The following is a 56397-nucleotide window of genomic DNA, read 5'->3' on the forward strand; positions in this document are numbered from 1 at the left end:
GCCAGATCCTGGTCACGCTGCAGGATACCGAGGAGCGCCGCCGCTATCTCAATGCCCGCTCCACCATCGGCAAGCTGCTGGAATGGCGTGCCATCCCCGTGATCAACGAGAACGACACGGTCGCCACCAACGAAATCCGCTACGGCGACAATGACCGCCTCGCCGCGCGCGTCGCCACCATGGCGAGCGCCGATCTGCTCGTTCTGCTGTCCGACATCGACGGGCTCTACGACGCCCCGCCGAAGAACAATCCGAACGCCAAGCTCATTCCCGTCGTCGACAGCATCTCCTCGGAGATCGAGGCTGTGGCGGGCGATGCCGAGTCCGAGCTGTCGCGCGGCGGCATGCGCACCAAGGTCGAGGCGGCCAAGATCGCGACGACCGGAGGCACGCACATGCTGATCGCCTCCGGCAAGATCGAGCATCCCTTGCAGGCGATCGCCGACGGCGGCCGCTGCACCTGGTTCCTGACGCCGGCCAATCCCATCACCTCGCGCAAGCGCTGGATCGCGGGCACGCTGGAGCCGAAGGGCACGCTGACGATCGATGCCGGCGCGGTGACCGCGCTGCGCGCCGGCGCCAGCCTGCTGCCGGCCGGCGTGATCAAGGTCGAGGGCCAGTTCGCCCGCGGCGATGCCGTGATCGTGCGCGGCCCCGACGGAAGCGAGATCGGCCGCGGCCTGATCGCCTATGACGCTGATGACGCCGAGCGGATCAAGGGCCGCTCCTCCCCTGATGTGATGACCATCCTCGGCATCAGCGGCCGCGCGGAGATGATCCACCGCGACGATCTGGTGGTGGGCGGGTAGCCGCGGGCCGACGCTCGGCTATTGCATGTCGTCGGCGTTGATATCCTGACGACCGTGCATGACGCGGATGATCTCGATGCCATCAGGCAACGGGACGTAGAAGATCACGTAATTGCCGACAGCGAAGCTGCGCAAGCCGACGCGCAGCTCCCGGCGTTCACGCCCGGCAAGCGGATTCTCCAGGAGCATTTCGAAGATCTCGCCGATACGTTCGATCTGCTTCTCGGCGGCCCGAGTGCTGTCCGAAGCGATGAACTCCCAGATCGAATCGAGATCAAGGTCTGCTTGTGGAGCTTTGCGAAATCTATTCGCCACGTTTACGCGCGGCTAAGCGTTGCCGTCCCCGCGTCTTGATGTCGTTTATCCATTCCTGGACATCGACCTCTTCCATCGGCCCGCTGTCAAAGCCTTTCTGGATCTCCTCCCGCAGCGCCTCCAGCTTGACCTTGCGACGCTCCTCGCGCTCCTCGACGAGGCGAAGGCCTTCGCGCATCACCTCGCTCGCGGTGGCATAGCGCCCGCTCTCGATCAGATTGTCGATCAGGTCCTCGAAATGCTTGCCAATGCTGTAGCTGCTCGCCATGGGAGGCTCCGTTATCAAGTAATGATATTTATTGATAATTGGGCGCTACGCAAGAATTCGCGTGCCTTCCGTTCAGCCCGGCCATTGGCCGACCTGCGGCGCGCGCCGGGAGACCTGCCATACCTTCCCCGCCCTTCGCAAAAGCGGGATTTCCGTGCTAGGACACCGCCTTAGCAGAAGGTTGAACTCCCATGGCCGCCCCCCTCAAAGCCGTCGACGGCAATGCCGATCTCCAGACGCTGATGTCTGACCTCGGAACCCGTGCCCGCGCCGCCGCGCGCGTGCTGGCGCTGGCGCCGCCGGAGCAGAAGAACCGGGCGCTGGAAGCCATGGAACGGGCGATCCGCGCGAACTCGGCCGCGATCCTTGCCGCCAATGCCGAGGACGTCGCGGAGGCCCGCGCCTCCGGCAATTCGACCTCCGCCTTCATCGACCGCCTGACGCTGACGCCGGCGCGGGTCGAAGCGATGGCCGAAGGCATCGGCATCGTGCGCGACATCGCTGATCCCGTTGGCGTCGTCACCGAGAGCTGGCAGAGGCCGAACGGCATGACCATCGAGCGCGTGCGGGTGCCGCTCGGCGTCGTCGGCGTGATCTTCGAGAGCCGTCCGAACGTCGCGGCGGATGCCGGCGTGCTGTGCCTGAAATCCGGCAATGCCGTAATCCTGCGCGGCGGCTCGGACAGTTTTCGTTCGTGCCGCGCCATCCATGAGTGCCTGGTGCAGGGCCTGTGCGAAGCCGGCCTGCCTGAAGCTGCGATCACGCTGGTGCCGACGCGCGACCGCGCCGCGGTCGGCATGATGCTATCAGGGTTGAACGGCGCCATCGACGTCATCGTGCCGCGCGGCGGCAAGAGCCTCGTCGCGCGCGTCGAGCAGGAAGCGCGCGTGCCTGTCTTCGCGCATCTCGAAGGCGTCAATCACGTCTATGTCGATGGCAGCGCCGACCTCGCCATGGCGAAGTCGATCGTGCTCAACGCGAAGATGCGACGCACCGGCGTCTGCGGCGCAGCCGAGACGCTGCTGGTCGATCGTGCCGCCGTTGCATCGAGCCTGAAGCCGCTGGTCGAGATGCTGCTCGATGCCGGCTGCGAGGTGCGCGGCGACGACGCCGTGCAGAAGACCGATGCACGGGTCAAGCCTGCCAGCGAGGACGATTGGGACACCGAGTATCTCGACGCGATCATCGCGGCGAAGGTGGTGGACGGCGTCGACGGCGCGATCGCACACATCCAGAACCACGGCTCGCATCATACCGACGCAATCGTGAGCGCCGATGAGCGTGCGGCGAAGCAATTCCTGAGCGAGGTCGATTCCGCGATCGTGCTGCACAACGCCTCGACCCAGTTCGCCGATGGCGGCGAGTTCGGTTTCGGCGCCGAGATCGGCATTGCCACCGGCCGGTTTCACGCCCGTGGCCCGGTCGGCGCCGAGCAGTTGACGAGCTTCAAATATCGCGTCCACGGCACCGGACAGACCCGGCCGTAGACGTCGCGAGGCGCGGGCATTGAGCAACAATTTCGTCGTGCCGCGTTTCGTGGCCCAAGCGGTCCCGCCCCACACCGAGGGCATGCGCATCGGCCTGCTCGGCGGCTCGTTCAATCCGCCGCATCAGGCGCATCGCGCGATCAGCCGGTTTGCGCTCAAGCGATTGCAGCTCGATCGCATCTGGTGGCTGGTCACGCCAGGCAATCCGCTCAAGGAGAACGGCAATCTGCACGAGCTCGGCGCGCGCATGCAGGCCGCGCGCGACGTCGCCAACGATCCGCGCATCGAGGTGAGCTGTCTCGAATCCGTCATTCGCACCCGCTATACTATCGACACGATCAACACCTTGCGCCGCCGCTTCCCGGGCTTGCGCTTTGTCTGGATCATGGGCGCCGACAATCTCGCTCAATTCCATCGTTGGCAGGACTGGCGGCGCATCGCCGCCCAGGTGCCGATGGCAGTGATCGATCGCCCGCCGCAGAGCTTTCGCGCCCTCAGCTCGCCCGCCGCCCAGGCGCTATCGCGCTACCGTCTGCCCGAGGATAAGGCGGCCCTGCTTGCAGATCGGCCGGCGCCGGCCTGGGTGTTCCTGACCGGATTGAAGCTGAATCTCTCCTCAACGGGCCTGCGGAACCCGGACGGGAGCTGGAAAGGTACGAAGTGAGACGAATGTGCGGACATGGTGTGGACTACGGGCTCTCTGGCATATTGAAACCCTTAACCCCACATGATGTAGTGTAGCCAGCGAGCGCCGGATTCGGCGTTCGCGATACAGTGAAAGGAATGGTCCCTGACCGCATCTGTATTGTCCAAGCCTGTTTTACCCAAGGTTGCCAAACCTACGCGTAAAACATCGACCAAAGCTGCGGCCTTGAAGGCGCAACCCGACGCCGACAAGACCCTGAGCCTGATCCTCTCCCGCCTCGAGGACATGAAGGCGGAAGAGACGGTCACCATCGACCTTCGCGGCAAATCGGCATACTCCGACTACATGATCGTCACCACCGGCCGGGTGAACCGGCACGTCGGTGCGATCGCGGAGAATGTCACGAAGGGCCTCAAGGAAAACGGCATCAAGAACATCCATGTCGAGGGCTTGCCCAATTGCGACTGGGTGCTGATCGATTCCGGCGACGTGATCGTGCACGTGTTCAGACCCGAGGTCCGCGAGTTCTACAATCTCGAGAGATTGTATACGCAGGGCCCAGGGGCGGCGAAGGCGATCTAGGCTCATCTGGCCGATTTCGAATCGGCTGACGCGCATGCTAGCGTCGTGCGCGCGCGTGATGCGCGCGGTCTTGAAAACGCGACCCTGAAGCCACGACCCTGAAGACGTGGTCCTAGAGACGCCATGCGTGTTGCTGTCATTGCGGTGGGCCGGCTGAAGCAGGGCCCCGAACGGGAGCTTGCCGACCGTTATTTCGAGCGGTTCGACGAGGCCGGCCGCAAGCTTGGCTTCCGCGAGCTCAGCATCCACGAGATTCCCGAGAGCCGCGCGCGCGACGCCGCGACGCGGATGACTGAAGAGGCCGCGGCGATCTCGGCGCATATCCCGGACAAATCGATCCTGGTGGCATTGGACGAGCGCGGCCAAAATCTCGACTCCACCGTATTCGCACGTCATCTGGCGCGCTGGCGCGACGAGGGGGCGGGACATACTGTCTTCGTGATCGGAGGGGCGGACGGACTTTCGCCCGAATTGCGCCGTAAGGCCAAGCTCGCGATCGCGTTCGGCTCTGCGACCTGGCCGCACCAAATGGTCCGCGTCATGCTTCTGGAACAGCTGTATCGGGCCGCCACCATCCTGGCTGGCCACCCCTATCACCGCGCGTGATGCGCGCCACAACGAGCACCTTTGCCTAAAGCGATGCGAGCGCCCGTCCTCAATCTGCTGATTGCAAGCCTCGCAGGCGCAAACCTCGCAGGCACAAGCCTCGCGCAAGCTCAGACGGCAGCGCCGGCGCCCCAGACCGCGGCGGTCTCGCCCGACGCCATCAAGCAGCGCGAGCAGGAGCTGGAGGCCGCGCGCGCCAGGCAAAAGAGCGCGGAAGAAGCGCAGGCCAAGCTCAAGGCCGAGATCACCGCGCTCGGCCAGGACCGCACCCAGCTCAATCAGCAGCTGATCGAGACCGCCGCCGGTGTGCGCGCCGTGGAGACCAAGATCGACGAGGCCGAAGCGCGACTGCGCGCGCTGAACGGCCGCGAGCAACAGATGCGCGCTTCGCTCGATTTGCGCCGCGCCCACATCGTCGAGGTGCTGGCGGCCTTGCAGCGCGCCGGCCGGCGCACGCCGCCGGCGCTGCTGGTGCGGCCCGAAGATGCGCTGCAGTCATTGCGCACCGCGATGCTGCTCGGCGCCGTCGTACCGGAATTGCGCGGCCGCGCCGAGAAGATCGCGGGCGAGCTCGGCGAGCTCGTGGCCTTGCGCAAGACCATCGCCATCGAGCGCGACCAGCTCGCCTCCGACCGCGACAAGGTCCACAACGACCAGACCCGGCTCACCGCTTTGGTCGACGAGCGGCAGCGCCAGCAGGCGGCACGCGAAAAGGATTTGGACGCCGAGAATTCGCGCGCCATCGCGCTATCAAGGCAGGTCGGCGATCTCCAGGGGCTGATCGCCAAGATGGAGCAGGACCTGCAAAGCGCCGCCAAGGCGGCCGAGAAGGCGGCTGAGGCTGCAAAGCAGGCCGAGGCCAAGGCGGCCGCCAGCGCCAACTCCGGCGCCAAGTCGGGCCCGGGCGCTTTCAAGGACAAGTCCCGCACCACCCCGGCGATCGCCTTCGCCTCGGCCAAGGGCCTCCTGCCGCTTCCGGTTAACGGTAACAAGATCAGGGATTTTGGCGGTTCCGACGGGGTCGGCGGGGTCCAGAAGGGTATTTCGCTGGCCACCAAGCCAGGCTCCCAGGTCACGACGCCGTGTGACGGCTGGGTGGTCTATGCCGGCCCATTCCGCAGCTATGGACAACTCTTGATCCTCAATGCCGGGGGCGGGTATCATGTCCTGATCGCCGGGATGGAGCGCATTTCGGTCAACATCGGACAGTTTGTGCTCACGGGGGAGCCGGTCGCGACCATGGGGTCGACATCTCAAGTCGCCTCCATTCTCGCCACGAACGCGAGTCAACCTGTGCTGTATGTCGAGTTCCGTAAAGACGGCACTCCAATCGATCCAGGCCCATGGTGGGCCGCAAATGAAGGCGAGAAGGTTCGCGGATGATGCGCAAGACTTCAGTAATCCTGCTCAGCGCAGCCACCGGTGCGGCGCTGACGCTGTTCGTGACCCAGCCGCGCGCGGTGTTCATGGGCTCCAGCGCGCGAGCCGCCACCGCGGACACCTATCGCCAGCTCAACCTGTTCGGCGACGTGTTCGAGCGCGTGCGCTCCGACTATGTCGAGAAGCCCGACGACACCAAGCTGATCGAATCCGCAATCAGCGGCATGCTCACCGGCCTCGATCCGCATTCGAGCTACATGGACGCCAAGAGCTTCCGCGACATGCAGGTGCAGACCCGCGGTGAGTTCGGCGGCCTCGGCATCGAGGTCACGATGGAAGACGGCCTGATCAAGGTGGTCTCGCCGATCGACGACACGCCGGCCTCGCGCGCCGGCGTCATGGCCAACGACATCATCACCAATCTCGACGACGAGGCCGTGCAGGGCCTGACCCTGAACCAGGCGGTCGAGAAGATGCGCGGCCCGGTCAACACCAAGATCAAGCTCAAGATCATCCGCAAGGGCCAGGACAATCCGATCGAGGTCACCCTGGTCCGCGACAACATCCGCGTCCGCTCGGTGCGCGCGCGCGTCGAGCAGGATGACATCGGCTATATTCGCATCACCACCTTCAACGAGCAGACCACCGAAGGCCTGAAGCGCGAGATCTCCAGCCTCTCGAACCAGATCGGCGACAAGCTGAAGGGCTTCATCATCGACCTGCGCAACAATCCGGGCGGCCTGCTCGAGGAAGCCGTCACCGTCTCCGACTCGTTCCTGGAGAAGGGCGAGATCGTCTCGACCCGCGGCCGCAATGCCGAGGAGACCCAGCGCCGCACCGCGCATTCCGGCGACCTGACCAAGGGCAAGCCGGTCATCGTGCTGGTCAATGGCGGCTCGGCCTCGGCCTCCGAAATCGTCGCCGGCGCGCTGCAGGACCACAAGCGCGCGACGATCGTCGGCACGCGCTCGTTCGGCAAGGGCTCGGTGCAGACCATCATTCCGCTCGGAAGCGGCAACGGCGCGCTGCGGCTGACCACTGCCCGCTACTACACGCCGTCGGGCAAGTCGATCCAGGCCAAGGGCATCGTGCCCGACATCGAGGTGCTCCAGGACGTGCCGGACGAGCTGAAGTCGCGCACCGACACCAAGGGCGAGGCTTCGCTGCGCGGCCATCTGAAGAACGATGGCGACGAGAAGACCGGCTCGCAGTCCTACGTCCCGCCGGATGCCAAGGACGACAAGGCGCTCAAGCTTGCCGGCGACCTGCTCCACGGCATCAAGAACAGCGCCTCCGCCGCCCCCACGCCGGGTGGCGACAGCAAGGCCACGACCGACAAGCCCAAGGCTGCGAACTAAGTCGGCGAACTAAGGCGGCGCCACGCGCGATCTCGCGAAAAGGGCGGCTCCTCGAGCCGCCCTTTTTGCTTGGAACTCCTGCCGTCCCCGGCCTATCGCGGCCTGCCGCCGCTTGACCACGGCGTGGTATCGTCCGCTGGAGTGATTCGGGATCGCGCATGACTGAAACGGCCGATGATCTGAGCGCCCCGCTCGGACAGGACAAGCCGCGCCGGAAACGCCGGCTGCGGCTGCCGTTCACCGCCATGCAGCTGCTGGCCGTCCTGCTCGGCCTGTTCCTCGTCACCTTTGCCGGCTTCGCCATCTTCAACAAGGACCCGCTCGGCGGCGAGCCGATCATCCGGATCGCGATCCGCGCTCCCAATGCCACGGACGAGAAGCCGGCAGCCTCCGGCCACGGCTCGGAGAGCAAGCCGGAAGGCAGGCACGAGACCAAGGAGGCGCCGAAGCAGGCCGTCCCCGGAGAGCAGAAGACCATCACCATGATCGACGGCTCGACCGGCGCCCGCCACGACGTGGTGATCGGCAGCGGCGATGCTGCGGACAAGGGCGAGGCAGCGTCCGCCCCGCCGCCCGTCATGGCCGGGATCAATCCGAAGCTGCTGGAGAAATCACGCTACGGCATGATCCCGGCGGTCGCCGACGGGCTGAAGCCGTTCAACGTCTATGCGGCGGACGCCGACCGCGCCAAGGCCGCCAAGATGCCCGTGGTCGCGATCGTGATCGGCGGCCTCGGCGTCGGCGCCGCCAAGACCCTAGATGCCATCATGAAGCTGCCGCCGGCGGTGACGCTGGCCTTCACGCCCTACGGCGCCGACCCCGGCAAGCTCGCCGAGCGGGCCCGCGCGCAGCGCCACGAGATCTTCCTCCAGATCCCGATGGAGCCCTACGACTTCCCCGACAACGATCCTGGGCCGCAGACGCTGCTGACCTCGCTCAGCCCCGACCAGAACATGGACCGCCTGCACTGGCACCTCAGCCGGATGCAGGGCTATGCCGGCCTCACCAATTTCATGGGCGCCCGCTTCATCGCGACCGAGCCGGCGATGCAGCCGATCATCCGCGAGGCGGCCAAGCGCGGCCTCGGCTTCTTCGACGACGGCTCCTCGCCCCGCAGCATCGCGCCCCAGGCCGCGGCGAATCAGGCGATGCCGTTCGGCAAGGGCGACATCGCGATCGACGTGGTGCCGACCCCGACCGAGATCGACCGCGCCCTGAACAAGCTCGAATCGACGGCGCGCGAGCGTGGCATCGCTGTCGGCACGGCCTCCGCCCTGCCCGTCTCGATCGAGCGCATCAGCGCCTGGACCAGGACATTGGGCGACCGAGGTATCCTTCTGGTGCCATTGACAACCGCGATGCTGAAATCAAAATCCAGCTAAATCAACGAATTGGTACGGCACGGCTCCCGCGGGGCCGCATCAAGCCGGACCTGAGGCATGCGAGAGGTCTGGCGGAATGGCGCGTTACGAGGATCTGCCCTACCGGACCTGCGTCGGTGTGATGCTGATCAATCCAAAGGGACTGGTGTTCATCGGCCGCCGCGCCGGTGGCATCGAGCATGTCGATGACGCCCATGTCTGGCAGATGCCGCAGGGCGGCGTCGATCCCGGCGAGGACACCTGGGAAGCGGCCAAGCGCGAGCTCTACGAGGAGACCAGCGTACGCTCGGTCGAGCGGCTCGGCGAAGTCCCGGACTGGCTCACTTACGACATTCCACGCACGGTTGCGGGACGCGCCTGGAAGGGCCGCTACCGCGGCCAGCGCCAGAAATGGTTCGCGGTCCGCTTCACCGGCAAGGACAGCGAGATCAACGTCGAAAAGCCCGGCGGTGGCGGCCACAAGGCGGAATTCGTGAGCTGGCGCTGGGAATCGATGAAGAACCTCCCCGGGCTGATCATCCCGTTCAAGCGCCCGGTCTATGAGCGCGTGGTGAAGGAATTTTCCGCGCTGGCGGATGAATGATCCTTATTGTCGTCCCGGGGCGATGCGACAGCATCGAACCCGGGACCTCGAGATTCCGGGTTCGCGCTCCGCGCGCCCCGGAATGACGACGAGAGATATTTGCAAGTGACCAATGAAAAGCCCTACCGCCCCAATGTCGGCATCGCGCTGTTCAACACCGATGGCCGTGTGCTGATCGGCCACCGCTTCAAGGGCGACGGGCCCGAGATCATCCTGCCCGGCCTCGACTGGCAGATGCCGCAGGGCGGCGTCGACGAGGGTGAGGACTTACGCGACGCGGCGATGCGCGAGCTCTGGGAGGAGACCAGCGTCGTCAGCGCCAACTATCTCGGCGAGACCGACTGGCTCACCTACGAATTCCCACCCTATGACGGACCGCAGACGCACCGCCTCGCGAAATTCCGCGGCCAGCGGCAAAAATGGTTCGCGCTGCGCTTCACCGGCAAGGATGACGAGATCGATCCGCTGACCCCGCGCAACGGCCAGCCTGCGGAGTTCGACGCCTGGCGCTGGGAGCGCCTCGACCGCGTCGCCGACCTCGTGGTGCCGTTCCGCCGCGAGGTTTATCGCGCGGTGGCGCGAGAGTTTACGGGGTTCGCAAGCTGAACTGCGAAAACAACCCCATGCACAGTAGAGATGGGGCTGAAATCATTGAAGAATTTTTGGCGGAAAATTTCGGCGTGAGTGGACACCGTCTTCGGAGCGCTAGTCGCGTCTAGTCGGGGCAAATCCTAATTGATCGGTCCCACCGTGAAGGGGCCGATGGCGATGACGTGGCAATCGCGGTCGCGTTTGGCGCAGTCGGCGAGCGCGGAGGTGACGGCGGTCTGCTCGTCGGCGGCTTTGAGGCCGAGGCCGGGCCGGCCCGACGTGCCGACGGCGACGGCGTTCCAGCCCATGGCGTCGGTGAGCTTGCGTACGACCTCGCCACGCGCGTCGGCCATGATCGAGGCGTTGGAGGCGGCATTGAAGAAGCCGGTGACCCGGAACAAGGTCGGGATCGGCACGACGAAATTGTCGTCGATCGCGACGACCAGGCAGGCAACGCCGGCGATCGCGCCGCACGATTCCAGCGAGCGCCGCGCGGCATCGTCGGCGGATGAGGCGCCCAGCACCATGAAATATTGCCCGCCCGGGCTGAGCGCGACCGAGCGGGATTTCGCCGCCGGCGCGAACATGTTCTCGAGCCGGATCTTTTGCGGATCGCGCACGATGGGAAAATCCTTCGAGGCGAATGCCCGCTCGGTCATGGCGTCATACCGGACGTACGGCGCTGGCGGCATCGGCGGCTTGCCGTGGGTGTAGACGACGTTGTTGCCGACTGCATAGAGCTCGCAGCGCCGCGGCGATTGCGCGGCATCGGCGCGCTTCTGGCACTGCTCGAGCGCCATGCTGCGCGCGGCGTCCTCGTTCGGCTGGTTCAACGCCGAGCCGGTGAAGCCGCCGACATTGAGCGCGAAAGCCTTGTAGTCGCCGGCCGCTGAATATTCGCCAGCCAGGAAGTTGCGGACGCGCTCGTTGATGAAGGGCACGCTGTCGGCCGCGAGCTTGCCTGCCATCGGCGCGGCGGATGGTAACGGCGCGGGCATCGGCGCCATCGCGGCGCCGGCGTTCGGCGGCGTCATCGGCGTCTTTGCCATTTGAGTCGGCATCGGACTCGGCGTTGCGCTCGGCACGGCACCCGGTGGCGCGGCCAGCTTCGATGCGGCGGTCGCGGTCTGCTTGAGCTTGGTGTTGTAGAGAAAGCCGGTGACGACGATGCCGACGATCGAGACCACTGCGACCACCAGCGGCCACATCCACACCGGCGCCGCGGCCAGCTTGGCGCCCGGCTTCTTCAGCTGCGGCTTGGAATAGCTGCCGTCCTCGCGCCGCATCGCCACCATATAGGCGTGCACCGGCGTCGGGATGTTCTTGACCTCCTGCGCGCCGATGTCGGCGAACTGCACCGAGAGCTTGTTGGCGACCTGCTCATGCACCGCGCGGGAGACGCAGATGCCGCCGACCTCGGCAAGGCCTTCAAGGCGCGCGGCGATGTTGACGCCGTCCCCCAACAGATCGCCGTTGCGCTCGACGACGTCGCCGATGGTGATGCCGATGCGGAACGACATCTGCCGGCTCGGCGGGTAGGCCATGTTGCGCGTTCGCAAGCTTTCCTGGATGTCGATCGCGCAGCGCACCGCATCCACCGCGCTCGGGAATTCCGCGAGCACGGCATCGCCCGCCGTGTTGAAGATGCGCCCGCCCGCCTTGGCGATGAAATCGTCGACGACCTCGCGATAGGAGGCGAGACGCCGCAGCGTCTCCTCTTCGTCTTCCGCGACCAGCCTCGAATACCCGGCAATATCGGCTGCGAAAATCGCCGCGATCTTGCGTTTCATCTGCCACCGGCCCCCGGAACAAATCCGCGGGCGCAGAATGCCGCTATCGGGAGCGCGGTGCAACAAAGTTTCAGCGCCCGCCACGGTCGTGACGAGCGCTGAACTTATTCAGGAATTTTGAACCTTGAGCCCCGGAGCAGCTGCGCCGGGGCTTAGTGCATAGCCGTGGAGCTGAGCTGCTGCTGAATGCTCTTGAAGTGGTCGAGCCGCTCGATGGCCTGATCGAGCTCGTCGCCTTCGTGCTCCTTCAGCCCCTCTTCCATCTCGGCGATGGTCTCGGCGAACTGTGCCCGATCGAGCTCGTCCAGCGAGGTCGCGACGTCGGCGAGAACGGTCAGGCCGCTCTCCGAGACTTCGGCGAGGCCGCCGAGCACGATGATCTTCTCGTGGCGGCCAGCGGTGGTGATGGTGAGGATGCCGGGCCGGATCGCAGCCACGACCGGCGCATGTCCCGCCAGCACGCCGAAGTCCCCCTCGACGCCGGGGATGTCGACCTGGTCGACCTCACCCGTGAAGGCGAGCTTTTCCGGAGAGACGAGATCGAAGTGGAAGGTGGCCATGGGCTATCCGTTGTTTTCCGCTTGTCACCCGCGGGCTTGACCCGCGGGTCCATCCATCAGAATTCTTAACTGATGGATTGCCGGGTCAAGCCCGGCAATGACACCTAGAATTAGGCGGCTTCCGCCGCCAGCTTCTTGCCCTTCTCGACCGCCTCTTCGATGGTGCCGACCATGTAGAAGGCGGCTTCCGGCAGGTGGTCGTACTTGCCTTCGACCAGGCCCTTGAAGCCCTTGATGGTGTCGGCGAGGTCGACGAACTTGCCCGGCGAGCCCGTGAAGATTTCGGCGACGTGGAACGGCTGCGACAGGAAGCGCTCGATCTTGCGGGCGCGGGCCACCGTCAGCTTGTCCTCTTCCGAAAGCTCGTCCATGCCGAGAATGGCGATGATGTCCTGGAGCGACTTGTAGCGCTGCAGCACCTGCTGGACCTGACGGGCGACGGCGTAGTGCTCCTCGCCGACGACCAGGGGCGAGAGCATGCGCGAAGTCGAGTCGAGCGGGTCCACCGCCGGATAGATGCCCTTTTCCGAGATCGCGCGCGACAGCACCGTGGTGGCGTCAAGATGCGCGAACGAGGTGGCGGGCGCCGGGTCGGTCAGGTCGTCGGCCGGCACGTAGATGGCCTGCACCGAGGTGATCGAACCCTTCTGCGTGGTGGTGATGCGCTCCTGCAGCGCGCCCATGTCGGTCGCGAGCGTCGGCTGATAACCCACCGCCGAAGGAATACGGCCGAGCAGCGCCGACACTTCCGAACCCGCTTGCGTGAAGCGGAAGATGTTGTCGACGAAGAACAGCACGTCCTGGCCCTGGTCGCGGAAGTGCTCGGCGACAGTCAGACCGGTCAGGCCGACGCGGGCGCGGGCGCCCGGCGGCTCGTTCATCTGACCGAACACCAGCGCGCACTTCGACTTCACGCTCGGATCCGGATTGTGCGGATCGGCGTTGACCTTGGACTCGATGAACTCGTGATAGAGGTCGTTGCCCTCGCGGGTACGCTCGCCGACGCCGGCGAACACGGAGTAACCGCCGTGCGCCTTGGCGACGTTATTGATCAGCTCCTGAATCAGCACGGTCTTGCCGACGCCGGCGCCGCCGAACAGGCCGATCTTGCCGCCCTTCGCATACGGCGCGAGCAGATCGACGACCTTGATGCCGGTGACGAGAATTTCGGCTTCGGTCGACTGGTCGGTGTAGGTCGGCGCTTCCTGGTGGATGGCGCGGGTGCCCTCCGACTTGATCGGGCCGGCCTCGTCGATCGGCTCGCCGATGACGTTCATGATGCGGCCCAGCGTACCGGCACCCACGGGAACCGAGATCGGCTGGCCGGTGTCGGTCACTTCCTGGCCACGCACCAGACCTTCGGTGGCGTCCATCGCGATCGTGCGGACGGTCGACTCGCCGAGATGCTGCGCGACTTCCAGCACCAGGCGGTTGTTGCCGTTCTTGGTCTCCAGCGAGTTGAGAATCGCCGGCAGGTGGCCTTGGAACTGCACGTCGACGACGGCGCCCATGACCTGGGTAACGCGACCGATCTGTGTGGCTGCTGTAGCCATTTACTGTCTCCTTCGATCCGAATTTCGTGTCCGGTCAGACTGCTTCTGCGCCGGAGATGATTTCGATGAGTTCCTTGGTGATCTGAGCCTGACGCGTGCGGTTGTAGACCAGCGTCTGCTTGCGGATCATCTCGCCGGCATTGCGGGTGGCGTTGTCCATCGCCGACATCTGCGCACCGTAGAACGAGGCGTTGTTCTCGAGCAGGGCGCGGAAGATCTGCACCGCGAGGTTGCGCGGCAACAGGCGCGTGAGGATCTCGTCCTCCTCCGGCTCATATTCGTAAGACGTCGTGCTCGCAGCCGCGCCCTCCTCGACCACCAGCGGGATGATCTGCTGGGCGGTCGGGACCTGTGCGATCACCGACTTGAATTGCGAGTAGAACAGCGTGCAGACGTCGAACTCGCCGGCGTCGAAACGGGCCAGAACCTTCTTGGCGATGTCCTCGGCGTTGACGAAGCCGAGCTGGCGCACGCTGCGCAGGTCGAGATGCTCGACGATCTGCTTGTCGAACTGACGGCGGAGCTGCTCGTAGCCCTTGCGGCCGACGCAGAAGAACTTCACGTCCTTGCCCTGCGCGCTCAGCGCCAGGGCGCGCTCGCGCGCCAGGCGCACGATCGAGGAGTTGAAGGCGCCGGAGAGCCCGCGCTCGCCGGTGCAGACCAGCAGCAGGTGCACCTGGTCCCTGCCGGTGCCGGCCAGCAGCGGCGGCGCGCCGGGCGAGCCCGCCGCGGCGCTGGCGATGTTGGAGATCACCACGCTCATCTTGTCGGCATAGGGACGCGCCGCTTCGGCGGCGGTCTGCGCACGGCGCAGCTTCGAGGCCGCGACCATCTGCATGGCCTTGGTGATCTTTTGCGTCGCCTTGGTGGAGGCGATGCGGACGCGCATGTCTTTAAGTGACGCCATTCTTCGTCCCCGACGGTTCGATCCCTCGGATCAAGCCGCTAGCCTATCCCAGTCGTCATGCCCGGGCTTGTCCCGGCCATCCACGTTCTCCGTCTTCCACGCACAAGACGTGGATGGCCGGGACAAGCCCGGCCATGACGGCGTTCTTATGCGAAAGACTTCGCGAAGCCTTCGACCACCGACTTCAGCTTGGCAGCGCTGTCGTCGGAGAGGTCGCGGCTGTCGCGGATCGCGTTGAGGATGTCGGCGTGCTTGCCACGCAGCAGCGAGAGCAGGCCGTCCTCGAACGCGCGCACCTTGTTGAGCGGGAGCGGATCGAGATAGCCGTTGGTGCCGGCCCAGATCACGCAGACCTGCTCTTCCATCTTCAGCGGCGAGAACTGCGGCTGCTTCAAGAGCTCGGTGAGGCGCGAACCGCGGTTGAGCAGGCGCTGGGTCGAGGCGTCGAGGTCGGAGCCGAACTGCGCGAACGCCGCCATTTCGCGGTACTGCGCGAGCTCGCCCTTGATCTTGCCGGCGACCTTCTTGGTGGCCTTGGTCTGCGCCGAGGAGCCGACGCGCGACACCGACAGACCGACGTTCACCGCGGGACGGATGCCCTGGAAGAACAGGTCGGTTTCCAGGAAGATCTGGCCGTCGGTGATCGAGATGACGTTGGTCGGGATGTAGGCCGACACGTCGTTGGCCTGGGTCTCGATGACCGGCAGCGCGGTCAGCGAACCCGAACCCTGGTCCTTGTTCAGCTTCGCCGCGCGCTCGAGCAGGCGGGAGTGCAGATAGAACACGTCGCCGGGATAGGCTTCGCGGCCCGGCGGGCGGCGCAGCAGCAGCGACATCTGGCGGTAGGCGACGGCCTGCTTGGACAGATCGTCATAGATGATGACCGCATGCATGCCGTTGTCGCGGAAGTACTCGCCCATGGTGCAGCCGGTGAAGGGCGCGATGTACTGCATCGGCGCCGGATCGGAGGCGGTGGCGGCGACGACGATCGAATATTCGAGCGCGCCCTGCTCTTCCAGCACCTTCACGAACTGGGCGACGGTGGAACGCTTCTGGCCGACCGCGACGTAGACGCAATACAGCTTGATGTTCTCGTCGGGCTGCGCGTTGAGCGGCTTCTGGTTCAGGATGGTGTCGAGCGCGATCGCGGTCTTGCCGGTCTGGCGGTCGCCGATGATCAACTCGCGCTGGCCGCGGCCGATCGGGATCAGGGCGTCGATGGCCTTGAGGCCGGTCGCCATCGGCTCGCTCACCGACTTGCGCGGAATGATGCCGGGCGCCTTGACGTCGACGCGCATGCGCTTGTCGGCCTGGATCGGGCCCTTGCCGTCGATGGGATTGCCGAGCGCGTCGACGACGCGGCCGAGCAGACCCTTGCCGACCGGCGCGTCCACGATGGCGCGGGTGCGCTTGACGGTCTGGCCTTCCTTGATCTCGCGGTCGGCACCGAAAATAACGATACCGACGTTGTCGGTTTCGAGGTTCAGCGCCATGCCGCGGGTGCCGTTCTCGAACTCGACCATTTCACCGGCCTGGACGTTGTCCAGACCGTAGACGCGGGCGATACCGTCGCCGACGGACAGCACCTGTCCGACTTCGGAGACTTCAGCTTCCTGGCCGAAATTCTTGATCTGGTCCTTGAGGATCGCGGAAATTTCCGCGGCGCGGATGTCCATCAGCCTGCCTCTTTCATCGCGTGCTTGATCGAATTGAGTTTGGTGCGAAGCGAACCATCGACCATGCGGCTGCCCAGCTTGACGACGAGGCCACCGATGATCGCGGGATCGACTTTCACGTTCAGCGCGACGTCCTTGCCGGTCACCGACTTCAGGGCAACCTTGAGGGCGTCGAGATTCTTGTCCGAGAGCGCTTCCGCCACGGTCACGTCGGCCGTCGTCTCGCCCTTGAACTTGGCGACGAGGGCGCGGTAGGCGCGGATGACGTCAGACACCGCGAACAGGCGGCGGTTGGCGGTCAGCACTTTGAGGAAGTTGGCGGAGATGCCGGCAATGCCGGCCTTTTCCAGTACGGCCGAGAGGGCCCGGGACTGGGCATCGGCCGCAAACACCGGGCTGCGGACGAGGCGCTTCAGATCGGCGCTTTCGTTCAGCAGGGCGTCGAACCTGTCGAGATCGGATTTGACCTCGTCGACCACTTTCTGGTCGCGGGCCAGTTCAAACAAGGCCGTTGCATAACGGCCGGACACACCTGAAACGGACGTATCTTCTGCAGCCACAGACGCGCTCTTTTTGCTGTCAAACTCGCAAGGGAAAAACCGTCGCCACAAAGCGGCGCCTAGCGATCCAAGCCCTTGGAATTCAAGCGGGACTTCGATTTTCGACCAGCACGGGAGGTGCCGGGCTCGTTAAAATCGCGGCTTTGCTAACATAGCAGGCGCGCACGTGCAACATGACGCCAAATTAAAGGCATGGGGTTCTGTCGCCAGTTCGTCGCAGCCGGCAACACCTCGAGCGCGACGGCGACGTCGTTGGCACCGATGTCCTCCCGTGTCGCGAAAATTCGGCGCGAGCCTTAGCGCGATCCTTGGCGGCACCCTTGCCGGCATCCTTGCCGCGATCCCCTCCATTGGTTCCTGCCGTCAGCGCATAGCGGCCATGAACACGGATCACCGAGGCGTGAGTCCGACCTCGCAAGTTCCACGCGCCGAATACTTACCCAATTCTAAACAATCGAGGCGATGACTTCGCTTTACAGTAATTTCAAGTAATTCATAGCTTAATAAATCGTTAAAGCCGAAGATTACGGAACATCGGCCGAATATCGCACGCCGGTAACAAGATATTTCACGACGAAACATAGCGGATTTACTGCCTAATTCACGCCTCATTAGGAATCGAAACGCCAACCCGCTCACAAACTGATGAGGGCTCCACTAGCCACATGTGTGGCAATACTAGCTTAGGGACCACTAAATGCTGTCTTTGAAGACGCTGGGCTCTGTGACCCGGCCGCGCACGGCGATTGCTTTCGTTGCCGCGACTCTCCTCGTCGGTGGAACTGCCACCGAAGCTTCCGCCAAATCCCGGCATCACCGGCACCATCATCACCGGCACCACGCCCAGACCGATACCAACGCGACCTCCGATTGGCGCAATGCCAATGCGTCGATGACGCCGACCTCCGGCACGGGCCACAGCTTCGCCGGCATGGCCTCCTATTACGGCAACGAATCCGGCAGCCGGACCGCGTCGGGCCAGCGCTTCAACCAGAACGCCATGACCGCGGCGCACCGCTCGCTGCCGTTCGGCACCAAGCTGCGCGTCACCCACCGCGGCCAGAGCGTGGTCGTCACCATCAACGACCGCGGTCCGTTCATTCGCGGCCGTGTCCTCGACCTCTCCACCGGAGCTGCCCGCGCCATCGGCCTCACCGGCGCCGGCGTCGGCCGCGTCACCGCGGAAGTCGTCTCCTAAGGCGCGCTCCAGGCGCCTCACGCGCAGTTTTCATCAGTTTGATGCGCGCATGAAACAAGCCCGCGGTCTTGGGGGACCGCGGGCTTTTTTACGTCCTGTCATTCCGGGGCGCGACGAAGTCGCGAGCCCGGAATCCATTCTTCCACCAACTCTGCCGCCCGATGGATTCCGGGTTCGCGCTGCGCGCGCCCCGGAATGACGGCGGAGGATGTGGCCGCGCTCGAGGCCTACAAAAAGCTCTGCGGATCGACGTCGACTTCGAGCTTTTGGTTGCCTGTCGGCTTCGGGCAAACCGCGAGCCAGTTGCGCAGATAGTCCGACAGATCGAAACCGCGCGCCGATTTCACCAGGATGCGGAAGCGGTAGCGGCCCTTGATGACGGCGAGCGGCGCTTCGGCCGGGCCGAGCACCACGACGCGCTCGTCGCGCGGCGCCAGCGCAACGAGCTTGCGGCCGAAACCTTCGGCGCTCGGGCGGTCGCCTGCGGAGATGATCAGGCTGGCGAGCCGGCCGAACGGCGGATAGAGCGTCTTCTCGCGCAGATCGATCTCGCTGTCGTAGAAGGCCTCGCGGTCGCAGGCGATCAGCGCCCGCATCACGGGATGATCGGGCTGATGGGTCTGGAGATAGCCGACGCCGCGGCCCTGCTCGCGACCGGCGCGGCCGATCACCTGGTTGAGCAACTGCCAGGTGCGCTCCGCCGCGCGCGGATCGCCGTTGGAAAGGCCGAGATCGGCATCGACCACGCCGACCAGATTGAGCCGCGGAAAGTTGTGACCTTTGGCCACGAGCTGCGTGCCGATGATGATATCGACGCGGCCCTCCGCGATTTCCGCAAGCTCGCTTCGCATCGTCTCGATCGAGGTGATGAGATCGCTCGACAGCACCATGGTGCGCGCGTCCGGGAACAGCGCCGCCGCCTCTTCCTGCAAACGTTCGACGCCGGGGCCGACCGCGACCAGGGATTCCTCGGCCGAACAGTTCGGGCAGATATGCGGGCGCGGCATCGAGAAACCGCAATGGTGACAGACCAGGCGCTGGCGGAAACGATGATCGACCAGCCAGGCATCGCAGATGGTGCAGGCGAAGCGATGGCCGCAGGCGCGGCACAGCGTCAGCGGCGCATAGCCGCGGCGGTTGAGGAACAGCAGCGCCTGCTCGCGCCGCTCGATCGCGATTCTCATCTCGCCGGCGAGCCGCGGCGAGATGAAGCGGCCGCGCGCGGGCGGCTCGCGGCGCAGGTCGATCGCCTCGATATGCGGCATGTGCTGGCCGCCGAAGCGCGAGGGCAGCGCGATGCGCTGATAGCGGTTCTTGCGCGCATTGACCTCGGATTCCACCGACGGCGTCGCCGAGGCCAGCACGACCGGGATCTTGGCGATATGCCCGCGCACCACGGCCATGTCGCGGGCATGATAATGCACGCCCTCGTCCTGCTTGTAGGCCTGGTCGTGCTCTTCATCGACCACGATGAGGCCGAGATTGGCGTAAGGCAAAAACAGCGCCGAGCGCGCGCCGACCACGACCGGTGCGGTGCCTGCGGAGATCGCGGCCCAATTGCGCGCGCGGGTACGCGGGGTGAGTTCGGAGTGCCATTCGATCGGCCGCACGCCAAACCGCTGCGCGAAGCGATCGAGGAACTGGCCGGTGAGCGCGATCTCCGGCATCAGGATCAGCGATTGCTTGCCGCGGCGGATCGCCTCGGCCACGGCTTCGAAATAGACCTCGGTCTTGCCCGAGCCGGTGACGCCGTCGAGCAGCGCGACGTGAAACGTGCCGTTGGCCGCGAGTGCGCGCATGGTGTCGACCGCCGCGCGCTGCAGCGGCGTGAAATCCGGCCGGCCGAAATCCGGATCGGGCGCCGGCGGCGGCGGAGGCGGCGGCATCGGCTCCACCGTGAGCGTGCCTTCATCGACGAGGCCGTCGATCACGCCTGAGGAGACGCCGGCTTCCTTGGCCGCATCGGACTTGCCGTGCAGCAGCCGGTCCGACAGCAGCGCGATCACCCGCTGCCGCGCCGGAGTCAGCCGCTTCGGGGGATCGCCGGTCAGGCGCACGCCGGCGCGCGCCCGCTCAGGACCGAGATTCTCACCCATCCGCAGGCACATGCGCAGCACCATGCCGCGGGGGCTCAGCGTGTAATTGGCGACCCAGTCGACGACCGAGCGCAGCTCGGGTTTCAGGGGCGGAATGTCGAGCTTCTCGCTGACCTCCTTGAGGCGGTTGTGCAGGCGCGGATCGGGATTGGCGTTTTCGCCCCAGACCACTGCCAGCACCTCGCGGGGCCCGAGCGGCACACCGACGAGATCGCCCGCCTTCAGCTCCATGCCGCGCGGCACCTTGTAGGAATAGGTCTGGTCGAGCGCGACCGGCACCAGCACGTCGACCATGCGGGTCGCAGTGGCGGGGGCGGTGCTGCTGCGCGACGTGTGATCCATGAGCTGAGAATCGGAACCTTGGGGCCTTCAGGCTAGCGCCGCGCGGCGGCCTTAGCGAACAGTAAACCGGTGTGATGCGATATACTGTACGAAATCACCACGTCCAGAGCGCATGAGCAAAGCGGCCGTCCCACAAATCGAGCTCACCAGCGCCGATCCCTCGATCGCGCACGAGATGGCGCGCTGGCTGTCGCATCTCGGCGCCGAGCGGCGGCTGTCGCCGAAGACGCTGGAGGCCTATGGCCGTGACTTGCGGCAGTGCCTGGATTTCCTCTGTGCGCATTGGGGCGAGCGCGTCACGCTCAAGCGATTCGCCGCGCTGGAGGCCACCGACGTGCGTGCCTTCATGGCGATGCGTCGCGCCGACGACATCGCCGGCCGCAGCCTGATGCGCGCGCTGGCGGGCCTGCGTTCGTTCGGACGTTTTTTGGAGCGCGAGGGCAAGGGCAAGGTCGGCGCATTGTCGGCGATCCGCGCGCCAAAAGTTGCAAAGAGCCTGCCGAAGCCGTTGCCGATGGCATCGGCAAAACGTCTTGCCGATGCCGACGAGCGCGCTGGCGAGGAACGCGAGACCTGGGTCCTGGCGCGCGATGCCGCGGTGATGGCCCTGCTGTATGGCTCGGGCCTGCGCATCTCCGAAGCGCTCGGCCTGAAACGCCGCGAGGTGCCGCGTCCCGGCGAAGGCGACGTGCTGGTCGTGACAGGGAAAGGCAACAAGACCCGCATGGTGCCGGTGCTGCAAAACGTGCTCGCACTGATTCAAGAGTACGTTGCGATGTGCCCGTATCCGCTGCCGGCGGAAGGGCCGATCTTCGTCGGCGCACGCGGCGGCCCTCTGAGCCCGCGCATCATCCAGCTCGCAATGGAACGGCTGCGCGGCGCGCTGGGACTTCCCGACAGCGCCACGCCGCATGCGCTGCGCCACTCCTTTGCCACGCATCTGCTGTCGCGTGGTGGCGATTTGCGCGCCATCCAGGAATTGCTCGGCCATTCCTCGCTCTCGACGACGCAGGTCTATACCGGGATTGATTCCGAGCGCCTGCTCGAAGTCTATGCCAGCGCGCATCCGCGGCGCTGACACACTGACGTCATAACTTCCTTGCCTCTTGCGCAGCACGCGCGGTTCGGTCAATCGTTACGGAACCGAGGCAGGAGAGATTTATGAGCGCACATGAAAGCATGGAGCATGCCGAGCACGCCGAACACGCGTCCGGCTCGAACAAGAAGATCGCGCTCCTGATCGCTGTGCTGGCGCTGTTCCTGGCCGTCTCGGAGACGCTCGGCAAGGGCGCCCAGACCGAATCGATCAGCAAGAACGTCGAGGCCGCCAATCTCTGGGCGTTCTTCCAAGCCAAGAGCATCCGCCGCACCGTGGTGCTGACCGCGGCCGAGCAGGGCAAGCTCACGCTGGGCGCCACGGCCGACGATGCCATCAAGGCAACGGTGCAGAAGCAGGTCGACGACTGGACCAAGACCGCGCAGCGCTACCGCTCCGAGCCCGAGACCGGCGAAGGCACCGAGCAGCTCGCCGCGAAGGCCAAGCACGCCGAGCACGATCGCGACGAGGCGACTGCGAAATACCACCATTTCGAGCTGGCGTCGGCCGCCTTCCAGATCGGCATCGTGCTGGCCTCCGCCACCATCATCACCGGCATGATCGCGCTCGCCTATGTCGGCGGCGTGCTGACGCTCGCCGGCCTGATCATGACCGCGCTCGGCCTATGGTGGCCGCATCTGTTGCATTTGCATTGAGGGCGTTGATGCGCGTGGCTTGACGCCACAAAGACAGTGTCATGCCCCGGCTTGACCGGGGCATCCAGTACGCCGCGGCTTCTCGGTTCAATCACTGACGTCTCTGGAATACTGGATCGCCCGGTCAAGCCGGGCGATGACAGAGAGCGTGTGGTGAACAGTTCACCGCGCCTGGTGCACGCTCTTGCGAAAACGCTGGATCTGGCGCAGCGTGCGGGCGGACCAGCCTTCGCCGTTGCCGGCGATCAGCTCGCGGATGCGGCGCTTGATCGGATCGACCAGCGCATGCGCCTTGGCGCGCAGCTTCATCACGAGATCGTAGATCCGCTCGAACCAGTGCATCTCCAAAAGCTTGGCGCGCGTGACGTCGAACACGAAGGCGGTGACGCCGACGCCCACGAGTTTCGCGAACACGATCGTGAAGATCGCGCTGGTCCAGTATTCGTGCGCAAGCAGCCACAGGCCGACCAGCTTGAGCGGAAACAGCGGGATGACGGGGACCGCGAACACGACCAGCGTCATGGCCGGCGACAGCGCATCGACGCGCTCCGTCAGCCATTGCTTGAAGCGCGCAAGCGGGACTGCCGCGACGACCTTTGCAACGATCGGCTCGAGATGGTCCCACAGCCAGGCTTCGATCAGGAAGATGATCGCAAGCAGGACCCAGACCGGTTGAAGGAGGCGGCGCAGCATGTGTTTCCCGCCCGGTTCGGCGCTGGGCGCGTCGTTACATATGGATGGCCCGCTTGCCGACTGCAAGCGCGGCTTCCTTGACGGCCTCCGAGCGGGTCGGATGGGCGTGGCAGGTCCGCGCGAGATCTTCCGCACTGCCGCCAAATTCCATGAGAACACAGGCTTCATGGATCATTTCGCCGGCTTCGCGGCCGATAATGTGCACGCCGAGCAAGCGATCGGTCTTCGCATCTGCGAGAATCTTCACAAAGCCGTCGGTGGTCTGGTTGACCTTAGAGCGGCCGTTGGCGGTAAAGGGAAACTTCCCGACGGTATAGGCCGTGCCCGCCTGCTTCAGCTCCTCCTCGGTCTTGCCGACGGAGGACACTTCCGGCGTGGTATACACGACGCCCGGGATCACATCGTAGTTCACGTGGCCGGCCTGTCCTGCGATGATCTCCGCGACCGCAACGCCTTCATCCTCGGCCTTGTGCGCGAGCATCGGGCCGGCGACGACGTCGCCGATGGCGTAGACGCCCTTCAGGCTGGTGGCGAAATGCGGGTCGATCTGGACGCGGCCGCGCGGGTCGAGTGCAATGCCGGCTTCCTTCAGGCCGAGCCCATCCGTGTAGGGCGTACGGCCGATGCAGACCAGCACGACGTCGGCTTCGATGGTCTCGGCGGCACCGCCGGAAGCCGGTTCGATTTTCGCGAGCAATGCCTTGCTGTTCGCTTCGACGCCGGTGACCTTCGAGGCCAGCTTGAATGCAAATCCCTGCTTTTCAAGGATACGCTGGAATTGCTTGGCGATCTCGCCGTCCATGCCGGGCAGGATGCGATCGAGGAATTCGACCACCATGACTTCGGATCCGAGCCGGCGCCACACGGAGCCGAGTTCGAGCCCGATCACGCCGGCGCCAATGACCAGCAATCTGCCTGGCACCTTCTCCAGCGACAGCGCACCGGTCGAGGACACGATGCGCTTCTCGTCGATGTCGATGCCCTTGAGGCGCGCGATGTCCGAGCCGGTGGCGATCACGATGTTCTTGGTCTCGACCACCTGCGACTTGCCGTCGGCGGAGACCTCGACCTTGCCGGTCCCCAAGATCTTGCCGGTGCCCTTGAGCACGTCGATCTTGTTCTTCTTCATCAGGAACTCGACGCCCTTGACGTTGCCGTCGATGCCCTGCTGCTTGAAGTTCATCATCGCGGGCAGATCGAGCTTCGGCGACGACACCGACACGCCCATCTTGGCGAAGGAATGCCCGGCTTCCTCGAACATCTCGGAGGCGTGCAGCAGCGCCTTGGACGGCATGCAGCCGACATTGAGGCAGGTGCCGCCGAGGGTTGCGTTCTTTTCGACCACGGCGACCTTCATGCCGAGCTGGGCTGCGCGCACCGCGCAGACATAACCGCCCGGTCCGGTGCCGATGACGACGAGATCGTAGGTAGCCATGAGAGAAAGTCCCGTAAGGTTAGGCGTGATGAGGATGTGTCAGCGTCCGCGCGGCGCGTCAGCGTCCGCCGGACACATCGAGAATGGCTGAGGTGACGTAGGAGGCCTCGTCCGATATCAGCCAGACGATGGCATTGGCGATTTCATCCGCGGTGCCGACGCGCTTCATCGGCACCAGATGGGCCAGACGATGGGCGCGGTCGGGCTCGCCACCGGCGGCGTGGATTTCGGTGTCGATCAGGCCGGGACGGATCGCCGCGACGCGGATGCCCTCGCCCGCGACCTCATGGCCGAGGCCGACGGTGAAGGAATCGATCGCGCCCTTGGACGCGGCGTAGTCGACATAGGTGTTGGGTGCGCCGAGCCTGGCCGCGACCGACGACAGATTGACGATGACGCCGCCCTTGCCGCCATGCTTGGTCGACATCCGCTTCACCGCCTCGCGCGCGCACAAGATGGAGCCGGTGACGTTGACCGCCAGCACGCGCTGGATACGCTCGGCCGACATCTCGTCGACGCGCACGCCGCTTGTCCCGACGATGCCGCCATTGTTGACGAGCGCCCCGAGCGTGCCGAACTTGTCGGCTTCCTTGAACAGGTTGAGGATGTCGCTTTCCTCGGCGACATCGCATTTCACCGCGATGGCCTTGCCGTTGCTGGCCTCGATCTGCGCGACGACCTCGTCGGCCGCATTCTTGTTGCTGGCATAGCCGACCACGACGCGAAAGCCGCGCGCAGCCGCCGCGATCGCGGTCGCCCGCCCGATGCCGCGGCTGCCGCCGGTGATGACAACGACTTTATCCATCACATCCATCCCCACGCATTGGACCGACGAAGGCCGGTCCCGATTCTTGTCCGCGCTACGAAGTCTTGTCCTCAAGCGCGGCCAATCGATCCAATACTGACTTGTCCGTCAGACTCACCAGGTAGAACAGAATGAAGGGAGTAACGAACGGAATCAGACACCAAAAGGCAAAGCCTGTCCCCTTACCCTTCCTGCGACTGATCGGAATCGCAAAGAGGAAGAAGATAAAGGTGGTCAGCAGGAATGGCAGGAGGGAGAGAAGAAGCGACGGCTCCTCCATTGCCCCCTCCCCTTAGAGATCGAGCACCAGCCGCGCCGGATCTTCAAGGCTCTCCTTGACGCGAACGAGGAACGTGACCGCTTCCTTGCCGTCGATGACGCGGTGATCATAGGACAGCGCCAGATACATCATCGGGCGAACCTCGATCTTGCCGCCGACGACCATCGGCCGCTCCTGGATCTTGTGCATGCCGAGAATGCCCGACTGCGGCGCGTTCAGGATCGGGGTCGACATCAGCGAGCCGTAGATGCCGCCATTGGTGATGGTGAAGGTGCCGCCCTGCATCTCGTCGATCTTGAGCTGGCCGTCACGGGCGCGGCGGCCGAAATCGGCGATGCCCTTCTCGATGTCGGAGATCGACTTGTGGTCGCAGTCGCGCACGACGGGCACGACCAGGCCCTTGTCGGTGCCGACGGCGACGCCGATGTGGTAATAGTTCTTGTAGATCAGGTCGCTGCCGTCGATCTCGGCGTTGACGGCCGGGATGTCCTTCAGCGCCTGCACGACGGCCTTGGTGAAGAAGCCCATGAAGCCGAGCTTGGCGCCATGCTTCTTCTCGAACGCATCCTTGTAGTGGGCGCGCAGCGCCATGACGTTGGTCATGTCGACCTCGTTGAAGGTCGTGAGCATGGCCGCGGTGTTCTGCACGTCCTTGAGGCGGCGCGCGATGGTCTGGCGCAGGCGGGTCATCTTGACGCGCTCCTCGCGGGCGGCGTCATCGGCCGGCGACGGCGCGCGAACCTGAACGGCGGCGGCGGGCTGGTTGACCGGGGTCGGTGCGGAGGCCGCGCGCTCGATCGCAGCTAACATGTCACCCTTGGTGACGCGGCCATCCTTGCCGGAGCCGGGAACCGTCGAGGCGTCGATGCCGGTCTCGGCCGAGAGCTTGCGCACGGACGGGGCGAGCGGCGCATCGGCCGGCGGCGCCTTCGCGGCAGCGGGAGCAGCGGCGGCGGCCGCAGGAGCAGCAGCCTTGGCGGGAGCGGCGGCGGGCTTGGCAGCGCCGGCACCGTCGGTGATCTGGCCGAGCAGCGCGCCGACCGCAACAGTCACACCATCGGCCGCGATGATCTCGCTCAGCGTGCCGGCGGACGGCGCGGGGACTTCGATGGTGACCTTGTCGGTCTCGAGCTCCACCAGGGGCTCGTCGACGGCGACGGGATCGCCGGCCTTCTTGAACCAGCGGCCGATGGTGGCCTCGGTGACGGATTCGCCGAGCGTCGGCACACGAATTTCAGTCATGGTCTCTTCCTTAAGGGATCGCAGGTAGCGGTCATGAATTCAGGTGTCATCGGCCGACGAAAAGCAGGCCATCCAGCAAGCCGGGACGTTTGCATTCACGTCGCGGCTACTGGATGCCCCGCTCCGGTGCGCTGGTTGCGCACAAGGCGGGGCATGACGCAGTTCAAAAAGTTCAGCTCAGTGCTTCGTCCAGGAACGCCTTCAGCTGCGCCTGATGCTTGGACATCAGACCCGTGGCGGTCGCGGCGGAAGCGGCGCGGCCGACATAACGCGGACGCCGGCTCACGCCGTTGACCTGGTTCAGCACCCATTCCAGATAGGGCTCGATGAAGTGCCAGGCACCCATGTTGCGGGGCTCTTCCTGGCACCACACCATCTCGGCCTTCTTGAAGCGCGACAGCTCGGCCACCAGCGCCTTCAGCGGCACCGGATAGAGCTGCTCGACGCGCATCAGATAGATGTCGTCGATGCCGCGCTTCTCGCGCTCCTCGTAGAGGTCGTAATAGACCTTGCCGGAGCACAGCACGATGCGGCGGATCTTCTCGTCCGGAACGAGCTTGACGGCCTCGTTCGGCAGCATCTGGGCGTCATCATACAGAATGCGGTGGAAGGTCGTGCCCTTCGCGAGCTCTTCGAGACGCGACACCGCCCGCTTGTGGCGCAGCAGCGACTTCGGCGTCATCATGATCAGCGGCTTGCGGATCTCGCGATGCAGCTGCCGGCGCAGCACGTGGAAGTAGTTCGCCGGCGTGGTCGGATAGACCACCTGCATGTTGTCTTCCGCGCACATCTGCAGATAACGCTCGAGGCGCGCCGAGGAGTGCTCCGGTCCCTGGCCCTCATAGCCGTGCGGCAGCAGGCAGACGAGGCCGGACATTCGCAGCCATTTGCGTTCGCCCGAGGAGATGAACTGGTCGAACACGACCTGCGCGCCATTGGCGAAGTCGCCGAACTGGGCTTCCCACAGGGTCAGCGTGTTCGGCTCGGCGAGCGAATAGCCGTATTCGAAGCCGAGCACGGCCTCTTCCGACAGCAGCGAGTTGATGACCTCGTAGTGGCCCTGCTCGTGGCCGAGATGGTTGAACGGCGTGTAGCGGCTCTCGTCTTCCTGATCGATCAGGACCGAATGGCGTTGCGAGAAGGTGCCGCGCTCCGAATCCTGTCCGGACAGGCGGACGTGATGGTTTTCGTTGAGCAGCGAGCAGAACGCCAGCGCCTCGCCGGTCGCCCAGTCGATGCCGGTACCGGTGTCGATCGCCTTCGAGCGGTTATCGAGGAAACGCTGGATGGTGCGGTGAACGCGGAAGCCGTCCGGCACCTTGGTGATCTTGCGGCCAATGTCCTTCAGCGTGGCGATGTCGACGCCGGTGACGCCGCGCCGCGCATCCTCTTCCTGGTCGGCGATCTTGAAGCCGGCCCACTTGCCGTCGAGCCAGTCGGCCTTGTTCGGCTTGTAGGAGGTGCCGGCCTCGAACTCGGCATCGAGCCGCGAGCGCCAGTCGGCCTTCAGCTTGTCGACCTCGCCCTCGGTGACCACGCCCTCGGCGATCAGGCGCTTGGTATAGATCGACAGCGTCGACGGATGGGCCGCGATCCGCTTGTACATGACCGGCTGGGTGAACGCCGGCTCATCGCCCTCGTTGTGGCCGTAGCGCCGATAGCACCACATGTCGATCACGACCGGTTTGTGGAACTTCTGCCGGAATTCGGTCGCGACCTTCGCGGCGAACACGACGGCTTCCGGATCGTCGCCGTTCACGTGGAAGATCGGCGCGTCGATCATCTTCGCCACATCCGACGGATAGGGCGAAGAACGGGAATAACGCGGATAGGTGGTGAAGCCGATCTGGTTGTTGACGATGAAGTGCACGGAGCCGCCGGTGCGGTAGCCCTTCAGGTCCGACAGGCCGAAGCATTCGGCGACCACGCCCTGGCCGGCGAACGCAGCATCGCCGTGCATCAGGAGCGGCATCACCGAGATGCGCATATCCGGCGGATCGCCGTGCTGGTCCTGCTTCGCACGCACCTTGCCGAGCACGACGGGATCGACGATCTCGAGATGCGAGGGGTTGGCGGTCAATGACAGGTGGATGCGGTTGCCGTCGAACTCGCGGTCCGAGGAGGCGCCGAGGTGGTACTTGACGTCGCCCGAGCCTTCGACCGCGTCGGGGTTGGCCGAGCCGCCCTTGAACTCGTGGAACAGTGCGCGATGGGCCTTGCCCAACACCTGGGTCAGCACGTTGAGGCGGCCGCGATGCGGCATGCCGAGCACGATTTCCTTCACGCCGAGATTGCCGCCGCGCTTGATGATCTGCTCGAGCGCGGGGATCAGCGCTTCACCGCCGTCGAGGCCGAAGCGCTTGGTGCCGGTGAACTTGGTGTCGCAGAACTTTTCGAAACCCTCGGCTTCGACCAGCTTCGTCAGGATCGCTCTGCGGCCTTCGCGGGTGAACGAGATCTCCTTATCGGGTCCCTCGATGCGCTCCTGGATCCAGGCCTTCTGCGCGGCATTGCTGATATGCATGAATTCGACGCCGAGCGTCTGGCAGTAGGTGCGCTCGCAGATCGCAGTGATTTCGCGCAAGGTGCCGTATTCGAGGCCGAGCACGTGATCGAGGAAGATCTTGCGGTCGAAATCGGCTTCGCTGAAGCCGTAGGTCCGCGGATCGAGCTCTTCGCGGTTGCGCTGGGCTTCGATGCCGAGCGGATCGAGCTTGGCGTGGAAGTGGCCGCGCATGCGGTAGGAGCGGATCAGCATCAAGGCGCGGACGGAATCGCGCGTGGCCTGAAGCACGTCGGCGGAGGAGATGTCGGCGCCCTTGTCGCCTCCCTTGGCCTGCGCCTTGGCGGCGATCTTGGCACCGACCGCCTTCTCGACCTCGGCCCAGTTGCCGTCGAGGGCGGAGGTCAGATCATCCTTCGGCGTCAGCGGCCAGTTGTCCCGCTCCCAGGACGGCCCTTCCGCGTTCTTGCTGATGTCGGCGGGCGCGTCGTTCAGGCTCTTGAAGAACTCCTGCCACTCGGCGTCGACCGAGGACGGGTCCTTCTCGTAGCGGGCGTAGATTTCGTCGATGTAGGTGGCGTTGGTGCCCTGCAAAAACGATGACAGGGCAAAGGCTGCGTTCGCGTCCTGGCGAGACATACTTGAGTTCCTGGCGATTTCGGTTCGCGCATAACAAACGGCGCTGGCGCCGAGCTCCCCCGACAGGGCTCGACGCGACAGGCACCCTTTACCCTATTTGCTGCGAAACTTCGCCCGGAAAAGCACGAAGAAGTGAATTAGCCCTTCAACTTTTCGGCAAGCGTGTGGCCGAGGCGGGCGGGCGACGGGGACACTGTAATCCCTGCGGATTTCATCGCTTCGGTCTTGGAACCAGCATCGCCCTTGCCGCCCGAAATGATCGCGCCGGCATGGCCCATGCGACGGCCGGGAGGGGCGGTGACGCCGGCGATGAAGCCGACCATCGGCTTCCTGCGGCCGCGCTTGGCCTCGTCCTTGAGGAACTGGGCGGCGTCCTCCTCGGCGGAACCGCCGATCTCGCCGATCATGATGATCGATTCGGTCTTGGGGTCCGCGAGCAGCATCTCCAGCACGTCGATGAACTCGGTGCCCTTGACCGGGTCGCCGCCGATGCCGACCGCGGTGGTCTGGCCGAGGCCTTCCTGGGAGGTCTGGAACACGGCTTCATAGGTCAGCGTGCCCGAGCGGGAGACGATGCCGACCGAACCGGTCTTGAAGATGTTGGCGGGCATGATGCCGATCTTGCACTCGCCCGCGGTCATGACGCCCGGGCAGTTCGGCCCGATCAGGCGCGACTTGGAGCCGATCAGCGAGCGCTTCACCCGCACCATGTCGATGACGGGAATGCCCTCGGTGATGCAGACGATCAGCGGGATCTCGGCATCGATGGCCTCGCAGATCGCATCCGCCGCACCCGGCGGCGGCACGTAGATCACCGACGCGTCGGCACCGGTCTTCTCACGCGCCTCGCGCACGGTGTCGAACACCGGCAGGCCCAGATGCGTCGAGCCGCCTTTGCCCGGCGAGGTGCCGCCGACCATCTTGGTGCCGTAGGCGATCGCGGCCTCGGAGTGGAAGGTGCCGTTCTTGCCGGTGAAGCCCTGGCAGATGACCTTGGTGTTCTTGTCGATCAGGATGGACATGAGGTCTGCTTTCGCGAAACTAACAGAGTGAGAGGGTCAGTGGATGCGGCGGTAGACGCCGGTGAGGACGTCGGCCCAGCCTTCCGCGTCCGGCGAGAACTGGATCTTCAACGAGTAGGAATCCTCGTTGATGATCTCGTAGACGTGGCGCGCATTGCCGCGGAGCGAGCCGCGCACCAGCGTCAGGGTCTTGCCGACCCAGCCGCCGGAGGCGGGCGAGGGCGGCGTGTAGCCGAGCGAGTCGTACCAGAACAATTTGTAGGTCCGGTCGTCGCGGTCGTAGGTGAAGATGCCGTGGGTGGCGAAGACCTGCTTGCCGTCGCGCATCTGCACCGCGTCCTGGATCAGATAGAATCCATTCAGGTCCATGCGCGCGACGACGTGCGAGGTGGCCGGCCCGCCCGCCGTCCAGCGCGACGGGAAGACCACCTCCTCACCATCCCATTCGCCGGCGAACGCGGCGAGGCGCGTGTGCTCGGGGAGCGGAGATGATGCGGCGAGATGGTCCTGGGCCATGGCCTTAGCCTCCCTTGACGGCCTTCACGATCTTCTGCGCGGCGTCGTCGAGATTGTCGGCCGGCACCACGTTCAGTCCGGATTCAAGGATGATCTTCTTGCCGAGTTCGACATTGGTGCCTTCGAGGCGGACCACCAGCGGCACGCTGAGGCCGACCTCGCGAACCGCAGCCGTGACGCCCTCGGCGATCACGTCGCACTTCATGATGCCGCCGAAGATGTTGACCAGGATGCCCTTCACGTTGGGATCGGCGGTGATGATCTTGAACGCGGCCGCGACCTTCTCCTTGCTGGCGCTGCCGCCGACGTCGAGGAAGTTCGCCGGCGCCATGCCGTAGAGCTTGATGATGTCCATCGTCGCCATGGCGAGGCCGGCGCCGTTGACCATGCAGCCGATGTTGCCGTCGAGCGTGACGTAGTTGAGATCGTACTTGGACGCCTCGATCTCCTTGGCGTCCTCCTCGGTCTCGTCGCGCAGCGCGAGCACCTCGGGGTGACGGAACAGCGCGTTGTCGTCGAACGACACCTTGGCGTCGAGCACGCGGAGCTGGCCCTGCTTGGTCACGACCAGCGGGTTGATCTCCAGCATCGACATGTCCTTGGCGACGAAGGCGGCGTAGAGCTGCGCGGTGAGCTTCTCGGCCTGCTTGGCGAGATCGCCGGAGAGCTTCAGCGCGTTCGCAACCGTGCGGCCATGATGGCCCATGATGCCCGTGGCGGGATCGACAGAGAAAGTGACGATCTTCTCGGGGGTGTTGTGGGCGACGTCCTCGATGTTGACGCCGCCCTCGGTCGAGACGACGAAGGAGACGCGCGAGGTCTCGCGGTCGACCAGGATCGACAGATAGAACTCCTTGTCGATGTCGGAGCCGTCCTCGACGTAGAGGCGGTTGACCTGCTTGCCGGCGGGGCCGGTCTGCACGGTCACCAGCGTCGCGCCCAGCATCTGCTTGGCGAACTCGGAGACTTCCGCGGCCGACTTGGCGATGCGGACGCCGCCCTTGTCGCCGGCCGAGGCTTCCTTGAACTTGCCCTTGCCGCGGCCGCCGGCATGGATCTGGCTCTTCACCACATAGACCGGACCCGGCAGCGCCTTGGCAGCGGCTTCCGCATCAGTGGCCTTGAGGACCGGCACGCCCTTGGAGATCGGCACGCCGAACTCACCCAGCAGCGCTTTGGCCTGATATTCATGGATATTCATATGGTCGCTCCCTGAACCCGCGGGCGGTGACCCCATGGGCCCCACCTCAGTCTTGTGGCTGGCATACCATATACCACAGGAACTGCAACCCGGATTCTTTGACTTCGAGATCTGGACGGCTGGACCGGAACCAGCCCAGCCTTCAACAAGGTTGCAAGCCGGTCCCGGAAGTGAAACCGCCGAAGACCGGGTTTCGATCTTCGGCGGGGTATCGTTTACGCCTTAGCGGCCGAGAAGATCGGGTGCGATCTTCTTGCAGGCATCCACCAGGCCCTGCACCGCGCCGACCGACTTGTCGAAGGCCTCGCGGTCCTTGCCGGCGAGCTCGATCTCGACGACGCGCTCGACGCCCTTGGAGCCGATCACGACGGGCACGCCGACATACATGTCCTTCACGCCGTATTCGCCGTTCAGGTACGCGGCCGAGGGCAGCACGCGCTTCTTGTCACGCAGATAGCTCTCGGCCATCGCGATGGCGGACGCCGCCGGCGCATAGAAGGCCGAGCCGGTCTTGAGCAAATTGACGATCTCGGCGCCGCCGTTGCGGGTGCGGTCGACGATCTCGTCGAGGCGCGCCTGCGAGGTCCAGCCCATCTTGACGAGGTCGGGCAGCGGAATGCCGGCGACGGTGGAGTACTTCACCAGCGGCACCATGGTGTCGCCATGGCCGCCGAGCACGAAGGCGGTGACGTCCTCGACCGAGACGTTGAACTCGTCGGCCAGGAAGTAGCGGAAGCGCGCCGAATCCAGCACGCCGGCCATGCCGACGACCTTCTTGTGCGGCAGGCCCGAGGCCTTCTGCAGCGCCCAGACCATCGCGTCGAGCGGGTTGGTGATGCAGATGACGAAGGCGTCGGGGGCGTACTTCTTGATGCCGGCGCCGACCTGCTCCATGACCTTGAGGTTGATGGAGAGGAGGTCGTCGCGGCTCATGCCGGGCTTGCGCGGCACGCCGGCGGTGACGATGCAGACCTTGGCGTTGTCGAGCGCCTCATAGGAGTTCGCGCCGGTGTAATGGGCGTCGAAGCCGTCGACCGGCGAGGACTGCGCGATGTCGAGCGCCTTGCCCTGCGGCACGCCCTCGGCGATGTCGAACATCACGACGTCGCCCAGTTCTTTCAGGCCGATGAGGTGAGCCAGCGTTCCGCCGATCTGACCGGAGCCAATCAAAGCAATCTTGTCGCGCGCCATGTGAACCTGTCCTTTAGACACGTAAGGAGGGGAAAACTGAGACGGGTGGTTATCCCTTTCGCTTCCCCCGTTCAAGTCGCCCAATGCCCAATTGTCGGGCTTGGCGCGGCCTCGGGCACACAGCCCCTGTCATTCCGGGGCGCGACCAAAGTCGCGAGCCCGGAATCCATAACCACCATCGGGAGTATGGATTCCGGGCTCGCGCTCCGCGCGCCCCGGAATGACGGGCAGAGATAGGACTTAAGTCTCTACCAGGCCCTTGGTGGAGCCGCTCGCGGTGGAATCCTTGCGGCCGTGAGGCAGCGCCAAATAGGTTTCCGAGCTCATTTCGATCAGGCGCGAGGCGGTCCGCTTGAACTCCATGGCCTCGGTGCCCTCGGTGGCGAGGTAGAGCGAGATCGGGTTGGCGTCGGCCGAGGCCATCAGCTTCACGGCGTTGTCATAGAGCGCGTCGATCAGCGTGATGAAGCGCTTGGCCGCGTTGCGCTGGGAGAAATCCATCACTGGAATATGGTCGACCAGGATGGTGTGATAGTCGTGCGCCAGCCTGAGGTAGTCGGATGCACCGAGGGGCTTCTCGCAGAGGTCGGCGAACGAGAACCGCGCCACGCCATGGGCCGAGCACGGCACATGCAGGATGCGGCCCTTGATCGAAATATCGCGCGACCTGCATTTGGCGCCGCCCGACATCCGCTTCCAGGCGCGGTCGAGCGCGGCGTCCGCATCGCCATCCGCCGGTGTCAGCCACATCGGCACGCCCTGCAGCTTCTCCAACCGGAAGTCGGTGCGCGCATCGAGCCGCGCGACGTCCATATGGCCCGTGATCTGCTTGATGAAGGGCAGGAACAGCGAGCGGTTCAAGCCGCCCTTGTAGAGATCGTCGGGCGCGACGTTGGAGGTCGCGACCACGACGGTGCCGAGCTCGAACAATTTCGCGAACAGGCGTCCCAGGATCATCGCGTCAGCGATGTCGGTGACGTGGAATTCGTCGAAGCAGAGCAGCCAGCTCTCCTCGAAGATCGCGTTCGCGGTCAGCGCGATGACGTCGCCGTCGGCGATCTCGCCGCGCGCGATGCTCTGGCGATAGTCGTAGATGCGCTCATGTGCCTCCGCCATGAACTCGTGGAAATGCGCGCGCCGCTTGTGCTCGACCGAGGCGTGCTGGAAGAACAGGTCCATCAGCATGGTCTTGCCGCGGCCGACCTCGCCGTGGATGTAGAGCCCGCGCGGCGCATCATCCTTGTCGTTGCTGCTGAACAGGCGGCTGAGCAGGCCCTGCTTGCGCAACGGGTTGTAAGTGGCCAGCCGCTGGTCGAGCGCCACATAGGCCTCGGCGACCTCGGCCTGCGCAGCATCCGGCTCGATCGCGCCGGACGCGATCTCGGCCTGGTATGCCTCGCGGAATGGGGAACTGGGGGTGGAGAGCATGGCCCTTTACCGCCAGAGACGGACGGAAATTGCAAGCCGTGAATCGAGGTCGGAGCTATGCGCTTTCGTGTCCCGGACGCGCTGCAGCGTGTAACGCTGCTGCGCAGAGCCGGGACCCATATTTCGTTCATCGCGGAACGCTGGGCCCCGGCTCTACGGCCGGGGCATGAGACTCGCGCTACTCACACAGTTCGTACGCGTCCTCGACGACATACGGCCCGCCGCCGGTGGAGGCTCGAGAGGAGAACAGCACAAAACGCTCGGCCATGAACGCCTTGCTCGGGAAGTAGCCGCGCAGCGAGAGATAGTCGGCGACGTCGCGGTCGGAGGCGTCGTGCAGCCGGGCCAGCGTCACATGCGGGATGAACTTGCGGCCTTCAGGGTTGAGGCCGATCCGCTGCATCATGCGCTCGAGCTCGGCCTGCAATTCCATCAGCGGCTTGCTCGGCACGATGGTGGCGACCACTGCGCGCGGCTTGCGGCCGCCGAAGCTGGTGAGCCCTTGCACCTTCACCTCGAACGGCTTGCGGTCGACGCGAAACAGCATCGAGGCGATCTCGTTGGCGGAAGCGCCGTCGATGTCGCCGATGAAGCGCAAGGTGACGTGATAATTTTCGGGATCGATCCAGCGGGCGCCGGGGAGGCCGCCCCTCAAGTTGGAAAGCGACTGGCCGATCTCGGCCGGAATTTCCAGACCCGTGAACAAACGCGGCATCGTTTCGCACTCCCGATGCTTGGGTACAGCCCTCTAGGAGCAAGGACCATATCCAAATTAGAGCCGGCGACGAATCACCGGTACCCTGATTCCTATCGCAGTTGTGTGACTCTGCGAAGCATGCCGCGCCTCACTCCCGCAAAACCCTGGGAATTACGGTGAACGCTGCCTGCGTTTCAACGCCGTTGCCCAGCGATCGTGCCGAGGAATGCCTCCACCGTGGGCATGATGCTGCCGACGATGATGTCGACGCCGGCCGCAGTCGGATGAATGCCGTCGGCCTGGTTGAGCTTGGCGTCGGCCGCGACGCCCTCGAGGAAGAACGGATAGAGCGGCACGTCGAATCGTTTCGCCAGATCCGGATAAATCGAATTGAAGCGCGCGGCATAGTCGTCGCCGTAATTCGGCGGCGCCAGCATGCCGCACAGCATCACCGCGATCTTGCGCGCCTTGAGCCGCTGGATGATGTCGGTCAGCGCGGCGCGCGTCAAATCGGGATCGATGCCGCGCAGCGCGTCGTTGGCGCCGAGCTCGACGATCACGCCATCGGTTCCATCGGGCACCGACCAGTCGAGCCGGTCGCGGCCGCCGGAGGTGGTGTCGCCGGACACCCCGGCATTGGTCATGTCGACCATTATGCCTTTGGTTTGCAAGGCTTTTTGAAGCTTTTGGGGGAACGCCTCCTGGGCCGGGAGGCCGAGACCGGCGCTCAAGGAATCGCCGAGAACGACAAGCCTGACCGGTTTTGTTGCGCCCGCCCAAGCCGGGGGCGCCATCGTCATCAAGGCGAGCATCAACACGGCTATGTGCATGAACAATCCGTAACGCCTCTCGACCCCGCGTGCGGAGTTGCCATATGACCGGACCATGGACACTCGCATCGACCCCTCTTCGCTCGCCGCCAACGCCGCGGACACCATCGCCATCTCCAACGTCAATCTCTCATTGGGCACGGGCGCGGCACGCGTTCACATCCTCAAGGATATCAGCCTGCGGGTCGCCTCGGGCGAGGCGATCGGCCTGATCGGCCCGTCAGGCTCGGGCAAATCCACGCTGCTGATGGTGATGGCGGGGCTGGAGCGTCCTGATAGCGGAGAGGTGGTGGTATCGGGCACGGCTTTCAATGCCCTCGACGAGGACGCGCTCGCGCGCTTCCGCGGCCGCCAGGTCGGCATCGTCTTCCAGTCCTTCCACCTGATCCCGACCATGACGGCGCTGGAGAACGTCGCGGTGCCGCTCGAGCTTGCCGGCAACCCCGATGCCGCGAAGCGCGCGGCGCAGGAGCTGCAATCGGTCGGGCTCGGCGACCGCCTGCATCACTACCCGACGCAGCTCTCCGGCGGCGAGCAGCAGCGCGTCGCGCTCGCGCGCGCGCTGGCGCCCGATCCCGCGATCCTCGTCGCCGACGAGCCCACCGGCAATCTCGACGAGACGACCGGAAAGCAGATCGTCGATCTCCTGTTCAGCAAGCACGCCGAGCGCGGCATGACCTTGGTGCTGGTGACGCACGATTCCTCGCTCGCACATCGCTGCGACCGCGTCATCCGCCTGCGCTCCGGGCGCATCGACACGCAGTCTGCGCCGGCATGAGCGCTTTGGTCGAATCGTTCGCGAAGCCGAACGCCGTCGCGCTGTCGCTGCGCTATGCGCTGCGCGAATTGCGCGGGGGCCTGCGCGGCTTCTATGTCTTCATCGCCTGCATCGCGCTCGGCGTGATGGCGATTGCCGGCGTCGGCTCGGTCTCCGCAAGCCTGAGCGATGGTCTCGCCCGCGAAGGCCGCACGCTGCTCGGCGGCGACGTCTCCTTCGTGCTGTTCCAGCGCGAGGCCAAGCCGGAAGAGGTTGCGTTCCTGCGCTCGCGCGGCACGCTCTCGACCGCGGCGACCTTGCGCGGCATGGCGCGCACGACGGACGGCAAGCTGGCGCTGGTCGAGATGAAGGCGGTCGACGGCACCTATCCGATGCTGGGACAGCTGACGCTGGCGCCGCAGCTGCCGATGGCCGATCTGCTCGCCGAGCATAACGGCGCGTTCGGCGCCGCCGCCGATCCGACGCTGCTGGCGCGGCTTTCTCTCAAGACCGGCGACCGCGTCACGATCGGGGCCGCAACGTTCCAGATCCGCTCGACGGTCGAAGCCGAGCCCGACAAGCTCGCCGGCGGCATCGGATTCGGGCCGCGCTTTCTGATCAGCGAGGCGGCCTTGCGCGCCACCGGCCTGATCCAGCCCGGCAGCCTGGTGCGCTGGGTCTACCGGGTCAAGCTGCCCGAGACCGCGAACAACGAGCGCGCCACCGAAGCCTTCATCGCGGACGCCCGCAACGCCGCGCCGCAGGCCGGCTGGGAGATCCGCAGCCGCTCCAATGCCTCGCCGCAGCTCGAGCGCAACATCCACCGCTTCACCCAGTTCCTGACCCTGGTCGGCCTTGCCGCGCTGCTGGTCGGCGGTGTCGGCGTTGCCAATGCCGTGAAGAGCCATATCGACCGCCGGCTCGAGGTGATCGCGGCCCTCAAGGCCGTCGGCGCGACCGGGCGCGACGTCTTCGGCATCTATCTCGCGCAGGTCATCCTGCTCGCGGGCATCGGCTCGGTGATCGGCCTTGTGCTCGGCGCCGCCATGCCCTTCGCCATCGTCGGGCTGTTCGGCAAGCTGTTGCCGCTGCCGGTGGTGCCGGCCGTGCACGCCGACGAGCTCGCACTGTCCTTCGTCTATGGCCTGCTCACTGCGCTCGCCTTCGGCCTGTGGCCGCTCGGCCGCGTGCACGACGTGCCGGTGGCGGCGCTGTTTCGCGACACCATCAGCTCCGAATGGCACCGGCCGCGCGCGAGCTATCTCGTGTTCATGGGCGTCGTGATCGCGCTGCTCGTCGCCGTGGTGATCGGCCTGTCGTTCGACAAGCGCATCGCTGCGGTGTTCGTGGCCTCCTCCGTCGTCGTGTTCGCCTTGCTGCGCGGCATCGCCGCTCTGCTTATGGCAAGCGCGCGACGGCTGCCGCGGACGCGGCTGCCGATGCTGCGCCTGGCGATCGCCAACATCCACCGGCCGGGCGCGCTGACGCCCTCGGTCGTGCTGTCGCTCGGCCTCGGGCTCGCCGTGCTCGTCACCATCACCCAGATCGACGGCAATCTGCGGCGGCAGTTCCTCGCCGCTCTCCCCGATCAGGCGCCATCCTTTTTCTTCATCGACATCCCGAGCACGCAGGCCGAGCAGTTCGATGGCTATCTGCGCCAGATCGCGCCGGGCGCCAGGATCGAGGACGTGCCGATGCTGCGCGGGCGCATCGTCGCCGCGCGCGGCGTTCGCGCCGAGGAGCTCAAGCCCAGCACGGATTCCGAATGGGTGCTGCAGAGCGACCGCGGCCTGACCTATACAGCCGAGCTGCCGAAGGGTTCCAAGGTGGTCGAGGGCGAGTGGTGGAGCGCAGACTATTCCGGCCCGCCGCTGGTCTCGATGGAGAAGAAGATCGCCGACGGGTTGGGCCTCAAGCTCGGGGACGAGGTGGTGGTCAACGTGCTCGGCCGTGACATCCCGGCGAAGATCAGCAATTTGCGCAACATCGACTGGCAGGGGCTCGGCATCAATTTCGTCCTCGTGTTCTCGCCCAACGCCTTCAAGGGCGCGCCGCATACCCATATCGCGACGCTGACGGAGACGGGCGGAAATGCGGCAGGCGACGGCAAGATCATCAAGGAGGTCGCCGACGCCTACCCCATGGTGACGAGCGTGCGCGTGCGCGAGGTGATGGAGACGGTCGGCTCGGTCGTGACCAATCTGGCGCTGGCGATCCGCGGCGCCAGCGCCGTGACCCTGATCTCGGCGATCCTGGTGCTGGGCGGCGCGCTCGCCGCCGGCCACCGTCACCGGGTCTATGATGCGGTGATCCTGAAGACGCTGGGCGCGACGCGGCTGCGGCTGCTCGGCGCCTATGCCCTCGAATACCTCCTGATCGGTCTCGCCACCGCGGTGTTCGGCGTGATCGCCGGCAGCATCGCGGCCTGGATGATCGTGACGCGGCTGATGACGCTGAGCTTCGTCTGGCAGGCCGGCAGCGCGGCCGGCGTGGTCGCGGCCGCCCTGGTCGTCACCGTCGGGCTCGGGCTCGCCGGCACGCTCCTGGCGTTGAACAAAAAGCCCGCCACGGTGTTGCGGAATTTGTGACAAAATGTAGCGGCCAGCCGCGCGGGAGCGAAATCGCACGATTCCTGCGATTAACCACGTCCGCTCGTCAGGATTGCAGCCAAGGGCGACATTCGGCCGCGCGTGGACGGTTGCAGCGAATGTGTTAGTTTCCCACATATCGAATGGGTTCGGAGACCTGATTGTTAGCCAAAATTTAGTCGGCTGGCAGCTGTATCCGAGATAGAATTTGACGAACCGGCGGCATGGCGACCCTCATGCCGGGCCGGACCAACCAACGGGAATTCGACCATGTCGGACCTAGACCGTAACTACGCTTCTCCTTTCGGCAGGGCCGCCGGGCGTGTTGACGCCGCGACGGTCGATGCCGGCCTGCGCGCATACATGCTGCGCATCTACAACTACATGAGCATTGGCCTCGCCATCACCGGCCTTGCCGCGCTCGGCGTCTACATGGCCGCCGTGACCGACGTTCCGACGGCGGACGCCGTCCGCGTCGGCAAGCTGTTCCTGACGCCGTTCGGCTACGCGATGTTCGTCAGCCCGCTGAAGTGGCTGTTCATGCTCGCGCCGCTCGCGATGGTGTTCGTGATCTCGGCGGGTATCAACCGTCTCGCCCCCTCGACCGCCCAGATCCTGTTCTGGGTGTTCTCGGCGCTGATGGGCATCTCGCTGTCCTCGATCTTCCTGGTGTTCACGCACACCTCGATCGTGCGGGTGTTCTTCATCACCGCGGCGACCTTCGGTGCGCTGAGCCTCTACGGCTACACCACCAAGCGTGACCTGACCGGGATGGGCTCGTTCCTGTTCATGGGCCTGATCGGCATCATCATCGCGAGCCTGGTGAACCTGTTCCTGGCAAGCTCGATGCTGCAGTTCATCGTGTCGGTGGTCGGCGTGCTGGTGTTCGCGGGCCTCACCGCCTGGGACACCCAGCGGCTGAAGAACGACTACATCTACGGCTACGCTTCGGCCGGCGGTGACATCGCAGAACGTGCGGCCATCACCGGCGCGCTGTCGCTGTACCTGAACTTCATCAACCTGTTCACGCTGCTGCTGCAGCTCCTCGGCCAGCGCGACTAAGCGATAGACCCGAGAGAACGACACGAAACCCCGGCCGAGAGGCCGGGGTTTTTGTTTGGGGCACACTCCGTCATGCCCGGGCTTGTCCCGGGCATCCACGTTCTTCGTGCCGCGAGAAGGGCGTGGATGGCCGGGACAAGCCCGGCCATGACGCATGCGGGAACAGCGTTGCTCATCTCCGCGCGCCTGCTATCTTTGCCCTCCATGTCCGCACCCGATATCAGGCCCACGCGAGAGGCCGACCTTCCCGCCATCACCGCCATCTACCAGCAGGCCGTCCGCGAGGGCACGGCGACGTTCGAGCTGGAGCCGCCCGACCTTGCCGAGATGACGCGCCGCTACCGCGCGCTGGTCGACGGCGGCTATCCCTATTTCGTCGCGATCCTCGACGGGCGCGTGGCCGGCTACGCCTATGCGGGCGCCTACCGGCCGCGGCCGGCCTATCGCTTCACGGTGGAGAACTCGATCTATCTCGACCCGAGCTTCCATCGCCGCGGTGTCGGCTCATTGCTGCTGGAACGGCTGGTCAGGGAATGCGAGGCGCGCGGCTTCCGCCAGATGATCGCGGTAATCGGCGATTCCGCCAATGCCGGCTCGATCGGCGTGCATACCAAAGGCGGCTTCAAGATGATCGGCACGCACCCCAATGTCGGGCTGAAATTCGGCCGCTGGCTGGACACGGTGATGATGCAGCGCGACCTCGGCGAGGGGGCGCGCACGGTGCCGGAGAAGTAGTTCCATCCGTCATTCCGGGGCGATGCGTCAGCATCGAACCCGGAATCCATTGAGCGGCACGGGCGGTGGAGGAATGGATTCCGGGTTCGCGCTGCGCGCGCCCCGGAATGACGACCGATGGTTCGCCTACACCACCGCCAGCTTGCGATCGATCGCCAGCAGCACCCGCTCGAGCTCATGGCCGCGGCGCAGGATCAGGCCGGTCGCCGAGATCACGCTGTACATGCCCTGCTTGCGCGCGAGCCGCGGGTCCTTCTCGATGCGATAGATCGGCACTTCCGAGGCGCGGCGATAGACCGAGAACACGGCGCGGTCCTTCAGGAAGTCGATGGCATAGTCGCGCCACTCGCCGTCGGCGACCATGCGGCCATAGAGATTGAGAATACGATGCAACTCGAGCCGGTTGAACGTCACCCGGTTCGGCTGCCCATTCGCAGCGGCGTGGCGCGCCGCCGCGCGCTGCTCGCTCGGATCGGCATCCTCCGACATCAGGCTCATGGGAAGCGCCTCCTCATCGCACGCCAATGACCCGCGTCCGCGAAAACCGTCCCCGGAACCGCGTTCATGACAATTGCATGATCGCGCCAACCGTTCCGCACCGCAAGGGGTTCAACCGATTGAATCGGCTGCGAGTCAGGGCACACGCAATGGTGGAACTCTGTCGCGGCAAACCGTCACGGGATCGTGCTCAAGAATCTTAGTCTCGCCGCTTTTCCGCCAACCGCCTGCCGCCCTGCATTGCGAAAAGACTCACGTGCGTTGACCCGGTCCTTTCGGTTCCGGATTCCTCAGCCCCCAGCCCCCCGGGGTCGAACAGGATCGGGTCTGTACGCACGGCAAGGAGGGCCAACGCAAGTTGGTCCTTTTTTGTTTGTGTCGGGATGTTTCCGGCGGGACGAACCTTCTTCCTGATCAGCGCAAAGACTGGTTCCCTCATCCTGAGGGCCGCGCTCTTCGCGCGGCGTCTCGAAGGATGAAGGCCGGGCTGCATCAGCGGGGCCTTTCGTGGTTCTCGCGGCGATGCGCAGCATCGTCCGTCGCGCGCAAGGGCGCGCTCCTCACCATGAGGGTCGAGAGCAGAGTGCGACGCTAGAAAATTATCAGTGCAGCGACGTGTACGCCGCGCCCAGCATCGGGCCCGGCTTCTCACGGCTGCCGTCCTGGATATAGACCACCGCGCCGTCGACGCCGTCGCGCGTGAGGTTCTCGATCGGCACCGTCCAGCTTTCCGGACGGCCGGTCCAGTCGCCGACCTTGAGCAGATTGCGCACCACGTTGTGATAGGTGACCTGCTGTCCGCGATTCTCGCCGCGGGTGATCGCGATCGGCACCGATCTGGCGATCGAGCAGATCCAGACTTCGCCGCGCGAGACCGCGGGCTCCTTGCTTGCGGCCACCGAGACGTTGATCTGCTTGCCCGAGAGCGACATCGTCACCGGCACGCTCATCACGCCGGTGCCCTTGTCGGTCTTGCCGATTGCACTCTCGATGCCGGCGCGGTCGCTGCCGATGACATGCGAGGAGCCGTTGACGACCACCTGCGGCGTATAAACTTCGCGGTCGCCGCGCATGCGCGAATAGGCCCGCTGCCGTGCAGAGAAGCGCGAATCGGCCAGCGTGTCCTTCCAGCCGAGATAGTCCCAATAGTCGATCGGCATGCTCAGCGCGATGACCGAGGGATCTTTGGAGAGATCGCCGATGATCTGGTCGGCGGGCGGGCAGGACGAGCAGCCCTGCGAGGTGAACAATTCGACAACGGCGCGGGGTTCAGCCTCGGCGGGGCGGATGACGGCGATGATCGCACAGATGCCGAGAGCTCCCGACCAGAGGGCACCAGACCAGCGCGAAATCGGATAAGTAGCCGTCATTGTTGTCATGTCGAACGCCGCACACCATTGCTCGTGAGAGGGGAAATCTTATCGCCTGATGGTCACCGTAGTCTTACGGGGCGCGGCACATTCCTCCGTCCAGGCAACCGTCCAAGGGAGGCTTTCCGCCGGGCGGGCCCATCCGAAGCGTACCGCAAACGCGTGAAGGCGGCCTTTGATAGGCCGCCTTCATTTAGGCTTCTACTCACTTCGCAGTGAGCCATCGTTCACAAATCCGCGCTTACGCGGCGAGCTTGCGCAGCACGTAGTGCAGGATGCCGCCGTTGCGGTAGTAGTCGAGCTCGTCCAGCGTATCGATGCGGCAAAGCAGCGAGACGCGCTGCAGCGAACCGTCGCCGGAGACGATCTCCGCGGTCAGCTTCTGGCGCGGCTTGAGGTCGCCGACCAGGCCGCGCAGCGTGACCTTCTCGTCGCCCTTCAGGCCCAGCGACTGCCAGGAGGTGCCTTCCTCGAAGGTCAGCGGCAGCACGCCCATGCCGACCAGGTTGGAGCGGTGGATGCGCTCGAAGCTCTGGCAGATCACGGCGCGCACGCCGAGCAGGCGCGTGCCCTTGGCGGCCCAGTCGCGCGAGGAGCCGTTGCCGTATTCGGCACCGGCGAACACCACCAGCGGCACCTTCTCTTCCTGGTACTTCATCGCGGCGTCGTAGATCGACATCTGCTCGCCGTCGGGCCAGTGCTTGGTCAGACCGCCCTCGGGGATGTTTCCATCCGCGCCCTTCACCATGAAATTCTTGATGCGGATGTTGGCGAAGGTGCCGCGCATCATGACTTCATGGTTGCCGCGGCGCGTGCCGTACTGATTGAAGTCGGCCGGACGCACCTGGTGCTCGCTGAGATATTTGCCCGCGGGCGAGGTGAGCTTGATCGAACCGGCCGGCGAGATGTGGTCGGTGGTGATCTTGTCGCCGAACATGGCGAGGATGCGCGCCTCGACGATGTCGGTGACCGGCTCCGGCTCCTTCTTCATGCCTTCGAAGTAAGGCGGGTTCTGCACATAGGTCGAAGACATGTTCCAGCGATAGGTCTCGCTCTCGACCGTCTTGATCTTGCGCCAGTTGGTGTCGCCCTTGAACACGTCGGCATACTTCTTCTTGAAGATCGACGCGGTCACGAACTTCTTCATGAAGGCGTTGATCTCCTTGGCCGTCGGCCAGATGTCCTTCAGGTACACCGGCTTGCCGTCCTTGCCCTCGCCGAGCGGCTCGGTGGCGAGGTTCTTGGTGACGCTGCCGGCGAGCGCGTAGGCGACGACCAGCGGCGGCGAGGCGAGGTAGTTGGCCTGCACGTCGGGCGAGACGCGGCCTTCGAAGTTGCGGTTGCCGGAGAGCACGGCGGCGGCGACGACGCCGTTGTCGTTGATCGTCTTCGAGATCTCCTCCGGCAGCGGACCGGAATTACCGATGCAGGTGGTGCAGCCGAAGCCGACGAGGTTGAAGCCGACCTTGTCGAGATAGGGCTGAAGACCGGAATTGGCGAGATATTCCGCGACCACCTGGCTGCCCGGGGCGAGCGAGGTCTTCACCCACGGCTTGGCCTTGAGGCCCTTCGCAGCGGCGTTACGCGCCAAGAGGCCGGCGCCGATCAGGACGCTCGGATTCGAGGTGTTGGTGCAGGAGGTGATGGCGGCGATCACGACGTCGCCATGGCCGATGTCGAAGTTCTTGCCTTCGACGGGGAAGCGCTTGGCCGGCTCCTCGGCCTTCTTGTACTCGCTGGCGAGCGCGAGCGAGAAACCGTCCGCGACGGTGGGCAGCGCGATGCGGCCTTCGGGGCGCTTCGGGCCGGCCATCGACGGCACGACGTCGCCGAGGTCGAGGGTCAGCGTTTCCGTGAACACCGGGTCGGGAGACTTGGCGGTGCGGAACAGGCCTTGCGCCTTGGCATAGGCCTGCACCAGCGCGACGCGGGCCGAGGCACGGCCGGAAGTCTTGAGGTAGTCGAGCGCGGCGGCATCGACCGGGAAGAAGCCGCAGGTCGCGCCGTATTCGGGCGCCATGTTGGCAATGGTCGCCTTGTCGGCGACCGAGAGATGATCGAGGCCGGGGCCGAAGAACTCGACGAACTTGCCGACCACGCCGAGCTTGCGCAGCATCTGCGTCACGGTCAGCACGAGGTCGGTCGCAGTGACGCCTTCCTTCAGCGCACCCTTCAGCTTGAAGCCGACCACATTGGGCAGCAGCATCGACAACGGCTGGCCGAGCATGCAGGCTTCAGCCTCGATGCCGCCGACGCCCCAGCCGAGCACGGCGAGACCGTTGACCATGGTGGTGTGGGAATCGGTGCCGACCAGCGAATCGGGATAGGCGACCTCGAAGGTGCCGGTCTTCTTGCCGACCGTCATCTTCTCCTTCTTGGTCCAGACCGTCTGGGCCAGATATTCGAGATTGACCTGGTGGCAGATGCCGGTGCCGGGCGGCACCACGGAGAAGTTCGAGAACGCCTTCTGGCCCCACTTCAGGAACTCGTAGCGCTCCTGGTTCTGCTTGTATTCCTCGGTGACGTTCTTGCCGAAGGCCTTGTTGTCGCCGAAGAAGTTCACGATCACGGAGTGGTCGATGACGAGGTCGACCGGCACCAGCGGATTGATCTTCTCGGCATCGCCGCCGAGCTTCTGCATCGCGTTGCGCATCGCGGCGAGGTCGACCACCGCCGGCACGCCGGTGAAATCCTGCATCAGGACGCGCGCCGGGCGGAAGGCGATCTCATGCTCCAGCGACTTCTTGCGCAGCCATTTCGAGACCGCGACGATGTCTTCCTTCTTGACCGAGCGGCCGTCCTCGTTGCGCAGCAGATTCTCGAGCAGGACCTTCATCGAATAGGGAAGTTTCGAAATTCCCTTCAGACCATTCTTCTCGGCCGTGGGCAGGCTGTAATAGACATAGGTCTTGGCGCCGACCTTGAGGGTCTTTTTGCATTTGAAGCTGTCGAGCGAGGTCATGTAGGAGATCCCAATTGTTAGTTATACCCGGCAGGGTATTTTAACACCGTAGCGTATCAGGCTGGGGCCGCTTGCAGGGGCAGGTTGAGTTGCTGCATCAAGTAGTTCCGGGCTTATAGAAGCTTTCTAACCGCGCCGCCACAGCCACAATCGTGCCGCAGCAATCCGCGAGCCAAAAATTCCCATGCGCTACCCCAAGATTTCCTGAGGCCTGGCTGTGAGCGGGTTGAAACGAGGCGAGATGCGGCTGGCAGGTCACGGGCTCAGATGCGTGCGGGGCGGCCGCGAGGTGTTCGCCGGGCTCGATTTCGCGGCCGTCTCGGGCGAAGCCCTGGCGGTGATGGGTCGCAACGGATCGGGCAAGACCTCGCTGCTGCGCCTGATCGCGGGCCTGCTGGTTCCCGCCGGCGGGACGATCGCGCTGGACGGGGGCGATGGCGAGCTGACCCTGCCGGAACAGTGCCACTATCTCGGCCATCGCGATGCCCTGAAGCCGGCGCTGAGCGTCGCCGAAAATCTGGCATTTTGGGCTGATTTTCTCGGCGGCGAGCGTTTTGAGGCAATTGAGAGCCTCGCCAAAGTCGGCCTCGACCATGCCACCCACCTGCCCGCGGCCTTCCTCTCCGCCGGTCAGCGCCGCCGGCTCTCGCTCGCCCGGCTGCTGACCGTGCGCCGCCCGGTCTGGCTCCTGGACGAGCCGACCACGGCGCTGGACGTGGCCGGCCAGGACATGTTCGCCGGCCTGATGCGCACGCACTTGGCCGCCGGCGGCATGATCATCGCGGCAACCCACGCCCCGCTCGGCGTCGATTCGCGGGAGCTGCGGATCGGGGGTGCGGCGTGATTCCGATCCACCCTCAGCTTTCCAAGCGGCTGGGCGCGACACTCTGCGCTCCCTCCCCCGCAAGCGGGGGAGGGAGCGCACCGCCCTTGAAGCGCACTGGGAGCCCCCCATGACCGCCTTGTCTGCCCTGATCCGCCGGGACATCCGGATCGCGCTCCGCGTCGGCGGCGGGGCGCTGATCGGGGTGCTGTTCTTCCTGACCGTGGTGGTGCTGATGCCGTTCGCGATCGGGCCGGATCTGGCGCTGCTGTCGCGGCTGGGACCGGCGATCCTGTGGCTCGGCGCGCTGCTGGCGAGCCTGCTGACCCTGGACCGGCTGTTCATGGCCGACCATGAGGACGGCTCGCTCGACCTGATCACGATGAGCCGGACGCCGCTGGAACTCGCCTGCGCCGCCAAGGCGCTGGCGCATTGGCTGGCCGCCGGCCTGCCGCTGATTGTCGCAACCCCCGTGCTCGGCCTCTTGCTCAACCTCGACATGGTCGCTACGGCTGCGGTGGCGCTGACGCTGCTGGCGGGCACGCCGGCCCTGACCTTCACCGGCATGATCGGCGCGGCGCTGGCGGTGACGCTGCATCGCGGCGGGCTGCTGATGGCCGTGCTGGTGCTGCCGCTGTCGATTCCCGTGCTGATTTTCGGGGTTGCGGCCTCGCAGGCGGTGATCGTCGGTCCCATGACATTCGGCGCGCCGTTCTCGATCCTCTGCGCGTTGTCGCTGGTCAGCCTCGTCGTCGGCCCGTTCGCGGCGGCGGCGAGCCTGCGCCATGGTCTCGATTGAGATGGACTCGACCGACCTTGACCCCGATCAACTTTCGCGACGGACTTTCGTGCTGATTGCCTGAGCGGCCCCCGGTGATTATCAGAATACCCATGACGCTGATCGACCTCGCCAACCCCACGCGGTTCCTCGCGCTGACAGCGCGGGTGTTGCCGTGGCTCGCGGCCGCGACCGTCATCCTGCTCGCCATAGGCCTTTATCAATCCGCCTACGCGCCCGACGACTACCAGCAGGGCGCGACCGTGAAGATCATGTTCATCCACGTGCCCAATGCCTGGCTGTCGATGTTCGTGTGGGGCGTGATGAGCATCGCATCATTGGGCACGCTGGTGTGGCGGCATCCGCTCGCCGACGTCGCGGCGAAAGCGGCTGCTCCCATCGGCGCCGCCTTCACCTTCCTCGCGCTGCTCACGGGCTCGCTGTGGGGCCGGCCGATGTGGGGCACCTATTGGGAATGGGACGCGCGGCTGACCTCGGTGCTGATCCTGTTCCTGATGTATCTCGGCCTGATGGCGCTGTGGCGCGCGGTCGACGATCCCTCGCGCGCGGCGCGCGCCGCGGCGGTGCTGACCCTGGTCGGCGCGATCAACCTGCCCATCATCAAGTTCTCGGTCGACTGGTGGAACACGCTGCACCAGCCGGCCTCGGTGATGCGCATGGGCGGCTCGGCGCTCGACAAATCCTTCCTGATTCCGCTGCTGGTGATGGCGATCGCCTTCACGCTGCTGTTCGTCACGCTGCATCTGGCGGCGATGCGGAACGAGATCCTGCGCCGCCGCGTCCGCTCGCTGCAGATGATGCAGGCGAGCCGCGTGGCGTTTTCGAGCGCCGGCTCGCGTGAAGGAAGCGCGTCGAACGAAGTTGGGGCGGCATGATCATGTCCCTTGGTCCCTATGCATCCTTCATCGTGACGTCCTATGCCGCTGCGGCGCTCGTGGTCGTGATCCTGATCGGCTGGATCGTGCTCGATTATCGCAACCAGACCCGGCGCCTGCGCGAGCTCGACCGTAGCGGCGTCACCCGCCGCTCGGGCCGCAGCGCGATGGACGCGTCATGAGCAATCAATCGACCTCCGTCCCGCCGCAGCGCCGCACCTTCCTGATGGTGCTGCCGCTGATCGCCTTCATTGGATTGGCGCTGCTGTTCTGGTTCAGGCTCGGCAGTGGCGATCCCTCGCGAATTCCTTCGGCGCTGATCGGTCGTCCCGCACCACAGACCGTGCTGCCGCCGCTCGAGGGATTGCAGGACAATGGCGTGCAGGTGCCGGGGCTCGATCCCGCCGCGTTCAAGGGCAAGGTCAGTCTCGTCAATGTCTGGGCGTCCTGGTGCGTGCCGTGCCATGACGAAGCGCCGCTCCTGACCGAGCTCGCCAAGGACAAGCGCTTCCAGCTCGTCGGCATCAACTACAAGGACGCCTCCGACAACGCACGCCGCTTCCTCGGGCGCTACGGCAACCCGTTCAGCCGGGTCGGCGTCGACGCCAACGGCCGCGCCTCGATCGAATGGGGCGTCTATGGCGTGCCGGAAACCTTCGTCGTCGGGCGCGAGGGCACCATCGTCTACAAGCTGGTCGGTCCGATCACGCCGGACAATTTGCGCAACGTGCTGATGCCGCAGATGGAGAAGGCGCTGAAGGCGGGGAGCTGATGCCGCGCTCTCGTACGAGTGAAGGAGCCCGCCCCACACACCGCTGTCATGCCCCGGCTTGACCGGGGCATCCAGTACGCCGCGGCCCCTCCGTATCTCACGAACGTCTCTGGAATACTGGATCGCCCGGTCAAGCCGGGCGATGACAGTTGAGTGTGTGGCTGCGTCTCAGTTCGCAATGACGAGCTGAGACCGTCACCCCTTGCTCACATCCCCCGCCTCGGCTTCGCTTCTCTCCAGCGAGACCGGATCGAGGTGGTAGCGCTTGGTCAGCGGCATCTGGGCGACGGCGAAGATCATCGTGATCGGGGTGACGCCGAACACCTTGAAGTTCACCCAGAAATCCGTGCTCTGGGTGCGCCAGATGACCTCGTTCAGCACGGCCATGCCGGCGAAGAACAGTGCCCAGCGCAGTGTGAGGATGCGCCAGCCCTGCGGCGTCAGGTTGAACATCTGGTCGAACATCACGGCGATGAAGGAGCGCCCGAACAACAGGCCGCCGCCGAGGATCGCGGCGAACAGGCCATAGATGATGGTCGGCTTGAGCTTGATGAAGGTCTCGTCGTGCAGCACCAGCGTCAGCGTGCCGAACACCAGCACGATCACGCCCGTCACGATCGCCATGATCGGGATGTGGCGCGTCACCACATAGGACGCGGCCATCGCCGCCACGATCGCAACCATGAAGGCGCCGGTCGCGGCGAACAGGTTGAACTTCGCGTTGACGAAGAAGAACACGAGCAGCGGACCGAGCTCGGTCGCAAGCTTGAACAGCGGATGCGGCTGGGTCTTGTCCATTCTTCAGCTTTCGATTCCGGCAATGGCGCGGGCGAAATCGCGCGCGGTGAAGGGCGCGAGATCGTCGACGCCTTCGCCGACGCCGATGAAATGCACCGGCAGTTTGAATTTCTCCGCGAGCGCCACCAGGATGCCGCCGCGCGCGGTGCCGTCGAGCTTGGTCATCACGAGGCCGGTGACGCCGGCGGTGCGATGGAAGGCCTCGACCTGCGACAGCGCGTTCTGGCCGACGGTGGCATCGAGCACCAGCAGCACCGCATGCGGCGCGGTCTCATCCACCTTGCGGATGACGCGCACGACCTTTTCGAGCTCGTTCATCAGCTCGGCCTTGTTCTGCAGGCGCCCGGCGGTGTCGATCAGCAGCACGTCGATGTTCTGCTCTTTCGCCGCGGTGAGCGCGTTGAAGGCGAGGCTGGCCGAATCCGAGCCCTGCGCGCCTGATATGACCGGCGTCCTGGTCCGCTCGCCCCAGACCTTGAGCTGCTCGATCGCGGCGGCGCGAAACGTGTCGCCCGCGGCCAGCATCACCTTGCGGCCTTCGGATGCGAATTTTTGCGAGAGCTTTCCGATGGTGGTGGTCTTGCCGGAGCCGTTGACGCCGACGACGAGGATGACGAAGGGCTTCCTGGCCGTGTCGATCTCGAGCGGCTTTGCCACCGGCGCCAGCACCTTCTCGACCTCGGTCGCGACGACGTCCTTGACCTCGTCCGCCGAGATCGCCTTGTCGTAGCGACCCGCGCCGACGGCATCCGCGATCCGCACCGCGACGGAGGTGCCGAGGTCGGCGCGCAGCAGCACGTCCTCGATGTCGTCGAGCATGGCGCGGTCGAGCTTGCGCTTGGTGACGAGGTCGGCGACCGCGGTCCCCAGCGAGGACGAGGTGCGCTTCAGCCCGTTGGACAGGCGGCGCCACCAGCTCAGTTTGGGGGTGTCGGAGGTGGTATCGTTCATGGTGGCGTGTTAGCCGTTCCGGCCTGTAAACGAAAGTCTTGACCGAAAGTCGTTGTCCTTGCTCGATGTTCCCGAAATGACATCAGACGAAATCCTGGCGCGCGTGCTCCATCGCGACGGGCTGATGCTGGTCATCGACAAGCCGGCCGGCCTGCCGGTGCATCGCGGCCCCAAGGGCGGGCCGAACCTGGAAGCCTCCTTCGACGCGCTCCGCTTCGGCCTGCCGCGGCCGCCGGTGCTGGCCCACCGGCTGGACAAGGACACTTCGGGGTGCCTCGTGCTCGGCCGCCACCGCAAGGCCACCGCCTCGCTCGGCCTCCTCTTCAAGCACGGCAAGATCGGCAAGACCTACTGGACCGTGGTCGAGGGCGGCCCCACCGAGGACCAAGGTACCATCGACATGCCGCTCGGCCGGCTCAATGCCGAGCGCGGCTGGTGGCAGAAGCCCGACCCGGATGGGCAGAAAGCGATCACCAACTGGAAGGTGATGGGCCGGGGTGACGGCTTCACCTGGCTCGCCATGGAACCCGTCACCGGCCGGACCCATCAATTGCGGGTGCATTCGGCCGCGAGCGGCTGGCCGATCTTCGGCGATAACATTTACGGCAACGGCCCGCGCTTCGGCGAGCCGAAGCTGCACCTGCATTCCCGCGAGATCGTGGTGCCGATCTCCCGGAACAAGGAGCCGGTCCGCGTGGTGGCCCCGGCCCCGCCCCATATGCATGAGAAGCTCCGCGCCTGCGGCTGGAACGGGGAGTAGGCGCCGTCTTTGCCCGATCCGGGCATGGTTTACGAAACCTTCAGCGCTCGCCTCTAATGATAGCGGTTGCTTAGAACAAGCTCCCGTAACCGCTCTGGACGAGCCGCGCGTGATGACCAAGGCCGGGCTATCGATCATCGACGAGGTCGAATCCGCGATTCGGGCAGGCTCGCCGGAAAAGGGGCTGGAGACGGCCCGGCGCGTCACCGAGCTGTTTCTGTCTTCCGCCGGCAGCTTTGACGACGAGCAGATCGCGCTGTTCGACGACGTGCTCGAGCGGCTGATCGGCACCATCGAGCTGCGCGCGATCGCCGACATGGGCGCGCGCGTGGCGCTGGCCGAGATCAGCGCGCAGCTGGCGCCGATCGCGCAGGCGCCGCCCTCCGTGATGCGCCGCCTCGCCAACAATGACGAGATCCGCATCGCCGGCCCCGTGCTGCAGGAATCCGCGCGCCTCGACGACGGCGAGCTGCTGAAGATCGCCTCCAGCAAAAGCGAGCCGCATCTGCTCGCGGTCGCCGGCCGCTGGTGGCTGAAGGAGATCGTCACCGACGCGCTGCTGGCGCGGCGGTATCCCAGCGTCAGCCGGCGGCTCGCCGCCAATCCCGGCGCGCGCGTGTCCGGAGGCGGATTTGCCATCATCGTCGGGCAGGCCGAATCCGATCCGGAGCTCGCCGTGAGCGTCGGTGTTCGCGTCGATTTGCCGTCGGATCTGCGCCGCCAATTGCTGCGCTCGGCGACGGATGCCGTGCGCACCCGCCTGCTGTCGCGCGCCCCGCCGCATCTGTTCGAGGAAATCCAGAGCGCGATCGCAGCCGTCACCATCGGCGTCGAGCGCGAGATGTCCGGCGCCCGCGATTTCGAAGGTGCCAAGCGCGCGATTGCGAATCTCAAGGCGAGCGGCCGGCTCGACGAGACGACGCTGTTCGCCTTCGCCAGACAGCGGCGCTATGAGGAGACGGTGGCGGCCCTGGCGGCGTTATCAGGGTCGACCGTCGAGGTGATTCGTCCGCTGATGCAGAGTCTGCGCGAGGACGGTCTGCTGGTGCCGTGCAAGGCCGCACAGCTCAGCTGGGAGACGACTGTGGCCGTGCTCGAAAGCCGTTTTGCGACAGGCGCGATGAAGCCGGCGGACATCGCCAGGGCGCAGGGTCATTTTGCGAGAATGACGACGGAGAACGCAAAGCGGACGCTGCGGTTCTGGCAGGTGCGGGCGTTGTAGGTCGCTTGCTGCTCGTCCCACACTCCGCTGTCATTGCCCGCGAAAGCGGGCAATCCAGTATTCCAGAGACGGCGGAGATTGAACCGAGAAGCCGCGGCGTACTGGGTCGCCCGGTCAAGCCGGGCGACGACACTGATTTATGTGGTGAGCCGCTCGCCGTCACTGCCGGCAATCGTCAGTGGCACCACGCTGCCCACCTGCTCGCCGGCAATCGCTACCGGCAGATAGTGCTCCGTGCGCCCCTGCCCCTCACTCTCGATCAGTACTTCACGCGTCGCGCCGATCTCCGCTTGCAGGCGCCGCCGCAATGCCGCTTCGCCAACCGCCCGCAGCCTTTTCGCACGCGCCTTGATCTCCGGCCCCGCAACCTGCGGCATCCGCGCGGCCGGCGTGCCGGGGCGCGGGGAATAGGGAAAGACGTGGAGGAACGTCAGGCCACATTCCTCGACGAGGTCGAGCGAGCGCGAAAACATCTCCTCGCTCTCGGTCGGGAAGCCCGCGATGATGTCGGCGCCGAAGGCGATATCGGGACGCAGGCGGCGCACCTGATTACAGAACGCGATGGCGTCATTGCGCGAATGCCGCCGTTTCATGCGCTTCAGGATCATGTCGTCGCCTGACTGCAGCGACAGGTGCAGATGCGGCATCAGGCGCGAATCGTCGGCGATGGCATCGAGCAGGTCGCGATCCGCCTCGATCGAATCGATCGAGGAGATGCGCAGGCGCTTCAGCTCCGGCACGTGCCGCAAAATCTGCTTCGTCAGCATGCCGAGCTTCGGCGCGCCGGGCAGGTCAGCGCCATAGCTGGTGAGATCGACGCCGGTCAGCACGATCTCGGCATGGCCGCGCTCGGCCAGCGCGCGCACCTGCTCGACCACTGCGCCGATCGGCACCGAGCGCGAATTGCCGCGGCCGAACGGGATGATGCAGAAGGTGCAGCGATGATCGCAGCCGTTCTGCACCTGCACGAACACGCGCGGCAGGCCGCTGGCATAGCCGTCGACGAGATGCGGCGCCATCTCCTTGACAGCCATGATGTCGCTGACGGCGATCTTCTCGCTGGCGCCGATGGCAAATGCGTCGCGGGCCTCGCGCCACGCTTCGGCGCGCATCTTGTCGTCATTGCCGACGACGCGATCGACCTCGGCCATGTCGGCGAACATGGCGGCTTGCGTCTGCGCGGCGCAGCCGGTGACGACGATACGCGCCTCGGGCCGCTCGCGCTTCAGCTTGCGGATCGACTGACGCGCCTGCGCCACCGCCTCGTTGGTGACGGCACAGCTGTTGATGACGATGGTGTCTACGAGCCCCGCGCCCTCCGCTTTGCTGCGGATCACCTCGGCCTCGAAGGCGTTGAGGCGGCAGCCGAAGGTGACGATGTCGACAGCCATCAGGCCACCGGCGCGAACAGCGCCGGATCGAACTGGCCCTCATATTCGAAGGTCGCGGTGCCCGTCATCAGCACGTGATCGTCGCGCTCGCGCCATTCGATGCCGAGCTTGCCGCCGGGCAAAGTGATCTCGACCTTGCGCTCGGCACGCTTCAGCCGCGCGGCGGCGACGGCCGTGGCACAGGCCGCCGAACCGCACGCCTTGGTCAGGCCGGCACCGCGCTCCCAGGTGCGGATCGTGATGTGCTGGGGATCGACGATGTGGGCGAGGGTGATGTTGGCGCGCTCGGGGAAGATCGGATGGTTTTCCAGCAGCGGACCGAAGCGACCGAGATCGTAGGCGTTGACGTCCTCGACCCAGAACACCGCATGCGGATTGCCCATGCTCACCACGGAGGGCGAATGCAGGATCGGATTGTCGATCGGCCCGATCTGCAACTCGATGTAGCGGGTATCGCGAAACTCTTCCGCCAGCGGAATGTCCTGCCAGCCGAACTTCGGCGCGCCCATGTCGACGGTGTAGAGGTCGGCCGCTGGACCCTGCCAGGCATTGAGCAGGCCGGCGGCGGTCTCGAAGGTCGCGGTGGCTTGCCCGGTCTTCTCGAAGATGCGGCGCACGACGCAGCGCATGCCGTTGCCGCAGGCGCCGGCTTCGGAGCCGTCATTGTTGTAGATGCTGATGAAGGCCTCGGTGCCGTCGAGCCGGGGCTTCTGCAGCACCATGAGCTGGTCGTAAGCCACGCCGCCTTGCGCGGACGCCACGGCGCGGGCGTCGTCCGGCGTGACCCGGCCTGCGGAATCGCGCATGTCGACAACGACGATCTCGTTGCCGATGCCGTTCATCTTGGCAAATGCGTGGTTGGCCAGCGCGCTCATGAAAATTCCCGAATTTCGCCTGCCTTATATGGCGATCCTTGGCCGCTTGGCCAGTGATTTGCCACTGCGAGCAGGACATCTGCCAAGGTGCCTGCCATGACGCATCTGTCATGGGACGAATTCGGCGCTCGCGTGTTAGAACGACGCGGTTCGCGCGAACCGGGACGCGCGGCCGGGTTGAGGCCTTGGTGGGTAAGGCCTTGATGAAATAGGGCCTTGGTGGATCAAGGCCTTGG

53 protein-coding genes (1 of these 53 running past the window's edge) are annotated in these 56397 nt (G+C 65.3%); 24 read left to right on the forward strand and 29 right to left on the reverse strand.

Translation table 11 applies throughout. The features are described from left to right. Positions 1–809: the 3' portion of a glutamate 5-kinase gene (gene proB, locus JQ566_RS24130; protein WP_212376562.1), read on the forward strand. The gene continues 313 nt to the left of window position 1, outside the view; the window shows 809 of its 1122 coding nt (coding positions 314–1122); its start codon lies beyond the left edge, outside the window; the stop codon is at positions 807–809. Between the two features lie 18 nt (positions 810–827). Here proB and JQ566_RS24135 read toward each other — a convergent pair whose 3' ends face one another. Both JQ566_RS24135 and JQ566_RS24140 read right to left on the reverse strand, forming a co-directional pair. Next, positions 828–1124 carry a type II toxin-antitoxin system RelE/ParE family toxin gene (locus tag JQ566_RS24135; protein ID WP_212376565.1) on the reverse strand — a complete coding sequence of 99 codons (297 nt, stop codon included), beginning with the start codon at positions 1122–1124 and terminating at the stop codon, positions 828–830. Beyond that, positions 1114–1392, reverse strand: coding sequence for a type II toxin-antitoxin system ParD family antitoxin (locus JQ566_RS24140; RefSeq protein WP_212376568.1), 279 nt, complete (start codon positions 1390–1392; stop codon positions 1114–1116). Before JQ566_RS24140 ends, JQ566_RS24135 begins: the two co-directional genes overlap by 11 nt. A 191-nt stretch (positions 1393–1583) precedes the next feature. Here JQ566_RS24140 and JQ566_RS24145 point away from each other — a divergent pair, with 191 nt between their 5' ends. From JQ566_RS24145 to JQ566_RS24185, 9 genes are all read left to right on the forward strand, one after another. Then, on the forward strand, positions 1584–2879 hold the full coding sequence (locus tag JQ566_RS24145; protein WP_212376571.1) for a glutamate-5-semialdehyde dehydrogenase: 1296 nt from the start codon (positions 1584–1586) through the stop codon (positions 2877–2879). A 19-nt stretch (positions 2880–2898) separates the two neighbouring features. After that, on the forward strand, positions 2899–3543 hold the full coding sequence (locus tag JQ566_RS24150) for a nicotinate-nucleotide adenylyltransferase (RefSeq protein ID WP_212376574.1): 645 nt from the start codon (positions 2899–2901) through the stop codon (positions 3541–3543). Between the two features lie 207 nt (positions 3544–3750). Further along, positions 3751–4107: a ribosome silencing factor gene (rsfS, locus tag JQ566_RS24155; RefSeq protein ID WP_100236408.1), complete on the forward strand. Its 357-nt coding sequence runs from the start codon at positions 3751–3753 to the stop codon at positions 4105–4107. A gap of 123 nt (positions 4108–4230) precedes the next feature. Continuing rightward, on the forward strand, positions 4231–4713 hold the full coding sequence (gene rlmH / locus JQ566_RS24160; RefSeq protein ID WP_212376577.1) for a 23S rRNA (pseudouridine(1915)-N(3))-methyltransferase RlmH: 483 nt from the start codon (positions 4231–4233) through the stop codon (positions 4711–4713). A gap of 33 nt (positions 4714–4746) precedes the next feature. Continuing rightward, the gene (locus tag JQ566_RS24165) at positions 4747–6096 is read left to right on the forward strand and encodes a murein hydrolase activator EnvC family protein (RefSeq protein WP_212376580.1); all 1350 of its coding nucleotides are present in this window, start codon (positions 4747–4749) and stop codon (positions 6094–6096) included. Next, the gene (locus JQ566_RS24170) at positions 6093–7451 is read left to right on the forward strand and encodes a S41 family peptidase (protein WP_212376583.1); all 1359 of its coding nucleotides are present in this window, start codon (positions 6093–6095) and stop codon (positions 7449–7451) included. Before JQ566_RS24165 ends, JQ566_RS24170 begins: the two co-directional genes overlap by 4 nt. A 158-nt stretch (positions 7452–7609) precedes the next feature. Further along, positions 7610–8833, forward strand: coding sequence for a divergent polysaccharide deacetylase family protein (locus JQ566_RS24175; RefSeq protein WP_212376585.1), 1224 nt, complete (start codon positions 7610–7612; stop codon positions 8831–8833). Positions 8834–8909: 76 nt separating this feature from the next. After that, complete coding sequence (locus JQ566_RS24180) at positions 8910–9416, forward strand: RNA pyrophosphohydrolase (RefSeq protein ID WP_212376588.1); 507 nt, start codon at positions 8910–8912, stop codon at positions 9414–9416. A gap of 105 nt (positions 9417–9521) precedes the next feature. Further along, positions 9522–10022, forward strand: a complete 501-nt coding sequence (locus JQ566_RS24185) for an RNA pyrophosphohydrolase (protein WP_212376591.1) — start codon at positions 9522–9524, stop codon at positions 10020–10022. 125 nt (positions 10023–10147) lie between these two features. Here JQ566_RS24185 and JQ566_RS24190 read toward each other — a convergent pair whose 3' ends face one another. The 6 genes from JQ566_RS24190 to JQ566_RS24215 form a co-directional block, all read right to left on the reverse strand. After that, the gene (locus JQ566_RS24190) at positions 10148–11797 is read right to left on the reverse strand and encodes an adenylate/guanylate cyclase domain-containing protein (RefSeq protein ID WP_212376594.1); all 1650 of its coding nucleotides are present in this window, start codon (positions 11795–11797) and stop codon (positions 10148–10150) included. Positions 11798–11949: 152 nt separating this feature from the next. Further along, positions 11950–12357 carry a F0F1 ATP synthase subunit epsilon gene (locus JQ566_RS24195; protein ID WP_212376597.1) on the reverse strand — a complete coding sequence of 136 codons (408 nt, stop codon included), beginning with the start codon at positions 12355–12357 and terminating at the stop codon, positions 11950–11952. 110 nt (positions 12358–12467) lie between these two features. Continuing rightward, positions 12468–13910: a F0F1 ATP synthase subunit beta gene (gene atpD / locus JQ566_RS24200; RefSeq protein WP_212376600.1), complete on the reverse strand. Its 1443-nt coding sequence runs from the start codon at positions 13908–13910 to the stop codon at positions 12468–12470. Positions 13911–13944: 34 nt separating this feature from the next. After that, on the reverse strand, positions 13945–14817 hold the full coding sequence (locus tag JQ566_RS24205) for a F0F1 ATP synthase subunit gamma (RefSeq protein WP_212376603.1): 873 nt from the start codon (positions 14815–14817) through the stop codon (positions 13945–13947). A 146-nt stretch (positions 14818–14963) separates the two neighbouring features. After that, positions 14964–16493 (reverse strand): F0F1 ATP synthase subunit alpha, encoded by a 1530-nt coding sequence (gene atpA, locus JQ566_RS24210; protein WP_212376606.1) that lies wholly within the window; start codon positions 16491–16493, stop codon positions 14964–14966. Further along, positions 16493–17053, reverse strand: coding sequence for a F0F1 ATP synthase subunit delta (locus JQ566_RS24215; protein ID WP_212376609.1), 561 nt, complete (start codon positions 17051–17053; stop codon positions 16493–16495). Before JQ566_RS24215 ends, atpA begins: the two co-directional genes overlap by 1 nt. Before the next feature lie 697 nt (positions 17054–17750). Between JQ566_RS24215 and JQ566_RS24220 the strand changes: the two genes are divergently transcribed. After that, complete coding sequence (locus tag JQ566_RS24220) at positions 17751–18251, forward strand: septal ring lytic transglycosylase RlpA family protein (protein ID WP_212376612.1); 501 nt, start codon at positions 17751–17753, stop codon at positions 18249–18251. A 227-nt stretch (positions 18252–18478) separates the two neighbouring features. Here the strand turns inward: JQ566_RS24220 and JQ566_RS24225 are convergent, their stop codons facing one another. Then, on the reverse strand, positions 18479–20689 hold the full coding sequence (locus JQ566_RS24225) for a primosomal protein N' (RefSeq protein ID WP_212376615.1): 2211 nt from the start codon (positions 20687–20689) through the stop codon (positions 18479–18481). Positions 20690–20801: 112 nt separating this feature from the next. On the opposite strand from JQ566_RS24225, the gene JQ566_RS24230 reads away from it, so the two are divergent. Both JQ566_RS24230 and JQ566_RS24235 read left to right on the forward strand, forming a co-directional pair. After that, positions 20802–21767 (forward strand): tyrosine recombinase XerC, encoded by a 966-nt coding sequence (locus JQ566_RS24230; RefSeq protein ID WP_212376618.1) that lies wholly within the window; start codon positions 20802–20804, stop codon positions 21765–21767. Positions 21768–21850: 83 nt separating this feature from the next. Then, on the forward strand, positions 21851–22441 hold the full coding sequence (locus JQ566_RS24235; protein ID WP_212376621.1) for a DUF4337 domain-containing protein: 591 nt from the start codon (positions 21851–21853) through the stop codon (positions 22439–22441). 162 nt (positions 22442–22603) lie between these two features. On the opposite strand, the gene JQ566_RS24240 is transcribed toward JQ566_RS24235, so the two are convergent. From JQ566_RS24240 to JQ566_RS24300, 13 genes are all read right to left on the reverse strand, one after another. Then, complete coding sequence (locus JQ566_RS24240; protein ID WP_212376624.1) at positions 22604–23134, reverse strand: hypothetical protein; 531 nt, start codon at positions 23132–23134, stop codon at positions 22604–22606. 34 nt (positions 23135–23168) lie between these two features. After that, positions 23169–24569, reverse strand: a complete 1401-nt coding sequence (gene lpdA, locus JQ566_RS24245) for a dihydrolipoyl dehydrogenase (protein WP_212376627.1) — start codon at positions 24567–24569, stop codon at positions 23169–23171. A 58-nt stretch (positions 24570–24627) separates the two neighbouring features. Continuing rightward, on the reverse strand, positions 24628–25377 hold the full coding sequence (locus tag JQ566_RS24250) for an SDR family oxidoreductase (protein WP_212376630.1): 750 nt from the start codon (positions 25375–25377) through the stop codon (positions 24628–24630). 52 nt (positions 25378–25429) lie between these two features. Continuing rightward, positions 25430–25654: a hypothetical protein gene (locus tag JQ566_RS24255; protein ID WP_212376633.1), complete on the reverse strand. Its 225-nt coding sequence runs from the start codon at positions 25652–25654 to the stop codon at positions 25430–25432. Positions 25655–25666: 12 nt separating this feature from the next. Further along, positions 25667–26896: a 2-oxoglutarate dehydrogenase complex dihydrolipoyllysine-residue succinyltransferase gene (gene odhB, locus JQ566_RS24260; protein WP_212376638.1), complete on the reverse strand. Its 1230-nt coding sequence runs from the start codon at positions 26894–26896 to the stop codon at positions 25667–25669. 172 nt (positions 26897–27068) lie between these two features. Beyond that, entirely contained in the window at positions 27069–30038 is a 2970-nt protein-coding gene (locus JQ566_RS24265) for a 2-oxoglutarate dehydrogenase E1 component (protein ID WP_212376641.1), read from the reverse strand. Between the two features lie 137 nt (positions 30039–30175). Continuing rightward, a complete protein-coding gene (gene sucD, locus JQ566_RS24270) occupies positions 30176–31060 on the reverse strand; it encodes a succinate--CoA ligase subunit alpha (RefSeq protein WP_212376644.1) in 885 nt (294 codons plus the stop codon). 36 nt (positions 31061–31096) lie between these two features. After that, positions 31097–31576 (reverse strand): DUF1579 family protein, encoded by a 480-nt coding sequence (locus JQ566_RS24275; protein WP_212376647.1) that lies wholly within the window; start codon positions 31574–31576, stop codon positions 31097–31099. Between the two features lie 4 nt (positions 31577–31580). Further along, positions 31581–32777, reverse strand: a complete 1197-nt coding sequence (sucC, locus tag JQ566_RS24280; RefSeq protein ID WP_212376650.1) for an ADP-forming succinate--CoA ligase subunit beta — start codon at positions 32775–32777, stop codon at positions 31581–31583. A gap of 222 nt (positions 32778–32999) precedes the next feature. Next, positions 33000–33968 (reverse strand): malate dehydrogenase, encoded by a 969-nt coding sequence (gene mdh, locus JQ566_RS24285; protein ID WP_008145224.1) that lies wholly within the window; start codon positions 33966–33968, stop codon positions 33000–33002. A 240-nt stretch (positions 33969–34208) separates the two neighbouring features. Continuing rightward, positions 34209–35396 carry a cell division protein ZapE gene (zapE, locus tag JQ566_RS24290; RefSeq protein ID WP_212376653.1) on the reverse strand — a complete coding sequence of 396 codons (1188 nt, stop codon included), beginning with the start codon at positions 35394–35396 and terminating at the stop codon, positions 34209–34211. Between the two features lie 178 nt (positions 35397–35574). Next, positions 35575–36111 (reverse strand): RNA 2',3'-cyclic phosphodiesterase, encoded by a 537-nt coding sequence (gene thpR / locus JQ566_RS24295; protein ID WP_212376656.1) that lies wholly within the window; start codon positions 36109–36111, stop codon positions 35575–35577. Positions 36112–36287: 176 nt separating this feature from the next. Further along, positions 36288–36923 carry an arylesterase gene (locus JQ566_RS24300; protein WP_212376659.1) on the reverse strand — a complete coding sequence of 212 codons (636 nt, stop codon included), beginning with the start codon at positions 36921–36923 and terminating at the stop codon, positions 36288–36290. A gap of 55 nt (positions 36924–36978) precedes the next feature. Here JQ566_RS24300 and JQ566_RS24305 point away from each other — a divergent pair, with 55 nt between their 5' ends. From JQ566_RS24305 to JQ566_RS24320, 4 genes are all read left to right on the forward strand, one after another. After that, positions 36979–37701, forward strand: coding sequence for an ABC transporter ATP-binding protein (locus tag JQ566_RS24305; RefSeq protein ID WP_212376662.1), 723 nt, complete (start codon positions 36979–36981; stop codon positions 37699–37701). Continuing rightward, positions 37698–40268 (forward strand): ABC transporter permease, encoded by a 2571-nt coding sequence (locus tag JQ566_RS24310; RefSeq protein ID WP_212376665.1) that lies wholly within the window; start codon positions 37698–37700, stop codon positions 40266–40268. Before JQ566_RS24305 ends, JQ566_RS24310 begins: the two co-directional genes overlap by 4 nt. Positions 40269–40538: 270 nt before the next feature. Beyond that, complete coding sequence (locus JQ566_RS24315) at positions 40539–41330, forward strand: Bax inhibitor-1/YccA family protein (protein ID WP_026312126.1); 792 nt, start codon at positions 40539–40541, stop codon at positions 41328–41330. Positions 41331–41534: 204 nt separating this feature from the next. Beyond that, a complete protein-coding gene (locus JQ566_RS24320; protein ID WP_212376668.1) occupies positions 41535–42065 on the forward strand; it encodes a GNAT family N-acetyltransferase in 531 nt (176 codons plus the stop codon). Positions 42066–42191: 126 nt separating this feature from the next. Here JQ566_RS24320 and JQ566_RS24325 read toward each other — a convergent pair whose 3' ends face one another. From JQ566_RS24325 to acnA, 3 genes are all read right to left on the reverse strand, one after another. Further along, positions 42192–42563, reverse strand: coding sequence for a DUF2794 domain-containing protein (locus tag JQ566_RS24325; RefSeq protein ID WP_212376670.1), 372 nt, complete (start codon positions 42561–42563; stop codon positions 42192–42194). Positions 42564–43165: 602 nt separating this feature from the next. Beyond that, positions 43166–43942, reverse strand: coding sequence for a DUF1223 domain-containing protein (locus tag JQ566_RS24330; RefSeq protein WP_212376674.1), 777 nt, complete (start codon positions 43940–43942; stop codon positions 43166–43168). A 232-nt stretch (positions 43943–44174) separates the two neighbouring features. After that, positions 44175–46895, reverse strand: coding sequence for an aconitate hydratase AcnA (gene acnA, locus JQ566_RS24335; protein ID WP_212376677.1), 2721 nt, complete (start codon positions 46893–46895; stop codon positions 44175–44177). 241 nt (positions 46896–47136) lie between these two features. Here acnA and ccmA point away from each other — a divergent pair, with 241 nt between their 5' ends. The 5 genes from ccmA to JQ566_RS24360 all read left to right on the forward strand — a co-directional run bounded on the left by ccmA (position 47137) and on the right by JQ566_RS24360 (position 50164). Next, positions 47137–47739, forward strand: a complete 603-nt coding sequence (gene ccmA / locus JQ566_RS24340) for a heme ABC exporter ATP-binding protein CcmA (RefSeq protein WP_212376680.1) — start codon at positions 47137–47139, stop codon at positions 47737–47739. Between the two features lie 109 nt (positions 47740–47848). Next, the gene (gene ccmB / locus JQ566_RS24345; RefSeq protein WP_212376684.1) at positions 47849–48517 is read left to right on the forward strand and encodes a heme exporter protein CcmB; all 669 of its coding nucleotides are present in this window, start codon (positions 47849–47851) and stop codon (positions 48515–48517) included. 92 nt (positions 48518–48609) lie between these two features. Continuing rightward, complete coding sequence (locus JQ566_RS24350; protein ID WP_212376687.1) at positions 48610–49392, forward strand: heme ABC transporter permease; 783 nt, start codon at positions 48610–48612, stop codon at positions 49390–49392. Further along, entirely contained in the window at positions 49389–49574 is a 186-nt protein-coding gene (gene ccmD / locus JQ566_RS24355) for a heme exporter protein CcmD (RefSeq protein ID WP_212376690.1), read from the forward strand. The genes JQ566_RS24350 and ccmD overlap by 4 nt, the downstream gene beginning before the upstream one ends. Next, complete coding sequence (locus JQ566_RS24360) at positions 49571–50164, forward strand: DsbE family thiol:disulfide interchange protein (protein ID WP_212376693.1); 594 nt, start codon at positions 49571–49573, stop codon at positions 50162–50164. Before ccmD ends, JQ566_RS24360 begins: the two co-directional genes overlap by 4 nt. Before the next feature lie 195 nt (positions 50165–50359). Here the strand turns inward: JQ566_RS24360 and JQ566_RS24365 are convergent, their stop codons facing one another. Together JQ566_RS24365 and ftsY are read right to left on the reverse strand one after the other, a co-directional pair. Next, the gene (locus tag JQ566_RS24365; RefSeq protein WP_212376696.1) at positions 50360–50962 is read right to left on the reverse strand and encodes a septation protein A; all 603 of its coding nucleotides are present in this window, start codon (positions 50960–50962) and stop codon (positions 50360–50362) included. A 3-nt stretch (positions 50963–50965) separates the two neighbouring features. After that, the gene (gene ftsY / locus JQ566_RS24370; protein ID WP_212376699.1) at positions 50966–51913 is read right to left on the reverse strand and encodes a signal recognition particle-docking protein FtsY; all 948 of its coding nucleotides are present in this window, start codon (positions 51911–51913) and stop codon (positions 50966–50968) included. A gap of 76 nt (positions 51914–51989) precedes the next feature. On the opposite strand from ftsY, the gene JQ566_RS24375 reads away from it, so the two are divergent. Both JQ566_RS24375 and JQ566_RS24380 read left to right on the forward strand, forming a co-directional pair. Further along, positions 51990–52673 (forward strand): RluA family pseudouridine synthase, encoded by a 684-nt coding sequence (locus JQ566_RS24375; protein ID WP_212376702.1) that lies wholly within the window; start codon positions 51990–51992, stop codon positions 52671–52673. 112 nt (positions 52674–52785) lie between these two features. Further along, entirely contained in the window at positions 52786–53895 is a 1110-nt protein-coding gene (locus tag JQ566_RS24380) for a DUF2336 domain-containing protein (RefSeq protein ID WP_212376955.1), read from the forward strand. Positions 53896–54032: 137 nt separating this feature from the next. On the opposite strand, the gene mtaB is transcribed toward JQ566_RS24380, so the two are convergent. Both mtaB and dapF read right to left on the reverse strand, forming a co-directional pair. Continuing rightward, on the reverse strand, positions 54033–55286 hold the full coding sequence (mtaB, locus tag JQ566_RS24385; protein ID WP_212376705.1) for a tRNA (N(6)-L-threonylcarbamoyladenosine(37)-C(2))-methylthiotransferase MtaB: 1254 nt from the start codon (positions 55284–55286) through the stop codon (positions 54033–54035). Next, on the reverse strand, positions 55286–56161 hold the full coding sequence (dapF, locus tag JQ566_RS24390; RefSeq protein WP_212376708.1) for a diaminopimelate epimerase: 876 nt from the start codon (positions 56159–56161) through the stop codon (positions 55286–55288). The genes mtaB and dapF overlap by 1 nt, the downstream gene beginning before the upstream one ends. Positions 56162–56397 lie beyond the last annotated feature (236 nt).

It is taken from the genome of Bradyrhizobium sp. SZCCT0231, from assembly GCF_018130245.1.
Classification (GTDB): Bacteria; Pseudomonadota; Alphaproteobacteria; order Rhizobiales; family Xanthobacteraceae; genus Bradyrhizobium; species Bradyrhizobium japonicum_F.

Excerpts from the sequence above, each read along its gene's own strand:
- ftsY (WP_212376699.1), bottom strand. The coding sequence starts at position 51,913 with ATGAACGATACCACCTCCGACACCCCCAAACTGAGCTGGTGGCGCCGC.
- rlmH (WP_212376577.1), top strand. The coding sequence starts at position 4,231 with ATGCGTGTTGCTGTCATTGCGGTGGGCCGGCTGAAGCAGGGCCCCGAA.
- mdh (WP_008145224.1), bottom strand. The coding sequence starts at position 33,968 with ATGGCGCGCGACAAGATTGCTTTGATTGGCTCCGGTCAGATCGGCGGA.
- JQ566_RS24195 (WP_212376597.1), bottom strand. The coding sequence starts at position 12,357 with ATGGCCACCTTCCACTTCGATCTCGTCTCTCCGGAAAAGCTCGCCTTC.
- lpdA (WP_212376627.1), bottom strand. The coding sequence starts at position 24,569 with ATGGCTACCTACGATCTCGTCGTCATCGGCACCGGACCGGGCGGTTAT.
- acnA (WP_212376677.1), bottom strand. The coding sequence starts at position 46,895 with ATGACCTCGCTCGACAGCTTCAAATGCAAAAAGACCCTCAAGGTCGGC.
- ccmA (WP_212376680.1), top strand. The coding sequence starts at position 47,137 with ATGCGGCTGGCAGGTCACGGGCTCAGATGCGTGCGGGGCGGCCGCGAG.
- JQ566_RS24330 (WP_212376674.1), bottom strand. The coding sequence starts at position 43,942 with ATGACAACAATGACGGCTACTTATCCGATTTCGCGCTGGTCTGGTGCC.
- JQ566_RS24225 (WP_212376615.1), bottom strand. The coding sequence starts at position 20,689 with ATGGATCACACGTCGCGCAGCAGCACCGCCCCCGCCACTGCGACCCGC.
- atpD (WP_212376600.1), bottom strand. The coding sequence starts at position 13,910 with ATGGCTACAGCAGCCACACAGATCGGTCGCGTTACCCAGGTCATGGGC.
- JQ566_RS24375 (WP_212376702.1), top strand. The coding sequence starts at position 51,990 with ATGACATCAGACGAAATCCTGGCGCGCGTGCTCCATCGCGACGGGCTG.
- JQ566_RS24220 (WP_212376612.1), top strand. The coding sequence starts at position 17,751 with ATGCTGTCTTTGAAGACGCTGGGCTCTGTGACCCGGCCGCGCACGGCG.
- sucD (WP_212376644.1), bottom strand. The coding sequence starts at position 31,060 with ATGTCCATCCTGATCGACAAGAACACCAAGGTCATCTGCCAGGGCTTC.
- JQ566_RS24325 (WP_212376670.1), bottom strand. The coding sequence starts at position 42,563 with ATGAGCCTGATGTCGGAGGATGCCGATCCGAGCGAGCAGCGCGCGGCG.
- thpR (WP_212376656.1), bottom strand. The coding sequence starts at position 36,111 with ATGCCGCGTTTGTTCACGGGTCTGGAAATTCCGGCCGAGATCGGCCAG.
- JQ566_RS24170 (WP_212376583.1), top strand. The coding sequence starts at position 6,093 with ATGATGCGCAAGACTTCAGTAATCCTGCTCAGCGCAGCCACCGGTGCG.
- JQ566_RS24350 (WP_212376687.1), top strand. The coding sequence starts at position 48,610 with ATGACGCTGATCGACCTCGCCAACCCCACGCGGTTCCTCGCGCTGACA.
- zapE (WP_212376653.1), bottom strand. The coding sequence starts at position 35,396 with ATGCTCTCCACCCCCAGTTCCCCATTCCGCGAGGCATACCAGGCCGAG.
- JQ566_RS24230 (WP_212376618.1), top strand. The coding sequence starts at position 20,802 with ATGAGCAAAGCGGCCGTCCCACAAATCGAGCTCACCAGCGCCGATCCC.
- JQ566_RS24165 (WP_212376580.1), top strand. The coding sequence starts at position 4,747 with ATGCGAGCGCCCGTCCTCAATCTGCTGATTGCAAGCCTCGCAGGCGCA.
- JQ566_RS24315 (WP_026312126.1), top strand. The coding sequence starts at position 40,539 with ATGTCGGACCTAGACCGTAACTACGCTTCTCCTTTCGGCAGGGCCGCC.
- JQ566_RS24175 (WP_212376585.1), top strand. The coding sequence starts at position 7,610 with ATGACTGAAACGGCCGATGATCTGAGCGCCCCGCTCGGACAGGACAAG.
- JQ566_RS24360 (WP_212376693.1), top strand. The coding sequence starts at position 49,571 with ATGAGCAATCAATCGACCTCCGTCCCGCCGCAGCGCCGCACCTTCCTG.
- atpA (WP_212376606.1), bottom strand. The coding sequence starts at position 16,493 with ATGGACATCCGCGCCGCGGAAATTTCCGCGATCCTCAAGGACCAGATC.
- mtaB (WP_212376705.1), bottom strand. The coding sequence starts at position 55,286 with ATGGCTGTCGACATCGTCACCTTCGGCTGCCGCCTCAACGCCTTCGAG.
- JQ566_RS24180 (WP_212376588.1), top strand. The coding sequence starts at position 8,910 with ATGGCGCGTTACGAGGATCTGCCCTACCGGACCTGCGTCGGTGTGATG.
- ccmB (WP_212376684.1), top strand. The coding sequence starts at position 47,849 with ATGACCGCCTTGTCTGCCCTGATCCGCCGGGACATCCGGATCGCGCTC.
- JQ566_RS24275 (WP_212376647.1), bottom strand. The coding sequence starts at position 31,576 with ATGGCCCAGGACCATCTCGCCGCATCATCTCCGCTCCCCGAGCACACG.
- odhB (WP_212376638.1), bottom strand. The coding sequence starts at position 26,896 with ATGACTGAAATTCGTGTGCCGACGCTCGGCGAATCCGTCACCGAGGCC.
- JQ566_RS24235 (WP_212376621.1), top strand. The coding sequence starts at position 21,851 with ATGAGCGCACATGAAAGCATGGAGCATGCCGAGCACGCCGAACACGCG.
- JQ566_RS24305 (WP_212376662.1), top strand. The coding sequence starts at position 36,979 with ATGGACACTCGCATCGACCCCTCTTCGCTCGCCGCCAACGCCGCGGAC.
- JQ566_RS24265 (WP_212376641.1), bottom strand. The coding sequence starts at position 30,038 with ATGTCTCGCCAGGACGCGAACGCAGCCTTTGCCCTGTCATCGTTTTTG.
- JQ566_RS24140 (WP_212376568.1), bottom strand. The coding sequence starts at position 1,392 with ATGGCGAGCAGCTACAGCATTGGCAAGCATTTCGAGGACCTGATCGAC.
- JQ566_RS24380 (WP_212376955.1), top strand. The coding sequence starts at position 52,786 with ATGACCAAGGCCGGGCTATCGATCATCGACGAGGTCGAATCCGCGATT.
- JQ566_RS24190 (WP_212376594.1), bottom strand. The coding sequence starts at position 11,797 with ATGAAACGCAAGATCGCGGCGATTTTCGCAGCCGATATTGCCGGGTAT.
- dapF (WP_212376708.1), bottom strand. The coding sequence starts at position 56,161 with ATGAGCGCGCTGGCCAACCACGCATTTGCCAAGATGAACGGCATCGGC.
- JQ566_RS24365 (WP_212376696.1), bottom strand. The coding sequence starts at position 50,962 with ATGGACAAGACCCAGCCGCATCCGCTGTTCAAGCTTGCGACCGAGCTC.
- JQ566_RS24240 (WP_212376624.1), bottom strand. The coding sequence starts at position 23,134 with ATGCTGCGCCGCCTCCTTCAACCGGTCTGGGTCCTGCTTGCGATCATC.
- JQ566_RS24320 (WP_212376668.1), top strand. The coding sequence starts at position 41,535 with ATGTCCGCACCCGATATCAGGCCCACGCGAGAGGCCGACCTTCCCGCC.
- JQ566_RS24145 (WP_212376571.1), top strand. The coding sequence starts at position 1,584 with ATGGCCGCCCCCCTCAAAGCCGTCGACGGCAATGCCGATCTCCAGACG.
- JQ566_RS24310 (WP_212376665.1), top strand. The coding sequence starts at position 37,698 with ATGAGCGCTTTGGTCGAATCGTTCGCGAAGCCGAACGCCGTCGCGCTG.
- JQ566_RS24205 (WP_212376603.1), bottom strand. The coding sequence starts at position 14,817 with ATGGCGTCACTTAAAGACATGCGCGTCCGCATCGCCTCCACCAAGGCG.
- ccmD (WP_212376690.1), top strand. The coding sequence starts at position 49,389 with ATGATCATGTCCCTTGGTCCCTATGCATCCTTCATCGTGACGTCCTAT.
- JQ566_RS24255 (WP_212376633.1), bottom strand. The coding sequence starts at position 25,654 with ATGGAGGAGCCGTCGCTTCTTCTCTCCCTCCTGCCATTCCTGCTGACC.
- sucC (WP_212376650.1), bottom strand. The coding sequence starts at position 32,777 with ATGAATATCCATGAATATCAGGCCAAAGCGCTGCTGGGTGAGTTCGGC.
- JQ566_RS24300 (WP_212376659.1), bottom strand. The coding sequence starts at position 36,923 with ATGCACATAGCCGTGTTGATGCTCGCCTTGATGACGATGGCGCCCCCG.